Origin of the sequence: Pseudomonas sp. DD1 (genome assembly GCF_044510355.1) — a bacterium.
GTDB lineage: Bacteria > Pseudomonadota > Gammaproteobacteria > Pseudomonadales > Pseudomonadaceae > Aquipseudomonas > Aquipseudomonas shahriarae.
Genome location: NZ_MSAJ01000005.1, coordinates 1 through 56,716, shown reverse-complemented (window position 1 = coordinate 56,716; position 56,716 = coordinate 1). Strand labels below are relative to the sequence as shown.

At 61.7% G+C, this 56,716-nt stretch carries 50 protein-coding genes and 3 pseudogenes (1 of these 53 cut by a window edge); 20 read left to right on the top strand and 33 right to left on the bottom strand.

Annotated features, from left to right (window positions below):
* The 3 genes from PSFL_RS04320 to PSFL_RS04310 form a co-directional block, all read right to left on the bottom strand.
* Positions 1–1,398 carry the 5' portion of an ATPase domain-containing protein gene (locus PSFL_RS04320; protein WP_057440121.1) on the bottom strand. 105 nt of this gene lie to the left of the window's left edge, so only the first 1,398 of its 1,503 coding nucleotides appear in the window; it begins with the start codon at positions 1,396–1,398; its stop codon lies off the left edge, out of view.
* A gap of 142 nt (positions 1,399–1,540) precedes the next feature.
* Positions 1,541–2,599 carry a HEAT repeat domain-containing protein gene (locus tag PSFL_RS04315; protein WP_057440085.1) on the bottom strand — a complete coding sequence of 353 codons (1,059 nt, stop codon included), beginning with the start codon at positions 2,597–2,599 and terminating at the stop codon, positions 1,541–1,543.
* 75 nt (positions 2,600–2,674) lie between these two features.
* Positions 2,675–3,568 (bottom strand): bestrophin family protein, encoded by an 894-nt coding sequence (locus PSFL_RS04310; protein ID WP_115128142.1) that lies wholly within the window; start codon positions 3,566–3,568, stop codon positions 2,675–2,677.
* Between the two features lie 254 nt (positions 3,569–3,822).
* Between PSFL_RS04310 and PSFL_RS04305 the strand changes: the two genes are divergently transcribed.
* The 6 genes from PSFL_RS04305 (at position 3,823) to PSFL_RS04280 (ending at position 9,845) form a co-directional block, all read left to right on the top strand.
* Entirely contained in the window at positions 3,823–5,475 is a 1,653-nt protein-coding gene (locus PSFL_RS04305) for an AMP-binding protein (RefSeq protein WP_057440087.1), read from the top strand.
* Positions 5,476–5,496: 21 nt separating this feature from the next.
* Positions 5,497–6,264 carry an SDR family NAD(P)-dependent oxidoreductase gene (locus PSFL_RS04300; RefSeq protein WP_169961010.1) on the top strand — a complete coding sequence of 256 codons (768 nt, stop codon included), beginning with the start codon at positions 5,497–5,499 and terminating at the stop codon, positions 6,262–6,264.
* Positions 6,265–6,276: 12 nt separating this feature from the next.
* The gene (locus tag PSFL_RS04295) at positions 6,277–7,470 is read left to right on the top strand and encodes an acetyl-CoA C-acyltransferase (protein ID WP_169990081.1); all 1,194 of its coding nucleotides are present in this window, start codon (positions 6,277–6,279) and stop codon (positions 7,468–7,470) included.
* Positions 7,471–7,479: 9 nt separating this feature from the next.
* On the top strand, positions 7,480–8,607 hold the full coding sequence (locus PSFL_RS04290) for an acyl-CoA dehydrogenase (protein WP_115128144.1): 1,128 nt from the start codon (positions 7,480–7,482) through the stop codon (positions 8,605–8,607).
* 14 nt (positions 8,608–8,621) lie between these two features.
* Positions 8,622–9,395 (top strand): enoyl-CoA hydratase, encoded by a 774-nt coding sequence (locus tag PSFL_RS04285; RefSeq protein ID WP_115128145.1) that lies wholly within the window; start codon positions 8,622–8,624, stop codon positions 9,393–9,395.
* Positions 9,396–9,650: 255 nt separating this feature from the next.
* The gene (locus tag PSFL_RS04280; RefSeq protein WP_057440092.1) at positions 9,651–9,845 is read left to right on the top strand and encodes a hypothetical protein; all 195 of its coding nucleotides are present in this window, start codon (positions 9,651–9,653) and stop codon (positions 9,843–9,845) included.
* A gap of 1 nt (position 9,846) precedes the next feature.
* Here the strand turns inward: PSFL_RS04280 and PSFL_RS04275 are convergent, their stop codons facing one another.
* Positions 9,847–10,227 (bottom strand): fe2+ zn2+ uptake regulation protein, encoded by a 381-nt coding sequence (locus PSFL_RS04275; protein WP_169990082.1) that lies wholly within the window; start codon positions 10,225–10,227, stop codon positions 9,847–9,849.
* Positions 10,228–10,480: 253 nt separating this feature from the next.
* On the opposite strand from PSFL_RS04275, the gene PSFL_RS04270 reads away from it, so the two are divergent.
* Positions 10,481–12,769, top strand: a complete 2,289-nt coding sequence (locus PSFL_RS04270) for an acylase (RefSeq protein ID WP_397469748.1) — start codon at positions 10,481–10,483, stop codon at positions 12,767–12,769.
* Between the two features lie 5 nt (positions 12,770–12,774).
* Here the strand turns inward: PSFL_RS04270 and PSFL_RS04265 are convergent, their stop codons facing one another.
* From PSFL_RS04265 to PSFL_RS04255, 3 genes are all read right to left on the bottom strand, one after another.
* On the bottom strand, positions 12,775–13,299 hold the full coding sequence (locus PSFL_RS04265; protein ID WP_115128148.1) for an AAA family ATPase: 525 nt from the start codon (positions 13,297–13,299) through the stop codon (positions 12,775–12,777).
* Positions 13,296–13,859, bottom strand: a complete 564-nt coding sequence (gene pnuC / locus PSFL_RS04260) for a nicotinamide riboside transporter PnuC (protein ID WP_057440095.1) — start codon at positions 13,857–13,859, stop codon at positions 13,296–13,298. Before pnuC ends, PSFL_RS04265 begins: the two co-directional genes overlap by 4 nt.
* A gap of 147 nt (positions 13,860–14,006) precedes the next feature.
* On the bottom strand, positions 14,007–15,641 hold the full coding sequence (locus PSFL_RS04255; protein ID WP_170045613.1) for a methyl-accepting chemotaxis protein: 1,635 nt from the start codon (positions 15,639–15,641) through the stop codon (positions 14,007–14,009).
* A 249-nt stretch (positions 15,642–15,890) separates the two neighbouring features.
* On the opposite strand from PSFL_RS04255, the gene PSFL_RS04250 reads away from it, so the two are divergent.
* Positions 15,891–16,721 (top strand): undecaprenyl-diphosphate phosphatase, encoded by an 831-nt coding sequence (locus tag PSFL_RS04250; RefSeq protein WP_057440096.1) that lies wholly within the window; start codon positions 15,891–15,893, stop codon positions 16,719–16,721.
* The gene (locus PSFL_RS04245) at positions 16,721–17,104 is read left to right on the top strand and encodes a DUF1294 domain-containing protein (RefSeq protein ID WP_057440097.1); all 384 of its coding nucleotides are present in this window, start codon (positions 16,721–16,723) and stop codon (positions 17,102–17,104) included. Before PSFL_RS04250 ends, PSFL_RS04245 begins: the two co-directional genes overlap by 1 nt.
* An 88-nt stretch (positions 17,105–17,192) precedes the next feature.
* Here PSFL_RS04245 and PSFL_RS04240 read toward each other — a convergent pair whose 3' ends face one another.
* Both PSFL_RS04240 and PSFL_RS04235 read right to left on the bottom strand, forming a co-directional pair.
* Complete coding sequence (locus tag PSFL_RS04240) at positions 17,193–17,543, bottom strand: MmcQ/YjbR family DNA-binding protein (protein ID WP_057440098.1); 351 nt, start codon at positions 17,541–17,543, stop codon at positions 17,193–17,195.
* A gap of 11 nt (positions 17,544–17,554) precedes the next feature.
* Complete coding sequence (locus PSFL_RS04235) at positions 17,555–18,463, bottom strand: LysR substrate-binding domain-containing protein (RefSeq protein ID WP_397469747.1); 909 nt, start codon at positions 18,461–18,463, stop codon at positions 17,555–17,557.
* A 125-nt stretch (positions 18,464–18,588) separates the two neighbouring features.
* Here PSFL_RS04235 and PSFL_RS04230 point away from each other — a divergent pair, with 125 nt between their 5' ends.
* A complete protein-coding gene (locus PSFL_RS04230; protein WP_397469746.1) occupies positions 18,589–19,200 on the top strand; it encodes an FMN-dependent NADH-azoreductase in 612 nt (203 codons plus the stop codon).
* Between the two features lie 184 nt (positions 19,201–19,384).
* Positions 19,385–20,422 carry an alpha/beta hydrolase family protein gene (locus PSFL_RS04225; protein ID WP_397469745.1) on the top strand — a complete coding sequence of 346 codons (1,038 nt, stop codon included), beginning with the start codon at positions 19,385–19,387 and terminating at the stop codon, positions 20,420–20,422.
* Here PSFL_RS04225 and PSFL_RS04220 read toward each other — a convergent pair.
* Together PSFL_RS04220 and PSFL_RS04215 are read right to left on the bottom strand one after the other, a co-directional pair.
* Complete coding sequence (locus PSFL_RS04220; protein ID WP_397469744.1) at positions 20,416–21,588, bottom strand: MFS transporter; 1,173 nt, start codon at positions 21,586–21,588, stop codon at positions 20,416–20,418. The two genes, PSFL_RS04225 and PSFL_RS04220, sit on opposite strands and share 7 nt — an antisense overlap.
* 178 nt (positions 21,589–21,766) lie before the next feature.
* Complete coding sequence (locus tag PSFL_RS04215; protein ID WP_071610063.1) at positions 21,767–23,353, bottom strand: ABC-F family ATPase; 1,587 nt, start codon at positions 23,351–23,353, stop codon at positions 21,767–21,769.
* 470 nt (positions 23,354–23,823) lie between these two features.
* On the opposite strand from PSFL_RS04215, the gene PSFL_RS04210 reads away from it, so the two are divergent.
* Positions 23,824–24,636 carry a bifunctional 2-polyprenyl-6-hydroxyphenol methylase/3-demethylubiquinol 3-O-methyltransferase UbiG gene (locus tag PSFL_RS04210; protein WP_057440103.1) on the top strand — a complete coding sequence of 271 codons (813 nt, stop codon included), beginning with the start codon at positions 23,824–23,826 and terminating at the stop codon, positions 24,634–24,636.
* Positions 24,637–24,762: 126 nt separating this feature from the next.
* Here PSFL_RS04210 and PSFL_RS04205 read toward each other — a convergent pair whose 3' ends face one another.
* Positions 24,763–25,173, bottom strand: a complete 411-nt coding sequence (locus PSFL_RS04205) for a TIGR03067 domain-containing protein (protein WP_397469743.1) — start codon at positions 25,171–25,173, stop codon at positions 24,763–24,765.
* A gap of 406 nt (positions 25,174–25,579) precedes the next feature.
* Here PSFL_RS04205 and PSFL_RS04200 point away from each other — a divergent pair, with 406 nt between their 5' ends.
* Both PSFL_RS04200 and lpxO read left to right on the top strand, forming a co-directional pair.
* Positions 25,580–26,923, top strand: a complete 1,344-nt coding sequence (locus tag PSFL_RS04200) for an LPS O-antigen chain length determinant protein WzzB (protein ID WP_057440105.1) — start codon at positions 25,580–25,582, stop codon at positions 26,921–26,923.
* Between the two features lie 284 nt (positions 26,924–27,207).
* Entirely contained in the window at positions 27,208–28,107 is a 900-nt protein-coding gene (gene lpxO / locus PSFL_RS04195; protein WP_057440106.1) for a lipid A hydroxylase LpxO, read from the top strand.
* Between the two features lie 28 nt (positions 28,108–28,135).
* On the opposite strand, the pseudogene ligD reads toward lpxO, so the two are convergent.
* A pseudogene (ligD, locus tag PSFL_RS04190) lies at positions 28,136–28,510 on the bottom strand (ATP-dependent DNA ligase); the annotation flags it as partial.
* Positions 28,476–28,661, bottom strand: a pseudogene (locus PSFL_RS04185) (Ku protein); the annotation flags it as partial. The pseudogenes PSFL_RS04185 and ligD, both read right to left, overlap by 35 nt.
* Positions 28,662–28,858: 197 nt before the next feature.
* Here PSFL_RS04185 and PSFL_RS04180 point away from each other — a divergent pair.
* Complete coding sequence (locus tag PSFL_RS04180; protein WP_169961018.1) at positions 28,859–29,176, top strand: hypothetical protein; 318 nt, start codon at positions 28,859–28,861, stop codon at positions 29,174–29,176.
* An 18-nt stretch (positions 29,177–29,194) separates the two neighbouring features.
* Positions 29,195–30,352, top strand: a complete 1,158-nt coding sequence (locus PSFL_RS04175) for a PQQ-dependent sugar dehydrogenase (protein ID WP_397469742.1) — start codon at positions 29,195–29,197, stop codon at positions 30,350–30,352.
* 51 nt (positions 30,353–30,403) lie between these two features.
* On the opposite strand, the gene PSFL_RS04170 is transcribed toward PSFL_RS04175, so the two are convergent.
* Both PSFL_RS04170 and PSFL_RS04165 read right to left on the bottom strand, forming a co-directional pair.
* Positions 30,404–30,883: a nuclear transport factor 2 family protein gene (locus PSFL_RS04170; RefSeq protein WP_057440109.1), complete on the bottom strand. Its 480-nt coding sequence runs from the start codon at positions 30,881–30,883 to the stop codon at positions 30,404–30,406.
* 44 nt (positions 30,884–30,927) lie between these two features.
* Positions 30,928–31,491, bottom strand: coding sequence for a TetR/AcrR family transcriptional regulator (locus PSFL_RS04165; protein WP_397469741.1), 564 nt, complete (start codon positions 31,489–31,491; stop codon positions 30,928–30,930).
* Positions 31,492–31,616: 125 nt separating this feature from the next.
* Between PSFL_RS04165 and pssA the strand changes: the two genes are divergently transcribed.
* The gene (pssA, locus tag PSFL_RS04160; protein ID WP_169961020.1) at positions 31,617–32,960 is read left to right on the top strand and encodes a CDP-diacylglycerol--serine O-phosphatidyltransferase; all 1,344 of its coding nucleotides are present in this window, start codon (positions 31,617–31,619) and stop codon (positions 32,958–32,960) included.
* Here the strand turns inward: pssA and PSFL_RS04155 are convergent.
* The 5 genes from PSFL_RS04155 to efeU all read right to left on the bottom strand — a co-directional run bounded on the left by PSFL_RS04155 (position 32,957) and on the right by efeU (position 38,621).
* The gene (locus PSFL_RS04155; RefSeq protein ID WP_057444795.1) at positions 32,957–34,153 is read right to left on the bottom strand and encodes an MFS transporter; all 1,197 of its coding nucleotides are present in this window, start codon (positions 34,151–34,153) and stop codon (positions 32,957–32,959) included. The two genes, pssA and PSFL_RS04155, sit on opposite strands and share 4 nt — an antisense overlap.
* Before the next feature lie 288 nt (positions 34,154–34,441).
* Complete coding sequence (efeO, locus tag PSFL_RS04150; RefSeq protein ID WP_115128161.1) at positions 34,442–35,254, bottom strand: iron uptake system protein EfeO; 813 nt, start codon at positions 35,252–35,254, stop codon at positions 34,442–34,444.
* A 23-nt stretch (positions 35,255–35,277) separates the two neighbouring features.
* Entirely contained in the window at positions 35,278–36,567 is a 1,290-nt protein-coding gene (gene efeB, locus PSFL_RS04145; protein ID WP_200660827.1) for an iron uptake transporter deferrochelatase/peroxidase subunit, read from the bottom strand.
* Between the two features lie 14 nt (positions 36,568–36,581).
* Positions 36,582–37,778 carry an iron uptake system protein EfeO gene (gene efeO, locus PSFL_RS04140; RefSeq protein WP_397469740.1) on the bottom strand — a complete coding sequence of 399 codons (1,197 nt, stop codon included), beginning with the start codon at positions 37,776–37,778 and terminating at the stop codon, positions 36,582–36,584.
* Between the two features lie 9 nt (positions 37,779–37,787).
* Positions 37,788–38,621 carry an iron uptake transporter permease EfeU gene (gene efeU, locus PSFL_RS04135; protein WP_057440113.1) on the bottom strand — a complete coding sequence of 278 codons (834 nt, stop codon included), beginning with the start codon at positions 38,619–38,621 and terminating at the stop codon, positions 37,788–37,790.
* A gap of 188 nt (positions 38,622–38,809) precedes the next feature.
* Between efeU and PSFL_RS04130 the strand changes: the two genes are divergently transcribed.
* Positions 38,810–39,826 carry an AraC family transcriptional regulator gene (locus PSFL_RS04130; protein ID WP_057440114.1) on the top strand — a complete coding sequence of 339 codons (1,017 nt, stop codon included), beginning with the start codon at positions 38,810–38,812 and terminating at the stop codon, positions 39,824–39,826.
* 151 nt (positions 39,827–39,977) lie between these two features.
* On the opposite strand, the gene PSFL_RS04125 is transcribed toward PSFL_RS04130, so the two are convergent.
* Genes PSFL_RS04125 through mexE form a run of 3 tightly spaced genes read right to left on the bottom strand, consistent with a single transcriptional unit; the run spans position 39,978 to position 45,829 of the window.
* Positions 39,978–41,393, bottom strand: coding sequence for an efflux transporter outer membrane subunit (locus PSFL_RS04125; RefSeq protein ID WP_397469739.1), 1,416 nt, complete (start codon positions 41,391–41,393; stop codon positions 39,978–39,980).
* Positions 41,390–44,569 carry an efflux RND transporter permease subunit gene (locus PSFL_RS04120; RefSeq protein ID WP_057440116.1) on the bottom strand — a complete coding sequence of 1,060 codons (3,180 nt, stop codon included), beginning with the start codon at positions 44,567–44,569 and terminating at the stop codon, positions 41,390–41,392. The genes PSFL_RS04125 and PSFL_RS04120 overlap by 4 nt, the downstream gene beginning before the upstream one ends.
* A gap of 15 nt (positions 44,570–44,584) precedes the next feature.
* The gene (mexE, locus tag PSFL_RS04115; protein WP_057440123.1) at positions 44,585–45,829 is read right to left on the bottom strand and encodes a multidrug efflux RND transporter periplasmic adaptor subunit MexE; all 1,245 of its coding nucleotides are present in this window, start codon (positions 45,827–45,829) and stop codon (positions 44,585–44,587) included.
* Between the two features lie 460 nt (positions 45,830–46,289).
* Between mexE and yddG the strand changes: the two genes are divergently transcribed.
* Complete coding sequence (gene yddG / locus PSFL_RS04110; RefSeq protein ID WP_057438397.1) at positions 46,290–47,180, top strand: aromatic amino acid DMT transporter YddG; 891 nt, start codon at positions 46,290–46,292, stop codon at positions 47,178–47,180.
* On the opposite strand, the gene PSFL_RS04105 is transcribed toward yddG, so the two are convergent.
* Both PSFL_RS04105 and PSFL_RS04100 read right to left on the bottom strand, forming a co-directional pair.
* Positions 47,177–48,139, bottom strand: a complete 963-nt coding sequence (locus PSFL_RS04105; protein WP_397469738.1) for an arsenic resistance protein — start codon at positions 48,137–48,139, stop codon at positions 47,177–47,179. The two genes, yddG and PSFL_RS04105, sit on opposite strands and share 4 nt — an antisense overlap.
* An 82-nt stretch (positions 48,140–48,221) precedes the next feature.
* Complete coding sequence (locus PSFL_RS04100) at positions 48,222–49,295, bottom strand: helix-turn-helix transcriptional regulator (protein WP_397469737.1); 1,074 nt, start codon at positions 49,293–49,295, stop codon at positions 48,222–48,224.
* Positions 49,296–49,395: 100 nt separating this feature from the next.
* On the opposite strand from PSFL_RS04100, the gene PSFL_RS04095 reads away from it, so the two are divergent.
* Positions 49,396–50,400 carry a hypothetical protein gene (locus PSFL_RS04095; RefSeq protein WP_397469736.1) on the top strand — a complete coding sequence of 335 codons (1,005 nt, stop codon included), beginning with the start codon at positions 49,396–49,398 and terminating at the stop codon, positions 50,398–50,400.
* Positions 50,401–50,431: 31 nt separating this feature from the next.
* On the opposite strand, the gene PSFL_RS04090 is transcribed toward PSFL_RS04095, so the two are convergent.
* The 7 genes and pseudogenes from PSFL_RS04090 to PSFL_RS04060 form a co-directional block, all read right to left on the bottom strand.
* Positions 50,432–51,058, bottom strand: coding sequence for a LysE family translocator (locus PSFL_RS04090; protein WP_057438400.1), 627 nt, complete (start codon positions 51,056–51,058; stop codon positions 50,432–50,434).
* A 156-nt stretch (positions 51,059–51,214) separates the two neighbouring features.
* Positions 51,215–51,610, bottom strand: a complete 396-nt coding sequence (locus PSFL_RS04085) for a hypothetical protein (protein ID WP_120732970.1) — start codon at positions 51,608–51,610, stop codon at positions 51,215–51,217.
* Between the two features lie 387 nt (positions 51,611–51,997).
* Positions 51,998–54,463, bottom strand: a complete 2,466-nt coding sequence (locus PSFL_RS04080; protein WP_397469735.1) for a TonB-dependent siderophore receptor — start codon at positions 54,461–54,463, stop codon at positions 51,998–52,000.
* Positions 54,464–54,560: 97 nt separating this feature from the next.
* Entirely contained in the window at positions 54,561–55,523 is a 963-nt protein-coding gene (locus tag PSFL_RS04075) for a FecR domain-containing protein (RefSeq protein ID WP_397469734.1), read from the bottom strand.
* Positions 55,520–56,035 carry a sigma-70 family RNA polymerase sigma factor gene (locus PSFL_RS04070; RefSeq protein ID WP_262153163.1) on the bottom strand — a complete coding sequence of 172 codons (516 nt, stop codon included), beginning with the start codon at positions 56,033–56,035 and terminating at the stop codon, positions 55,520–55,522. Before PSFL_RS04070 ends, PSFL_RS04075 begins: the two co-directional genes overlap by 4 nt.
* Before the next feature lie 156 nt (positions 56,036–56,191).
* Positions 56,192–56,590, bottom strand: a pseudogene (locus PSFL_RS04065) (alpha/beta fold hydrolase); the annotation flags it as partial.
* A gap of 17 nt (positions 56,591–56,607) precedes the next feature.
* Positions 56,608–56,716 (bottom strand): IS3 family transposase (locus PSFL_RS04060; protein ID WP_146047486.1); only part of this gene is annotated, 109 nt, incomplete at its 5' end.

Genomic DNA, 56,716 nt, shown 5'->3' with positions numbered 1-56,716 from the left:
CTGGCTGCCGATGCGGTATTCGCGAATGGTCGATTCATGGCTGCCGGTGCGTTTCTTGATGATGGAAATGGCCCGTCGCACTTTGCCCAGGGCCTCGAAGTAGCGCAGCAGGATCACGGTGTCGGCCAGATAGGTGATATCCACCGGCGCTTGCATGTCGCCGACCAACCCGTGCTGGGCCACGGTCATGAAGGTCGCTGCGCCCCGGCGGTTGAGGTACAGCAACAGCTCGTGCATGTGCAGCACCAAGGCGTTTTCCTCGGGCATGGCCGCCTGATAACCGTTGATGCTGTCGATAACCACGGTCTTGATCTGGCGCTCATCCACGCAGCGCCGTACCCGGTGGGAAAATTCTCCGGGCGACAGCTCGGCGGCGTCTACCTGCTCGATCAGCAGATTGCCGGTGGCTTGTAGGGCAGCCAGGTCGATGCCTATGTTGTTCATGCGGTCGAACAACAGGCCCAGTTCTTCATCGAAAATAAACAGAGCGGCTTTTTCGCCACGGGCCACCGCGGCAGCGGCGAAGATCATCGAGATCAGCGACTTGCCGGTACCGGCAGGGCCGAGGATCAGGGTGCTGGAGCCGGTCTCGATACCGCCGCCCAGCAGCGCATCCAGCTCGCGAATGCCGCTGGTCAGGGTCTGGCGGTTGTAGCCACTGCGGTGCTCGGCGGCCACCAGACGCGGGAACACATGCACGCCGTCTTGCATAATGGTGAAATCGTGGAAGCCGCCGCGATACTTCTGGCCCCGGTACTTAACCACCCGGACCCGGCGTCGTTCCGCGCCGTAGTTGGGGGTCAGTTCTTCCAGGCGGACCACCCCGTGGGCCACGCTGTGCACGGTTTTATCCAGGGATTCGGTGGTCAGGTCATCCAGCAGCAGCACGGTGGCGTCGTAGCGCACGAAGTAGTGCTTGATCGCCAGGATCTGCCGGCGATAGCGCAACGAGCTTTGCGCCAGCAGGCGGATTTCCGAGAGGCTGTCGATCACCACGCGGGTCGGCTTGACCCGTTCCACCACCTCGAAAATCTGCCGGGTGGCCTCGCCCAGCTCCAGGTCGGAGGAGTACAGCAGGCTTTGCTGATGCTCGGCATTGAGCAGGCTTTCGGGTGGGGTCAGTTCAAAGATATGGATATGTTCATCCAGCTCCCAACCGTGGGACTGGGCACCCTGGCGCAGCTCGCGCTCGGTTTCCGACAGGGTGATATACAGCGATCGTTCCCCGGCCTTGGCCCCGGCCTGGAGAAAATGCAGGGCCACGGTGGTCTTGCCGGTGCCGGGCTCACCTTCGAGCAGGAACAGATGGCTACGCGATAGCCCCCCGGAAAGAATGTCATCAAGACCTTCGATGCCGGTGGCCGCCTTTGCTGTGAACAGCTCTTTGGATGTAGACAAGAAGTGCCCTCGGGTCACGTATAAGTTGAGCGGCGTGCCGGCTAAGGCGCGCCATATTCACTTGACCGTGGGGCTGTGGGGCGGTTCAACGTTTTCTCGTTTTTGTGCAGGCCAATCCACAGTTTTCAATGCCTGCAGCGCTTCAAAGGCCCTGCTGCAGCGCGGGATCGTCCGGGTTTTGCTGCTCCAGTTGGGCCAGCAGTACCTGCACGTTCTGCAACTGGCCGCTTTCCTTCCAGTAGTTGATCAACAGCACCCGTGCCTTGCGGTTGGCGGGATGGCGCTGGACGATTTCTTCCAACTGGCGCTGGGCGGCTTCCAGTTCCTCCTGGTCATGCAAGGTGGTGGCCAGGTCGTAGCGGTAATCCTGATTGTCGGGCTCCAGCTCCACCGCCTTGGACAGGCCCAGCAGTGCGTATTCCCGTTCGCCATGGTGCAGCAGCCACATGCCCAGGGCGTGTTGCAGATAGGCTGACTCGGGGTGGGCTTGCAGTTGGGTGGCGAGGATCTGGCGCGAGTCATCGACCTTGCCCTGTTTATCCAGCAACTCGATGCGTGAAACCACCGCCGGCAGGTTGTCCGGGTCCAGGCGCAGCGCCTGCTCCAGGGCATGTTGGGCCTCGGGCAACAGGGCGCTGTGGATGTACAGGCGCGCCAGCTGGATCCAGCCATCAGGGCTTTCGGGCTGGGCCTTGAGGTACTTTACATACTCATCCAGCACGAGCTGCAAGGGGCCGAAATACAGGCCCAGGGTGTCGGGCGACAGGCCCAGCAGGGCGTTGGCGGCGGCAAATCGCACGCTTTGCTCGTCATCCTCGAGCAACGGGCCCAGCAACAGGGTGCGTTGGCCGCTGGGCACCAGGCCGACAATGCTGGCAATGGCTGCCTGGCGCACCAGGGGGGATGGGTGGCTCAAGTCCTTGTCCGCCAGCTTCAAGGCCTGGGGGCTTGGGTAGTTGTGCAATTCGCTGTGCAGGGCGGCGCGGCGCACGTCGGACAGGTCTGGTCGCGCCAGTTGCTGATAGAGCACGCGCGCGGCGCCGGGTTCGCCGTTATGCGCTTTTTTCAGGGCTTTGGAGTAACCGTGGGCAACAGCCGGCGGCACGGACACGCTCGGGCTGCGGGAGAAATACCAAAAAACCAGTACCACCAATAACAGGGCGCTCAGGCCGATGATCGCGTAACGGCGTGACTTTGACATGCAGGCGTCCGAAAGCTGGGCAGCTAGTGCAAAGCGCTCAGCTTCGGTCAGACACCGGCGAGTGTCAAACCCGCGTCACGTCAGCACATAGTCCACGGGCTCCAGGGGCGCTGGCAGGGCAGTTTCGCCCAGGGCGGCGAGGATCTCCCGTTCCAGGGTGCGCACGATGGCATTGCACGGCAGGTCGTTCTCGTCGAAGCCGAAGGGGTCCTCCAGGTCATCGCCGATTTCATCCAGACCAAAGAAGGTGTAGCTGACGATGGCAGTAAAAATCGGCGTCAGCCAACCCAGGGGCTCGGCCATGGCAAAGGGCAGCAGGATGCAGAACAGATAGATGGTGCGGTGCAGCAGCAACGTGTAGGGGAAGGGCAGCGGTGTGCTCTTGATCCGTTCGCACGCCGCCTGGACTTGGCTGAGCCCCACCAGGCGGGTTTCCAGCTGGGTGTAGCGCCAGTCGCTGATCCGCCCCTGTTGCGCGGCATCCGAGCAGTGGGCGCCGAGGGTTTGCAGGATCCGGTCCGGCAGGTTCGGGTGGCCGGGCTCGACATTGACCCACGGCTGGATGGCACGGGCCTCGTCTTCCAGGCGCAGGCGCGCCACCAGGCCATGGGCAAAACCACACAGGCCGCGCAACAGCCCCTCGCGCTCGCCGGGCTGAGTGAAAACCTGGGTTTCGCGGATCAGCGAGCGGATTTCAATGACCATCTGCCCCAGTTGCTTGCGGCCTTCCCACCAGCGGTCGTAGCAGGCGTTGTTGCGAAAACTCATGAAAATCGACAGCGACAGCCCGAGCAGGGTGAACGGCGTGGCGTTGACCTTGGAGAAATAGGCCGGGTGCAGGGTTTCCACCAGCACGATCACCGAGGCCAGCAGGGTCACCAGCAGGCTGCGCAGGGCAATACGCTTGGCAATCGAACCCTTGAGGGAGAACAGGATGCCGAATAGGTTGGGTTTGGGGCGAACAATCATCGAGGGGCTTCTTCGTGGCGCAGGCCCTCAGATTAGAAGCCGGCGGGCGGGGCGTCCAATCGCTTGCGTTGACCGGCTGATTGTTGGCCTCTATGACGCAACGGTTTGGTCCATGGCGCCATTGGCCAAACCAGTCAGCCACATTGAAAGCTTTGACCATTGTCCCTGCGCCGCTCTGGCGCCACTATTTCCCCTGATTCAACCCCGCAAAAGCACGCCCCCCAAAACAACAAAAGACACAGGGATTTGCCACGATGCGCGATTATTTGGCTGCTACCACCCAGTTCAACTACCAGCAAACCGTCGAGGCCGCACTGGCCGGCCACTTGCAGGCGCTCAACGCCTGCGTCGAATGCTGCGACCGGCACGCGTTGCCGGGGCGCATTGCGTTGTTTTGGGAGGGCAAGGATGGCCGCAGCGCCACCGTGACCTTCAGCGAATTGCAGGATCAGGCGGCGCGTTTGGCCAACTTCCTCCTGGCCCAGGGCGTCAAGCGTGGCGACAAGGTCGCCGGCCTGTTGCCACGCACTGCCGAATTGCTGGTGACGGTGCTCGCCACCTGGCGCATCGGCGCGGTCTATCAACCGCTGTTCACGGCCTTTGGCCCCAAGGCCATCGAGCATCGCCTGAACAGCTCCGGCGCGGCGCTGGTGGTGACCGACGCGGTCAACCGCAGCAAGCTTGCCGAAGTCGCTGACTGCCCGACCATCGTCACCGTGGCCGGCGCCAAGGGCGAAGGCATTGTGCGCGGCGATTTCAGCTTCTGGGCCGAGTTGCCCAACTATTCGAATGTGTGCGAACCGGTACTGCTGGGCGCCGATGATCCATTCCTGCTGATGTTCACCTCTGGCACCACCGGCCCGTCGAAAGCCCTGGCCGTGCCGCTCAAGGCCCTGGTTGCGTTCCAGAGTTATACCCGCGACGCCGTGGACCTGCGCCCCGAAGACGCGTTCTGGAACGTCGCCGACCCGGGCTGGGCCTATGGCATCTACTTCGGTGTGACTGGGCCGTTGTCCATGGGCCATCCGATCACCTTCTACGATGGCCCGTTCACCCTGGAAAGCACCTGCCGGGTCATCAACAAATACGGGATCACCAACCTGACCGGTTCGCCCACGGCCTACCGCCTGCTGATCGCCGGTGGCGAACAGTTCGCGCGCTCGATCAAGGGCCGGTTGCGCATTGTCAGCAGCGCCGGCGAGCCGCTGAACCCGGAAGTGATCCGCTGGTTCGCCGATAACCTGGGGGTGACCATCCACGACCATTACGGCCAGACCGAACTGGGCATGGTCCTGTGCAACCACCACGGCCTGGAACACCCGGTGCATGTCGGCTCCGCCGGCTTTGCCTCGCCGGGGCACCGCATCGTGGTACTGGACGACAACCACCAGGAACTGCCCGCCGGCCAGCCCGGCATCCTGGCGATCGACCGCGAGCAGTCACCGATGTGCTGGTTCGCCGGCTATGAAGGGGTCAAGACCAAGGCCTTCGTCGGCAAGTACTACTTGAGCGGCGACACCGTGGAATTGAACCCCGATGGCAGCATCAGTTTTGTCGGGCGCAGCGACGATGTGATCACGACGTCTGGCTACCGGGTAGGACCGTTTGATGTGGAAAGCGCCTTGGTCGAGCACCCGGCGGTGATCGAAGCCGCGGTGGTCGGCAAGCCGGACGCCGAGCGCACCGAACTGGTCAAGGCTTTTGTGGTGATCAACAGCCAGTACCGCGCCGACGCCGCGTTGGCCGAGGAACTGCGCCTGCATGTGCGCAAGCGCCTGGCGGCCCACGCCTACCCACGGGAAATCGAATTTGTCAGCGACTTGCCCAAGACCCCGAGCGGCAAGCTGCAGCGGTTTATTTTGCGTAACCAGGAAATCGCCAAGGTCCAGGCAGCGACTACGGCTTGATCCCTTTTTAAGGAAACAACGATGCAGATTGAAAACAAGGTATTTATGGTCAGCGGCGGCGCTTCGGGCCTCGGCGCGGCTACCGCCGAAATGCTGGTGGCCGCAGGCGCCAAGGTGATGCTGGTGGACCTGAATGCCGACGCCGTGGCGGCCCAGGCTGCAAAACTGGGCGCGCAGGCGCGCAGTGTGGTCGCGGATATCAGCCAGGAAGCGGCCGCTGAAGCTGCGGTACAGGCCACGGTGGCGGCGTTTGGCGCCCTGCATGGCCTGGTCAACTGCGCGGGGGTGGTGCGCGGCGAGAAAATCCTCGGCAAGAATGGGCCCCATGCCCTGGCCAGCTTTGCCCAGGTGATCAACGTCAACCTGGTCGGCAGCTTCAACCTGCTGCGCCTGGCCGCAGCGGCGATTGCCGAAACCACGGCGGATGTCGACGGTGAGCGCGGGGTGATCATCAACACCGCTTCGGTGGCGGCCTTCGACGGGCAGATCGGCCAGGCCGCCTACGCGGCGTCCAAGGGCGCGATTGCCAGCCTGACCCTGCCCGCCGCCCGTGAACTGGCGCGCTTCGGCATCCGCGTGATGACCATCGCCCCGGGCATTTTTGAAACACCGATGATGGCCGGCATGACCCCGGAGGTTCGTGACTCCCTGGCGGCCGGCGTGCCGTTCCCGCCACGCCTGGGCAAACCGGCCGAATACGCCGCGCTGGCCCGGCATATCATTGAAAACAGCATGCTCAATGGCGAGGTGATCCGTCTTGACGGGGCCTTGCGCATGGCGGCCAAGTAAGGAGGATTTGTCATGACTCAGCTTCACGATCCGATTGTTGTTGTCAGCGCCGTACGCACGCCCATGGGCGGCTTCCAGGGCGACCTCAAGGGCCTGACCGCGCCGCAACTGGGCGCCGCCGCGATTCGTGCGGCTGTCGAGCGCGCCGGTATCGCCCACGACGCCGTGGATGAAGTGCTGTTCGGTTGCGTGCTGCCCGCCGGTCTCGGCCAGGCCCCGGCACGCCAGGCCGCGCTGGGTGCCGGCCTGGATAAATCGACACGTTGCACCACCCTCAACAAAATGTGCGGTTCGGGCATGGAGGCGGCGATTCTCGCCCATGACTCGCTGCTGGCCGGCAGCGTGCAGGTGGTGATCGCCGGCGGCATGGAAAGCATGTCCAATGCCCCGTACCTGCTGGATCGGGCCCGTAGCGGCTACCGCATGGGCCATGGCCGGGTGCTTGACCATATGTTCCTCGACGGCCTCGAAGACGCCTATGACAAGGGCCGCCTGATGGGCACCTTTGCCGAGGATTGCGCCGAGGCCAATGGCTTTACTCGCGAAACCCAGGATGCGTTTGCCATTGCCTCGCTGACCCGCGCCCAGCAGGCGATCAGTGCCGGGCGTTTCAGCGCCGAGATCGTCCCGGTGCAGGTCACCGTGGGCAAGGAACAAAAGACCATCACTGACGACGAGCAGCCGCCCAAGGCGCGCCTGGACAAGATCGCCACCTTGAAGCCGGCGTTCCGCGAAGGCGGCACGGTGACGGCGGCCAACTCCAGCTCGATCTCCGACGGCGCGGCGGCCTTGCTGATGATGCGCCAGTCCGAAGCGCAGAAGCGTGGGCTCAAGCCTCTGGCAGTGATCCACGGCCATGCGGCCTTTGCCGATGAGCCGGGGCTGTTCCCGGTGGCGCCGGTGGGGGCGATTCGCAAGCTGATGAGCAAGACCGGCTGGGACCTGGGCGATGTCGACCTGTTCGAGATCAACGAAGCCTTTGCCGTGGTCAGCCTGGTGACCATGAGCAAGCTGGAAATCCCCCACGACAAGGTCAACGTCCACGGTGGGGCGTGTGCCCTGGGGCATCCGATTGGCGCATCCGGCGCGCGGATCCTCGTGACCCTGCTTTCAGCGCTGCGCCAGCGGGGCCTCAAGCGCGGCGTTGCAGCCATCTGCATCGGCGGCGGTGAAGCCACGGCCATGGCCGTCGAATGCCTGGATTAAGGAATTTTTATGTTGCCCAATGATGAACAACTGCAAATCAGCGACGCGGCCCGGCAATTCGCCCAGGAGCGGCTCAAACCGTTCGCTGCCGAGTGGGACCGCGAGCATCGCTTCCCCAGGGAGGCTATCGCTGAGATGGCCGAGCTGGGCTTTTTCGGCATGCTCGTGCCGGAACAGTGGGGCGGCTGCGACACCGGCTACCTGGCCTATGCCATGGCCCTGGAAGAGGTCGCTGCCGGTGATGGCGCCTGCTCGACCATCATGAGCGTGCACAACTCGGTGGGCTGCGTGCCCATCCTCAAGTTCGGCAATGACCAGCAGAAAGAACAATTCCTCAAACCCCTGGCCAGCGGCGCAATGCTCGGTGCGTTTGCCTTGACCGAGCCCCAGGCCGGGTCCGATGCCAGCAGCCTGAAAACCCGCGCGCGTCTTGAAGGCGATCATTACGTGCTCAATGGCTGCAAACAGTTCATCACCTCCGGGCAGAACGCCGGGGTGGTGATTGTATTTGCCGTGACCGATCCTGCGGCCGGCAAGCGTGGGATCAGCGCGTTTATCGTGCCCACTGACTCGCCGGGCTACACCGTCGCGCGGGTCGAGGACAAGCTGGGCCAGCATGCGTCCGACACCTGTCAGATTCTGTTTGAGGATGTGAAGGTGCCGGTCGCCAACCGCCTGGGCGAGGAGGGCGAAGGCTACAAAATCGCCCTGGCCAACCTGGAGGGCGGTCGCGTGGGTATTGCCTCGCAATCAGTGGGCATGGCCCGTGCGGCGTTCGAAGCTGCCCGGGATTACGCCCGTGAGCGGGAAAGCTTCGGCAAACCGCTGATCGAGCACCAGGCTGTAGCGTTTCGCCTGGCGGACATGGCCACCCAGATCGCCGTGGCCCGGCAGATGGTGCACTACGCGGCGGCCCTGCGCGACAGCGGCAAGCCTGCGCTGGTGGAGGCGTCCATGGCCAAGCTGTTTGCCTCGGAAATGGCCGAGAAAGTCTGTTCTGCCGCCTTGCAAACCCTGGGTGGATACGGTTACCTGAGCGACTTCCCGTTGGAGCGGATCTACCGTGATGTGCGGGTCTGCCAGATTTATGAAGGCACCAGTGATATTCAGCGCATGGTCATTTCGCGCAATCTTTGAAGAGGAACGGATCAATGAGTTATGAAACCATTTTGCTCGACGTTCAAGGCCGTGTCGGGCTGATTACCCTCAATCGCCCCCAGGCGCTGAATGCCTTGAACGCGCAATTGGTCAGCGAAGTGAACCAGGCCCTGGACAGCCTGGAAGCCAATCCCGACATCGGTTGCATCGTGTTGACCGGCTCGAAGAAAGCCTTTGCCGCTGGCGCCGATATCAAGGAAATGGCCGAGCTGACCTACCCGCAGATCTACCTTGATGATCTGTTTAGCGACAGCGACCGTGTGGCCAACCGCCGCAAGCCGATCATCGCGGCGGTCAATGGTTTTGCCCTAGGTGGCGGCTGTGAACTGGCGTTGATGTGCGACTTTATCCTGGCCGGTGACACGGCCAAGTTCGGCCAGCCGGAAGTCAACCTCGGCGTCCTGCCGGGCATGGGCGGCACCCAGCGCCTGACCCGTGCGGTGGGCAAGGCCAAGGCCATGGAGATGTGCCTGACCGGGCGTTTTATCGACGCCGTGGAGGCCGAGCGTTGCGGCATCGTGGCGCGGATTGTGCCGGCGGACGAACTGCTGGACGAGGCGCTCAAGGTTGCGGCGCTGATCGCCAGCAAATCCGTGCCGATCAGCATGATGGTCAAGGAAAGCGTGAACCGCGCCTTTGAAGTCAGCCTGTCGGAAGGCGTGCGCTTTGAGCGCCGGGTGTTCCACGCCGCCTTCGCGACCCAGGATCAGAAGGAAGGCATGGCCGCGTTCGTGGCCAAGCGTGCGCCGCAGTTCAAGGACCAATAAGCCCCTCAACTGCCCCGTGGCGAGCGGGCTAGCCCGCGTTGGGATGCGTAGCAGCCCTGAAATCCAGCCCCGCGTGTTCAACTGAAGCAATGCGCTGGGTGTATTGGGGCTGCTACGCAGCCCAGCGCGGGCAAGCCCGCTCGCCACAACCGTTGCGCTGGCAAGGCAAATAGGGTCATGCCAAAGCGCTTTATCGCCTGTAACATGAGGCCCTGATACGCCCCAGATACAATTTTCAGGTTTCAGGAACCCGTCATGACCCAGAAGCAACGCTTGATTTACTCGATTCTGATTTCCCTGGTCGTCCTCGGCACGATGTTTGGCCTGTCCTATTTGCAGAACATCGGCGCCATCAGTGAGAAGACGTTCCAGTACATCGCCATTGCCGTGGCGGTGATTGTGGTGGTGATCAACGGCATCATGCGCCGCAAGGTCAAGCCCAACCTGTAAGTCAGGCGCTGGTCGCCAGGACCTTGGCAGCCTCTTCATGGAGGCTGTAGCTTTTGTCGCTGTTGAGGGTGATCACGCCCTCGCTGCACAGGCGCTTGAGCACCTCGCGCACACTGAGAAACGACAGCGGGATGCCCAGTTCCAGCAAGTGGCTGTGCACACCCCGTACACCCAGCGAGCGGCCGTTCTCGGCGGCGGTGAGCAGGGCGTCGATGACTTTCAGCCGGATCAGGCTGGTACGCAACCCAAAACACTTGAGCAGATGCCGGATGCGTTGGTTGCCTTGATGCTCGGGGGCCTTGCCGAAGGCTGGGTTACTTGCGCCGAAAGCGGCGTCGTGTGCCATAAAATGTCCGTCCGTGGGCAGTTGCGGGTTGTGCATGCAAAAACTCCTTATCAGAGCCTGATCAGGAAAACGATGGTGCTCTCTAGCTAATAAGACGTATGAGCCACGCAAATCATGAAGTCCAAGCCGGATAAATTTTTTCGGTCTTACGTCTGTCACCTTCCTGGCGCCGGTAAATAAGGCGCGCGCGGCCTAAATTTCTGCGGATTTCTACGTCTTTATCCATGGGCTGGTGTTGGCGAGTCGGCCCCGCCTTGGGCGTTCAATTTGGCTTGATGATGGGGGCTGCGTGATTATTTCCAACGGGTTGTCCAGGGTTTGCGTGGCGGGTGTGTTGCTGGGGGTGAGCCTGTGTGCGACGGCCCGCCAGGTGAGCGACGTGCAGGTGGGCACACTGAGCGCCGATATCCGCCGCACCGGGTTTGGTATCCCGCATATCCGCGCCAACGATGAGCGCGGCCTGGGCTATGGCATCGGCTATGCCTACGCGCAGGACAACCTGTGCCTGCTGGCCAACGAAGTGGTCACGGTCAATGGCCAGCGCGCCCGCTACTTCGGTGCCGAGCAGGCGACCCTGGAAGAGCGCAACAACCTGACCAGCGATGTGTTCTTTACCTGGCTCAATACGCCCGAAGCAGTGACGGCTTTCTGGAAGGCGCAGACCCCGCAGATGCAGCAGCGTCTTGCCGGCTATGCGGCGGGTTACAACCGCTACCTGCAAGAGCGCGGGGCCAAGGACCGACCGATGCAGTGCCAGGGCGCCTGGGTGCGGCCGATCACGACCGATGACCTGATCAAGCTGACCCGGCGGTTGCTGGTGGAAGGTGGCGTGGGGCAATTCGCCGAGGCCTTGGCGGGGGCGACACCACCCCAGCCAGGCGTGGCGGTGCAGAGCGATGTGCGAGCGTTTGAGGTCGCCACCTTGAAGCAGCAACGCTTTGCCCTGGATCGGGGCAGCAACGCGGTGGCGGTGGGCAGCGAGCGCTCGTTCAACGGGCGCGGCATGTTACTGGCCAACCCGCATTTCCCGTGGATCGGCGGCATGCGTTTTTATCAGATGCACCTGACCATTCCTGGTCAGCTGGACGTAATGGGCGCCGCCTTGCCGGGCCTGCCGGTGGTCAATATCGGCTTCAACCAGCATGTGGCCTGGACCCATACGGTGGACACATCCAAGCATTTCACCCTGTATCGCCTGACCCTGGACCCGAAGGACCCGACCCGCTATTTGCTCGACGGCAAGTCGATCCCCCTGCAGAAAACCCAGGTAACGGTACAGGTCAAGGGTGCCGAGGCCCACACCCAAACGGTCTACAGTTCGCAGTTCGGGCCCGTGGTGCAATGGCCGGGCAAGCTCGACTGGAACGCGCAATACGCTTTCAGCCTGCGCGACGCCAACCTGGGCAATGACCGCGTGCTGCAGCAGTGGTACGCGATGAACCAGGCCCGCAGCCTCAAGGACTTGCAAGCCTCGGTACACCGCCTGCAAGGCATTCCCTGGGTCAACACCCTGGCGGCGGACGATCAGGGGCAGAGCCTGTATATGAACCTGTCGGTGGTGCCGAACGTCAGTGCAAAAAAACTCGAACAATGCAGCGACCCGCGTGCCGGTCTGCAGATGATCATGCTTGACGGTGCCCACAGTGCCTGCGCCTGGGATATCGACCCGCGCGCCGCCCAGCCGGGGATCTTTGCCGCTGATCAACTGCCGCAACTGGCGCGCCGGGACTACGTGCAGCACTCCAACGATTCGGCCTGGATGGCCAACCCCAAGGCCCCGCTGGCCGGCTTTTCGCCGGTGGTCAGCCAGGATCACATTGCCCTGGGCGCACGTTCGCGTTTTGCCTTGCAGCGCTTGCAGGACCTGGACACACAGCCGATCACCGTCGCCGATTTGCAACACATGGTGCTGGATAACCAGGTGTACCTGGCTGGGCAGGTGATGCCGGACCTGCTCAAGTTCTGCGCGCAACAGACGGATGCCGCCCTGAAAACCCTGTGTACCCGCCTCAAGGACTGGGACCAGAAGGCCAACCTCGACAGCGGCCTGGGCCTGGTGCATTTCTTCCAGGTCATGGAGCACCTGCAGCAAGTGCCGCAGGTGTGGCGCGTTGCGTTTGACCCGGACCACCCACAAACCACCCCGCGCGGGTTGCTCATCGAGCAGCCGGAGGTGGCCAAGGCGTTGCGTGAGGCAATGCTGGCGTCAATGGCGCAGGTGAGTGAATCGGGGTTGAAAGAAGGCACTCGTTGGGGCGATATCCAGGTCTCGGGCAGCACCCCGATGCACGGTGGCCCACAGGAACTGGGGATCTACAACGCCATGCAAAGCGTGCCGAGGGCCGATGGCAAGCGTGAGGTGGTCAGCGGCAGCAGTTACTTGCAGATCATCACCTTCGACGACCAGGGGCCGAAAGCGGAAGGCGTGTTGGCGTTCTCACTGTCCAGCGATCCGGCGTCGCCGTACTTCAAGGACCAGACCCAGGCGTTTTCCGCGAAAAAGCTCAGCCCGTTGCCGTTTACCGAACAGCAGATCAAGGCTGACCCACAGTATCAACGGCAGTTGATCCACGAGTAGGGGCTTTATTGGCCGAGCAGGTGCGCCACGGCGGCAAACGCCTGGTCATGGCGTGCCTGCCAATCCCCGCCAATCACCTTGTACGGTTGCTGATGCTGCTCCAGCCAGTCGCGGCTGGCCTGGAAGAAGGCCCGGCGGTCGGCCAGGTCCGGCTGGCAGCGTTGACCGTCGGCGGTCCAGCCAATGCCTTCGGGCGACAGCAACAGGTGCAGGTCGTAATGGCGGGCCAGCAGTGCCTCGTCGAGCCACGCGGGGGCATCGCCAAACAGCGTCAGGCTCCACAGCTTGTTGGTCAGCAGGTGAGTATCGAGTATCAGCAGTTGCGGCTGCCGGGCACGGCCGGCATCTTCCCAGGCCAGTTGGCCACGGGCGATGTCCGGGATGTCGGCGAGGGTCGTATCACGCTGGTAGTGGTCGATGAAATAGCGCACATACTCGCCCACCAGCACCGCACCGAAATGCGCCTGCAACTGCTCGGCCAGCCAGCTTTTACCGCTGGACTCGGGGCCTGCCATCACCAGCACCTTCATGTGCGCAACGCCGGATCGGCGCGCCATTCGCGCCAGCCTTGTACGGCAATCACTGTGAACAGGGCATAGAGCGCGGCCGTCAGGTACAGCCCCTTGTAGACAAACAGGCCGACAAAAATCACATCGACCACAATCCATAGTGCCCAGCATTGCACGCGTTTTTGCGCCATCCACATCTGCGCCACCAGGCTGAAGCCGGTCAGGGCGGCGTCCAGCCAGGGTTGTGCAGCATCGGTCCAGTGCGCCATGGCGGCGCCCAGCAACAGGCTGCCGACTGCGCCAACCGTCAGGCTCAGGAGGATAGCCTGGCTGCCAAGACTGCTGACCTGGCGCCCTTGCTTGACCTCGCCGGCACGGGTCCATTGCCACCAACCGTAGACCTGCAGGCCGGCATACACCACTTGCAGCAGCATGTCGGAATACAGCTTCACCTCGAAGAACACCCAGGTGTACAGCAGCACCATGACCAGGCCGATCGGCCAGCACCACGGGTTCTGCTTGACCGTCAACCAGACGGCAATCACCCCCAGCGCGGCGGCAAACAGTTCAAGCCCGGACATGGGATTCCTTGGAAGAGTCGAAGAGGAGGGCGATTGTACCCAACCGGCCGGGCAAAATCCTGTCCAGGCCGGGGGCTAATTATGGGAAGAGGGATTGCTGTGGCAAACCCGCTCGCTGTGGCGAGCGGGCTGCTGTCGGGAGGAGGGCTAGACCTTGAACTGGCGCAGGAGGCCGTTGAGTTCTTCGCTCAAGTCCTTCAGATGCACGCTGGCCTCGCTCGATTGCTGGGCCGCCAGCGCAGTGCTATGGGACAGGCCGGCGGCCTGGGTCACGTTCTGGTTGATGTCTTCCACCACGTGGGCCTGTTGCAGGGTCGCGCTGGCAATCGAGGCGTTCAGGCCGTTGAGGTTGCGCAGGGCCTGGCCGATGGCATTCAGGCTGGCGCCCGCCTGGCCGGCTTGTTCGATGGTCAGTTGCGAGGCCTGGTGGCTGTCGCTGATGACCTTGACCGCTGCTTCGGAATGCCCTTGCAGGCGCTCGATCATGTTCTGGATTTCGGCAGTGGATTTTTGCGTGCGCTGGGCCAGCAGGCGCACTTCGTCGGCGACCACGGCAAAACCACGGCCTTGTTCACCGGCGCGGGCCGCTTCGATGGCGGCGTTGAGAGCCAGCAGGTTGGTCTGCTCGGCAATCGAGCGAATCACCTCCAGCACCCCGCCAATCTGCGTGCTTTCGGTGGACAGGGTGCGGATCACTTCCACCGCCTGGCTGATGGTGCCGGACAGCGCGTCGATCTGTTGCAGGCTGCCGTCGATATTGACTTGGCCCTGTTCGGCCTGGGTCTGCGCGTCACGCATTTCGCTGGCGGCGTGCTCGGCATTCTTCGCCACGTCCTGGACGCCGTAGGTCACTTCATTGATGGCAGTGGCCACCAGTTCCATTTGCTGGGATTGTTGCTGGCTGCGGTCATGGGCTTGGCTGGCATTGCTGCCAAGCTCGGCGGACGACTGGGCCAGGGCATTGGCGCACACCTGCAACTGGCTGACCACCTGGCGCAGTTTGGCGGTGAAGGTGTTGAAGTGTCGGGACAGTTGCGTGACTTCGTCCTGGCCGTGGGTGTCGAGGCTGCGGGTCAGGTCGCTTTCGCCACTGGCGATGTTGGCCATGGCATGCACCGCTTCCTGCAACGGGCGCACGATGCTGCGGGCAATCAGCACCACCAGCAGGGCCATGATCAGGGCAATGCCCAGGCCGATCAGTGAGGCTTTCCAGACCTGACCGCGAAATTGTGCCTGTACGTCGTCCACGTAGACGCCGGAGCCAATAATCCAGCCCCAGGGCTCGAACAACTGGATATAGGAGGTCTTGGCCACGGGCTCAGCCGCGCCGGGTTTCGGCCAGCGGTAATCGACCATGCCGACGCCCTTGGCCTTGGCCAGGGTGACGAACTCATTGAAGATCGCAAAGCCGTCCGGATCGCGGATGGCCGAAAGGTTCTGGCCGTCGAGCTTGGGGTTGGCCGGGTGCATGATCATCACCGGCGTCAGGTCATTGATCCAGAAATAGTCGTTCTGGTCGTAGCGCAGGCCACGCACCACACTCAAGGCTTGTTTCTGCGCAGCCTCGCGGGTCAGCACCCCGGTGGTTTCAAGGCCGTGATAAAAATTCAGAATTCCGCTGGCAGTCTGCACCACATGCTGGGTTTTCTGGCTCTTGGCCTGGTAGAGGTCGTCGTGGATCTGCTTGAGCATCAGCAAACCCAGGGTCATCAACATCAACACGGCGACTATCAGGATCATCCAGAGGCGCCGGCTGATCGACATATTGCGCAAACTGTTCATAGTCTTGTCACTCCGCGTTCTTATAATTTTCGGTGCTGCGTTGATCGGCCAGTGATAACGCGAAGCGAAATCCGGGCTTGTCTGATAGGCTTTCGGCCCGGAATCAAAAAACCTGAGTACTGCCTGATTTTTCACAGAATTTTGGCAGGTCAGCCTTGATCCTGCGCGCGACCTTGCCGCGTGCTCATCGTTAGTGAACACCTAGAAAATATCAACGAGGCATGCCGTCGCATGACCTTTGGGGGAATAATGGATCTTTGGACCGCCTTTCAGGCATTGATACTTGGCATTGTCGAAGGGCTGACGGAGTTCTTGCCGATCTCCAGTACCGGGCACCAGATTATCGTCGCCGACTTGCTCAACTTCGGTGGCGAGCGCGCCATGGCGTTCAACATCATCATTCAGCTGGGCGCCATCCTGGCGGTGGTCTGGGAATTCCGGCGCAAGATCCTCGACGTGGTGACCGGCCTGCCGACCCAGCGCAACGCCCAGCGCTTTACCGTCAACCTGCTGATCGCCTTCCTGCCGGCGGTGGTGCTGGGGGTGATTTTTGCCGACCTGATCCACGAATACCTGTTCAACCCGATCACGGTGGCCACTGCGCTGGTGATCGGCGGGGTGATCATGTTGTGGGCCGAGCGTCGCGAGCATGTCATCCATGCCGAAACCGTCGATGACATCACCTGGAAAGACGCCTTGAAAGTGGGCTTTGCCCAGTGCCTGGCAATGATTCCAGGGACGTCGCGTTCCGGCTCGACCATTATCGGTGGCCTGTTGTTCGGCCTGTCGCGCAAGGCTGCCACCGAGTTTTCGTTCTTCCTGGCGATGCCGACCATGGTCGGGGCGGCGGTGTACTCGGGCTATAAGTACCGTGACCTGTTCCAGCCTGCGGATCTGCCGGTGTTTGCCGTCGGTTTTGTGGTCTCGTTCATCTTCGCGATGATTGCAGTGCGTGGCTTGCTCAAGTTCATCGCCAGCCACAGCTATGCAGTGTTTGCCTGGTACCGCATTGCGTTCGGTTTGCTGATCCTGGCCACCTGGCAGTTCGGCTGGATTGACTGGGCGGCGGCCAAGGCGTGATGACAATCCAGCATCTGCGCTTGAAGGCTGTGGTGTTTGCACTGTTGTGTGCCGTGCCGTTGTTTGGCGCGGCACTGCTGGCGTATCGCGGGGTGTCGCTGATCCCGTTGGCGGCCTATGGCCTGGTCAGCGTGGTGACGTTTTGCCTGTATTGGAGTGACAAGCGCAAGGCCCAGAGCGATAGCTGGCGCACCCCGGAGAAGATCCTGCATGCCATGGAGCTGGCCGGTGGTTGGCCGGGTGCCTTGGTTGCGCAGCAGGTGTTCCGGCACAAGACGCGCAAGGTGTCTTATCAAGTGGTGTTCTGGCTGATTGTGTTGCTGCACCAGGTGTTCTGGATTGATCAGTTGTTTCTGGGTGGCACGCTGCTGGCAGTCTTCTAGCCGCGTGGGGTTTGAGAGCGAAGTTGCGCCCATCGGGGTATGTGCATATCTCGATGATCAAGTTGTGTACAAGACGACCTGGACTGGCTTACTCGTCCAGCCTCAGGCCGATTTGCGTGCGTTTGGGCAGTTTGCTCACCACCAACTGGTGGGAGCGCTGCAGCAAGCCGCGCAGTTCTTCGCCGCCCAGTGGGTAGGGCAGCTGCATGATGATCCACTGCGCCCGCGCCAGGTACGGCGCCGGGTGGATGCCGGGGCGGTCGACGTGGCCGAGGAACAGTTCCTTGTCGACCTTGAACGCCAGGGAGTCGCCGCGCAGGTTCTGCAGGGCGAACATCTTGTTGCCGGCAATCGAGAACACCCGCACACCGCCCCACTTGTAATCCTCCCGTGCACCGGGCAAGCCCAGGCAGAACTGGGCGACGTCGTCTTCGGTCATGCTCCGGGTACTCATAGCAGTCGATCTCCGCAACTGTTGAAGGCATGGGCCAGAAAGTCGATCCAGGCGCGCACCGCTGGGGATACGCCGCGTCGATGCGGGTACACCGCTTGCAGCCAGCCACCGGGCAGCGACCACTCGGGCAGCAGTTGCACCAGTTGGCCACTTTCCAGCTCCTGCTCGCAATACATCATGGGCAGCACGGTGAAGCCCAGGCCGGCGAGGGCGCTGGCCTTGCGCACCAGGAAGTCGTCGATGCCCAGGCGGGCCTCCATCGCCAGATCGGTGGCATTGCCGGCAGGGTCGAGCATACGCAGGTGGACCATACGGTCGGCTTCCAGGGCGCCCAATACCGGCAGGTGTTTGAGGTCGGCCGGGCTGTTGATCTGGCGGTCGCGCACAAACTCGGGGCTGGCGACCATGGCCGTCTGCGCCTGACGCAGGCGGCGGGTCACCAGCAGTGGGTCTTCGTCCCCCAATTCGCGCACACGCAAGGCTACGTCTACACCCTCGGCCACCAGGTCGACGCGGCGATTGATCAGCATCATCTCCAGTTGCACCAGCGGGTGGGCCGCGAGGAATTGCGCCACCACCGTCGGCAGGATTTCGTGGGCCAGGCCCACCGGGCAACTGACCCGCAGCCGGCCCCGGGGTTCGCTGGACATGTTGACCACGGCTTCGTCGGCCATTTCCGCTTCCAGCAGCATCGCCTGGCAGTGCCCCAGGTAGCGTTCGCCGACGGCCGTCAGGGTCAGTTGCCGGGTGGTGCGCTGTAAGAGGCGGGCGTCGAGGCGTTCTTCCAGTTCGGCAATGCGCCGCGACAGCCGCGACTTGGGGATGCCCAGCAGCCGGCCTGCCGCCGCGAAGCCACCGGCTTCCACCACCTTGGCGAAATAGTAGAGGTCATTGAGGTCTTGCATGTTGGGCCTATTGTCCTGTCAGTGGGACGAACTATCGCATTTTAACCGGCTAATCGGCTATTGGATTGATCTGTAGGATTCTCCCCATCAGATCGCCGGTGGCGATCCTCACTTGGAGATCCCACATGAAACTCTTGCATATTGATTCCAGCATCCTCGGTGACAACTCGGTATCCCGCCAGTTGAGCGGCAAAGTGGTCAAGGCCTGGCAAGCGGCTGAGCCGGGTGTCGAAGTGACCTACCGTGACCTGGCCAGCGAAGGTATCAACCATTTTTCCGGGATTACCCTGGGCGCGTTGGGCACCGCCGCCGAGTTGCGTGATGCCGTACAGAAGCACGAAGCCGACCTGAGCGCCTCGACCCTGGCCGAGTTCCTGGCTGCCGACGCGGTGGTTATCGCCGCGCCGATGTACAACTTCACCATTCCCACCCAGCTCAAGGCCTGGATCGACCGCATTGCCGTCGCTGGCCAGACGTTCCGCTACACCGAAGCCGGCCCGCAAGGCCTGTGCGGCGACAAAAAAGTCATCGTGGTCTCCACCGCCGGTGGCCTGCACGTTGGCCAACCGACCGGCGTCGGGCACGAGGACTACTTGAAAGTGCTGCTGGGCTTCTTCGGTATCACTGATATCGAGTTCGTACGTGCCCACGGCCTGGCCTATGGTGACGAAGCACGCAGCAAGGCATTGAACGATGCCAATGCGCTGATCAGCGAGCAGTTGTTCGTCGCGGCGTAAGCACGAGCGCCTTTCAATCTGATTCGGGCTGTCTAAACTCTGTATTCTGCTAGCTTCAATGCCGGCGGAATACGGAGTTTTTTGTTTTGAACCGGCGAATATGGCGCAGCTTATGCAACACCGGGTCATACCGCCCGAGGCTGCATCGGCCTGCAGGCGTCACCCAGCACAGGTGGACATCCCCATGATGCGTCTTTGTGCAGTCTTGCTGGTTTCCCTGCTCGGCGGCCTCGTTTCAGTGCACGCCGCTGTCGCCCCGCACCCCCATTGGAGCGTGGGCTATCACCGCATGAGCTTTCTTGACCCGCTGGATTCGCAGCCGATGAAAGCCATCACGTTTTATCCGTCCACGGGTGATGAACATCTCAGTCAGGTGGGGGCTTATCGCGTCGCCGCCGCCGAGGACGCCAAGGTCGCCATCGGCCGCTTCCCGTTGCTGATGCTGTCCCATGGCAACACCGGCACGCCCCTGGCTTTGCACGACCTGGCGACGTCGCTGGCGCGCAAGGGGTTTGTGGTGGTCGCCGTGCTGCACCCAGGCGACAACTATAAGGACCACAGCCGTCTGGGTACCTTGAGTAACCTGTATGGCCGGCCGATCCAGATTTCTGCGGCGATTACCGCGACCCTGGGCGACCCGATGCTGTCGCCGTTCGTCAACGTGGGCCAGGTAGGGGTGATTGGCTATTCGGCGGGCGGCGAGACGGCGCTGATCCTGGCCGGGGCCAAGCCGGATTTCGAGCGTTTGCGCCGCTATTGCCAGGAGCGTCCTGAAGACCGCGACGCCTGTACCTCTAAGGGTGAGCTGGTGGTCGACCGCGATGACCTGCAACCCCAGGCCGACCCACGGATCCACGCGTTGATGCTGATGGCGCCGCTCAGCCTGATGTTCGGTCGTCAGACCCTGGGCGACGTGCATGTGCCGGTGCTGCTCTATAGCGGCGATGGCGACAAGCTGGTAGCCGTGGATAAAAACGCCGCCGCCCTGGCGCGCAAGCTGCCACAGCCGCCGGATTTCAAACTGTTGGCCGGGGCTGGGCACTTTATTTTCATGGCCCCTTGCGATGACGAGCAACTGGCGCTGATGCCGGCGCTTTGTACCGATGCCGATGGGGTGGACCGCGAGGGTATTCACCGCGACCTGATCTCCGAGGCCGGACGATTTTTCGGGCGCACCCTCGGCCAGCACTCGCGGGCCGGGATGCAGACTGCGGATCAGTAGGCCCGGAGCATCAGCAGCCAGGTCAGGCCCAGGCCCGTGACGGAGAGTAGCGCCGCGCAAAAGAAAATCCACGAGTAGCCCAGGTTCAACGCCACCGCACCCATCAGCGGTCCGGCAATCGCCAGCGCCAGGTCAAAAAACACCGCATAGGCACTCAGCCCGGCGCCCCGGCTGCTGTTGGGCACCTGTTTGATGGCTTCGACGCCCAGTGCCGGGTACACCAACGACAAGCCAAACCCGGTGAGGCCGGCGCCGATCAAGGCAATGGCGGGCGAGGGCGCGAGCCACAGCAGGGTCAGGCCGAGGGTTTCCAGGGTCATGCAGGCAATCGCCGCGCGAAACCCGCCAAAACGGCTGATGCTCGAGATAAACAGCAGGCGCGAGAGGATAAAGCAGATGCCAAACACCGTCAGGCACCAGGCGGCGCCGGTCCAGCCGCGATTGAGGTAGAACAGGGCAATGAAGGTGGTCAGGGTGCCGTAGCCAATGGACGCCAGGCACAGGCTGGCACCAAACGGCGCGATCCGCCCAAACACCGCCCAGAACGGCAGGCGCTCGCCGCGCACCACCGGCACCGAGGGTTTTTTGCGGATCAGCACCAGGCCCAGGGCTGCCAGCACGGCCAGCGCGGGACCGAGGCTGTTGTAACCGTATTGCGTAACCATCACCACGCCCAGCGGCGCGCCAATGGCGATGGCGCCATAGGAGGCGATGCCGTTCCAGGAGATCGAGCGCGCGGTGTGTTCGGCGCCGACCTGGCCCATGCACCAACTGATGGTGCCGACACCGATCAGGCCCTGGGCCACGCCCAGCAACACGCGACCGACCAGCAGAATCCCCAGGCTCAGGCTGGGCAGGCTGTGCAGCAGCGTGGCAAAAAACGTCAAGACACCGCTGAGCAGAATACCGCTCAAGCCCAGCACGATCGCGCGCTTGGTGCCGGCGTTGTCCGACATGCGCCCGGCCATGGGGCGGCTGAGGAGGGTGACCAGGTACTGCGAACCGATGGTTACGCCGGCCACCACGGCGCTGAAACCCAGTTGTTCATGGACGTAGCCGGGGATCACCGCAATCGGCAGGCCGATGCAGATAAACGCGATAAAGGTATAGAAGACGATGGAGACGATCTGCAGGGTGATCGACAGGGAGCTGGGGGCGGCTGGCATGGAGGCTCATTCGCGGCAGGGCGGTGAACGCATCATGGCAAGGGCGTGGAAGAAAAGGAAGCAGGCTAACAATCATCGGCCCTGACGCGCCGTTGGTCGAGCCTGGAAATGCAAAAAGCCCCGTCACTGCTGACGGGGCTTTTACTTGCAGCGTGTGGCTAACCGCTATTGGCGGCCCTTAAAACACCACGCCCTGGCTACGCAGGTAGTCGTCATAGGTGCCGCTGAAGTCGATCACGCCGCTTGGGCTCAACTCGATGATGCGGGTGGCCAGGGACGATACGAACTCACGGTCGTGGCTGACGAAGATCAGCGTGCCCGGATAGTTTTCCAGCGCCAGGTTCAGCGCCTCGATGGATTCCATGTCCAAGTGGTTGGTCGGTTCGTCCATGACCAGCACGTTGGGCTTTTGCAGGATCAGCTTGCCGAACAGCATGCGACCTTGCTCACCACCGGAGATGACCTTGACCGACTTGAGGATCTCATCGTTGGAGAACAGCATGCGGCCCAGGGTGCCGCGGATCACTTGTTCGCCCTGGGCCCACTGGCCCATCCAGTCGAACAGGGTGACGTCGTCTTCGAAGTCGTGGGCGTGGTCCTGGGCGTAGTAGCCCAGTTCGGCCGCATCGGTCCACTTCACGCTACCGGCGTCCGGGGTCAGTTCGTTGACCAGGGTGCGCAGCAGGGTGGTCTTGCCGATACCGTTCGGGCCGATGATCGCCACGCGCTCGCCGGCTTCAACCTGGAAGCTGAAGTCCTTGAACAGGGTCTTGCCGTCAAAGCCTTTGGCCATGCGCTCGACGATGACCGCCTGGCGGTGCAGTTTCTTGGTCTGTTCGAAACGGATGAACGGGCTCACACGGCTCGAAGGCTTGACTTCGGCCAGTTGGATCTTGTCGATCGCCTTGGCGCGGGAAGTGGCCTGCTTGGCTTTCGAGGCGTTGGCCGAGAAGCGGCTGACGAACGATTGCAGTTCGGAGATCTGCGCTTTCTTCTTGGCGTTGTCCGACAGCAACTGCTCGCGGGACTGGGTCGCCACGGTCATGTACTCGTCGTAGTTGCCCGGGAACAGGCGCAGCTCGCCGTAGTCCAGGTCAGCCATGTGGGTGCACACGCTGTTCAGGAAGTGACGGTCGTGAGAGATGATGATCATCAGGCTATTACGCTGGGTCAGGATGTTTTCCAGCCAGCGAATGGTGTTGATGTCCAGGTGGTTCGTCGGTTCGTCGAGCAGCAGCACTTCCGGATCCGAGAACAGCGCCTGGGCCAGCAATACGCGCAGCTTCCAGCCTGGAGACACTTCGCTCATCGGGCCGAAGTGCTGCTCGATGCCGATACCCAGGCCCAGCAGCAGTTCACCGGCACGGGATTCGGCGGTGTAGCCGTCCATTTCGGCGAACTCGGTTTCCAGCTCGGCCACGGCCATGCCGTCTTCTTCGCTCATTTCCGGCAGCGAGTAGATGCGATCGCGCTCGGCTTTGACCTTCCACAGCTCTTCGTGACCCATGATCACGGTGTCGATGACATTGAATTCTTCGTAGGCGAACTGATCCTGGCGCAGCTTACCCAGGCGCACGTTCGGCTCCAGCATGACCTGGCCGCCGGACGGGTCGAGGTCGCCACCGAGGATTTTCATGAAGGTCGACTTGCCGCAACCGTTGGCACCGATCAAACCATAACGGTTACCGGCGCCGAACTTGACCGAGACGTTCTCAAACAGCGGCTTGGCGCCGAACTGCATGGTGATGTTAGCTGTGGAGATCAATTACTTTACCTATCAATAGCTTGGGGTGCGCTTATTTGGGCCGGGACCCATTCGGAGCCCGGGCCAACGGGCATGCGTCAACAGCGACATCAAGGCGTGAAGCCCAGTCGCCGAGCAGAAAATATGGGGTGTATGTTGGAATTTGGCGCGCATTGTCGCATATGTGCGGCGTGAGTTATATGACAGGCAGGCGTGTCGGGCCGCTGGAAGTGCCTGGTTTGTCTTTTTTTTGCGGAAATTTTTACAAAAAGCATCGAGTTGTATCGAAACTGTATCGACCGTCCGATCTGTGTTTGTTAACAGTTGAACATCCAATGACCGTGGATTAAGTTTCCAGCGTTCGCCCTGCAGTGATGGCTCTTTACCGGTTCAAGGATGGCGAGGCTGTCGGTGCGGGGCGAACTCCCTTCTGTTTTCTTGACGGCGCTCATCGCCATCGTGGTGCGCACGTTCAATGGTTTGGAGACGCAATGGACACGCTGTCTGCTCAACAGGCAATCGCCAGCAACAAGGCCGCCTGGAACGAATCCGCCGAACACCACAAAGCTACCGAGCACTGGCAAAGCCTGCTCGCGGATGTCGGCGCGCCTGATTTCTCCTGCCTGGATCCCACCCTGACCACCCTGTTAATGCAGGTGGGCGTCAAGGGGCGGGATGCCGTGCAACTGGGTTGCAATAACGGCCGTGAAAGCCTGTCGCTGTATGGGCTGGGCGCCAGCAGTGTGGTGGGGGTCGACCAGTCCGATGCATTTCTGGCACAGGCGGCGGAGTTGGCCAGTCGCTCACCCCATGCGCCCGAGTTTATCGAAGCCGATATTCATCATTTGCCCGAGCGGTTGCAGGGGCGTTTTGATATCGCCCTGATCACCATCGGGGTGTTGGGTTGGATGCCGGATATCGGGCTATTCATGGGGCATGTCGCCAGCACCCTCAAAGACGGCGGGACGCTGGTGATCTACGAGACTCATCCGATCCTGGAAGTGTTCGACCCCGAAGCGCCGAACCCGATGCTGCCGGTCACCTCATATTTTCGCCGCGAGCCTTTTGTGCAGCACGAGGCAATTGTCTATGAAGGTCCGAGTAACAGCGCAGCCGCGGCGTCTTACTGGTTCGTGCACACCTTAGGCGAGGTTGTCAGCGCGGCCATCGCGGCAGGCTTGCAGATCAGCCATCTGCAGGAGTACCCGCACTCCAATCGCGAAGAGCTCTACGACCAGTATGAGAACCAGCCGGCGCAACTGCCGATGTGCTACACCCTGACCGCCGTCAAGCGCCCGGCCTGAAGGCAAAAAAAGGCCCGCTGGGGCGGCGGGCCAAGGGATTCATCTGAGGAGTTGGGTCTAACCTAGCGCGCCAAACGTGAATACTTCGTGAAAATCCTGTCGCAAAAACGAATGCCCCTCATCCGTTCATGACCGGCGTACGAAAGTGCGGATTGTCTGCCCTGGCGTCGTACTGAAACGCGTAGGCCGGGGCATGCCTTCATCCGCCGCGATAAACACGAAGCGCTCATCATCCAGGGTGTAACTGGCGGGCAGGTGCTTTCCGGCGTCGGCACCGATGGCGTCGATCCAGGTGATGCTCTTGGGCGTGGTGCTGGCGTCCAGGGTAAAACTGCCCTGCAGTAATACCTCGCCATCTTGGGTCATGACCCGAAACTGATCCCCCTCGATTGTGGTCAGCGCACCGGGCGCACTGTGTTCATCCGGTGGGTTGGCGATGCCGCTGTCTTCCAGGGCGATTTGTTCCCAGGTGCCTTGCAGGGCTTGTTTATCCTTTTCGGTCGGGCACGGCGTGGAGCGGGAAGGGGACGAGGGCATGTAAAAAATCCTTTTTGATGCGACATGTAAATGGCGGGCCCGCCAACAGCAAGAAATGCTCCGTAGCAAGTTCCGTTAAAAGATTTTGCAGGAAATTTCCCAAAGTTGTGCTGCGGTCGGTTTTTTTCCTTTGCCAGCAGATATTTAAAGCGATTCTGACATATCGTGAGCGCGGTGGTTTCCGATATGTCGTCTACGCTGATCAATGCCGTATATGACATTATTTTTTCTAAAGGAAAACAATCTGAGTGCGGTAGGGATTTTTTCAGTGACGCAATGGTCGGATAACCGTCGCCTCGTGTCGTATTGGCTATATCCAGGGCGTTGTCCCTGTATTTTCAGTTGGTTATTCAGATCTATCGTGTAGTGGGCAGCCAGCGTCCACTTTTAGAAGGGTGTCCCCATTTTGAACAGAGCTCCCCAGGTGCAAGCCCCCGTGGTGTCCGATGAAATTGATTTATTTGATCTGTTCCACTCAATCTGGCGACAAAAGAAACTGGTCATCGGTTGTACCCTGTTTGCCGGCGTGATTGGCGTTGGCTATGCGTTGCTGGCGCCCCGTGAATATCAGGTCAGCAGCGTGCTGCGCCCGGCGGCTATCAATGAGCTGGATGCCCTCAATCGCTCCGAAGTCTACAAATTGCCACCAGCGGACGCACTGGCCAAAGTCGGCGCGCAACTGGATTCGTATGACGCACGACTGAGCTTCTTCAAGGCCAACCCCGCGTTGTTCCAGGCGTTTCAGGAGCCAGGGCGCAGCCTTGAACAGAGTTTCGAAGCGTTCAACCGTAACTCGATCAAGCTGATCCTGCCCGATCCGAAAAAATCCGACTCCCTGAGCAGCTATATTCGTCTCGAACTGCAATACCCCACGGACATTGACGGGGTGGCGATTCTCAACGGCTTTGTTGATTACGCCATTGCCGCAGAGCGTGAGCAGGTGGGCGCCGACCTCAAGGTGATCGTCAACAACCGCCTTACCGAGCTCAAGGGCAAGATTGACGCGGCGCGCTCCAATTATGAAACCGACAAGGAATCGAAGATCGCCAAGCTGCTGGAGGGCGACAAGCTCAAACGCGCACAGCTGGAAGATGAACTCAGTGCCTTGCGCCTGCAGATGAAAATGCAGCGTTCCAACCGTCTGGCAGAGTTGAATGAAGCGATCTCGATTGCCAAGTCCATGGGCATCAAGAACCCGACCACACCTTCGTCCATGGCCGATGCCGGGCGTAGTGGCTCCAGTCAGGTGATGCGTACCGAGGTCAATAACCAGCAGATTCCCCTGTACTTCCTCGGCACCGATGCCCTGGAAGCCGAGCGCACGGCTCTGCAGCAGCGTACCAATGACGACTTCACCAATAGCCGTGTTGCGGAAATCGGCAAGGAGCTGCAACTGCTGGAGGTCAATCGCCAAGTCGAAGTCATGAAGCGGCGGGGCAATGAAGATATTTTCCTGCAGGACGTCGAGCCCTTGCGTGCTGAAGTGGCACGCCTGCGTGGCCTGAACATTGATATGAGTGCGTTGAAACTGGTGACGATTGACCGGCGCGCGCAAGAGCCGCTGAGCCCGATCAAACCGAAAAAAGTCCTGGTGGTTGCATTGAGCCTGGCCGTCGGCTTGCTGCTGGGGATGTTCGTTGCGCTGGTTCGCCATCTGGTCCTGACGCGGCGCCAGACTGTGGCCTATTCAGGTCTGGACGATGACCGTTTTACCCGGCGTGAACGCAAGGATGACTCGCCATTGGGCTGAGTCACACCGGACCTTTCCCGGGCTGCGTCGCAGCCCGGTACTCCCGCCACCGCCCGTTCGAGGTGGCGCGGCTATACAGTCGGAAGACACCTTTTCACAATTCTTAGTTAACCTTTGGTTACAAACTATGGCTAAAATAACTGCCATTGGCCACTATCCGAATTGTCTCCAAGACGGTCGTGGGTCTGTTAATGAATTGTGATTTCAGGTGCTGCATTTTCCATCCCCAGCCCGGTAGGGCCTGGCGGAGCAGCCTGTACTCTTCTGATATGTGACGAATTCTCGTGAAACTCATTATTGTTGCTCTGTACGTTGCGTCCATTGCGTATGTCCATCTGCGTGGCCGGGTGCGACATAAGCTGGGCCGTCAATTAAGCGACCACTCCACCTTCCTCGCCCCGGTCAATTGCTTCCTTTACCTGTTCTCCAAGCTGCCCGGCCGGCCGTACCTTGCCCCCAGTGACTTCCCCGACCTGAGCCCGCTCCAGGAGCATTGGCAGGAGATCCGCGAGGAAGGCCAGAACCTGATGCGCGCCGGCGAGATCAAGCGCTCCGACCAATACAACGACGTGGGCTTCAACTCGTTTTTCAAATCGGGCTGGAAGCGTTTCTACCTCAAGTGGTACGGCGACAGTCACCCCTCGGCCATGAAGCTGTGCCCGCGCACTACCGAGCTGGTGCAAAGTATCGGTTCGATCAAGGCGGCGATGTTTGCCGAACTGCCGCCAGGTTCCAGGCTGGTCCGCCATCGCGATCCTTATGCTGGCTCCTATCGCTACCACCTGGGGCTGGATACGCCCAACGATCCAGGCTGCTACATCAACGTGGACGGTGAGAATTATTACTGGCGTGACGGCGAGGCGGTGATGTTCGATGAGACCTACATCCACTACGCCGAAAACACCACGGCGCAAAACCGCATCATTCTGTTCTGCGATATCGAGCGGCCGATGAAATATCGTTGGGCGGCTGCATTCAATCGCTGGTTCAGCCGCAACGTCATGGCGGCCGCCGGCTCACCCAATGATGCCGGGGACAAGACCGGTGGCTTGAACCGCGCCTTCACCCGCCTGTACAAGATCCGCTTGCGGGGCAAGGAGCTGAAAAAGCGTAACCGCACCCGCTATTACCTGGAAAAGTGGGCGATCTTTGCCGGTTTGGCAGTGATTTTTATCCTGATCTGAGCATCAGCCCCCTTGCCACCGGGGGGCTCTATTCAGGCGGCTGGGCCCCCAGCTTCTGCCACATCTTCTTGCTGAGCCGCTGGCGGTTGGCATAACCCGCCCAGGGATCGGCTTTCAGGCTGTTTAAGCGCGCCTGCAAATTCGTCACATTCCATTGCTGGGCGCTGCGCAGGCTGTCGAGTTCATCTCGGCTGATGGGCACGGAAACCGGCAGCCCCGGGCGGGCACGTACCGAATAGGCGGCGACGGTGCTGGCACCGCGGCCATTGCGCAGGTAGTCGATAAAGATCTTGCCGATGCGGTTTTTGGGGCCGCTGGTGGCGGTAAAACGCTCCGGCAGTTGCTGTGTCATGAACAGCGCAATGGCCAACGATGTTGTCCTTGGTGTCCTCCTTGCCGGTGGTCTTGTTGATGCGCTTATAGCCCACGGGGTCCATGCTGCGTTTGTCCAGCCAGTCGAAATCCACGCCCTGGGCCGAGGTGGCCGAGACCAGCGACACGGGGATGTGTACCAAGCCGAAGCTGATTGCGCCTTTCCATATTGCCCGTGGCATAGCCGTGCTTCCTGATGGGGAATGGTCTTCAGGTGACCTGCAGCCGCTGGCAAAAGTTTCGGCTGTCGGCCGGTTGGCACAGGGGCATTCGAAAAGCCGTGTTACACCTGCCTGGAAAGTATTTAGTTACCAAATCCGAACCCAGGGCGTAGCGTGTTATCGAATGCAGGTATTCCTCGCCCTATAGAGGTTTTGTCATGAACAGCCGTACACGCAGCCTTGCAGTACTGGCCCTGGGCCTTGCCTTGAGTGGCGGGTTGCAGGCGCAAAACCTGCCCGGCAACAACAACCCGTATAACAGCCCGATCAAGCGGGCCAATCCCAATAGCATGCAGGGCACCCAGCCCAATACGCCCGCCGCCCGCGGTACCTACACCGCGCCGGTACCGCGGCCGCCGACCCTGGAAAACGGCGGTATCGGCAATCGCTATCCGCAACGTGATGCAGCGCCCACACGCCCTGCCACCCAACCTTCAGCCCCGACACAAGATGCCAATGGCAATCGCCGGCCCTGAACGCAAGGAACCCCACGTATGTTTCTACGCAAAACCCTTTTAGCGACCTGCTGCGCTGCCGCCCTGGCAAGCGCGCTGCCCGCATTGGCCGCCGAGACCCGCCAGTTCCCCAGCGAGCAAGGCAGCCTCACCGCGACCCCGATTGTCAAAGGCCTGGACCATCCCTGGGCGGTGGCGTTTTTGCCCGACAAGCAAGGTTTCCTGGTCACCGAGCGGCCGGGCGCGCTGCGCTATGTGAGCAGTGATGGCAAATTATCGGCGCCGTTGAGTGGCGTGCCGCAGGTCTGGGCCAAAGGGCAGGGCGGTTTGCTGGATGTGGTGGTGTCACCGGATTTCAAGGAAGACCGCCTGGTCTACCTGTCCTACGCCGAAGGTGGCGGCAAGGGCGGTACGGCCGGCACTGCGGTAGGCCGTGGCCGTTTGAGCGATGACTTGAGCGGCCTCAAGGACTTCCAGGTGATCCTGCGCCAGGAGCCCAAGCTCTCTACCGGTAATCACTTTGGCTCGCGCCTGGTGTTTGACCGAGATGGCTACCTGTTTGTGACCCTGGGCGAGAACAACGATCGGCCCACGGCTCAGGACCTGGACAAGCTGCAAGGCAAGGTGGTGCGCATCTACCCGGATGGCCGCGTGCCGGATGACAACCCGTTTGTCGGCCAGCCGGGAGCGCGGCCGGAGATTTGGTCCTATGGCCAGCGCAACCCCCAGGGCGCGGCGCTGAACCCGTGGACTGGCACCCTCTGGGAAAACGAACACGGCCCGCGTGGCGGCGATGAAATCAATATCATCGAACGTGGCAAGAACTATGGCTGGCCCCTGGCGACCCACGGCATCAACTATTCCTTGCTGCCGATTCCCGAGGCCCGTGGCAAGACAGCCGAAGGCACGGTCGGCCCCCATCATGTGTGGGAAAAGTCACCGGCCATCAGCGGCATGGCGTTCTACGACGCTGACCGCTTCAAAGCCTGGCAGCACAACCTGTTTATCGGCGCCCTGGCCAGCCAGGAACTGATTCGCCTGCAGTTCGAGGGCGACAAGGTGATCCACGAAGAGCGCCTGCTGGGCGAACTGAAGGCGCGTATCCGCGATGTACGCCAGGGCCCGGATGGTTTCCTGTACGTACTCACGGATGAGGAGGATGGCGTGTTGTATCAGGTGGGGTTGAAGCAGGATTGACGGGCATTGCAGGAGCCGGCAAGGACTGGACGCCCCCCGGCTCCTACAAGGTTACAGCCCCAGTTCGGACAGCCCCGGATGATCATCCGGGCGCCGTCCCAGCGGCCAGTGGAACTTGCGTTCGCTTTCCTTGATCGGCATGTCATTGATGCACGCATGCCGATTGGACATCAGACCGTCCTGGTCGAACTCCCAGTTCTCGTTGCCGTAGGAGCGGAACCAGTTGCCGGAATCGTCGTGCCATTCATAGGCATAACGCACCGCGATGCGGTTGCCGGTAAACGCCCACAACTCCTTGATCAAGCGGTAGTCTAGTTCCCTGGCCCATTTGCGCGTCAGGAAGTCCTTGGCCTGCTCGCGGTTATGGGCGAATTCGGCGCGGTTCCGCCACTGGGTGTCCAGGGTGTAGGCCAGCGACACGCGTTGCGGGTCACGGGAGTTCCAGCCGTCTTCGGCGAGACGGATCTTTTCAATGGCCGATTGCTCGGTAAAGGGCGGTAAGGGCGGACGCACGTGTGCATTGGCGGTCATTTGACTGCTCCTTTGGATCGTTAGTTGTTAAATCCGTACAACTTTCAAAGTGCCAATAAGTTCTGCGCCATGCATTGCGCATTATCAGCGGCGGTGACATCGCCCATGATCAGGGCGATGGTAATGGCGCCATCTACCAGTATCAGCAGTTGCGCGGCCTGCTGCTCCGGGGCCGGGGTGCCATGTGCCTCGCACAGTTCAAGCAGATACTCGAACAGTTTCTGTTTGTGTGCCTTGGCCAGTAAACGTACCGGGTCTTGCGGGTTACCGGTTTCGCCGCTGGTGTTGATAAAGGCGCAGCCGCGAAAGTCCGCAGAGCCGAACCAGGTCTTCAGAGCGCTGAACACGCCGAGCAAGCGGGCGCCGCTGCCGGCGTATTGCTCGACCTCGCTGCGCAGCCACTGCAACCAACGCTCATCGCGCCGCTGCAGGGCGGCGATCACCAGTTCGTCCTTATTGGCAAAGTAGCGGTAGATACTTTTCCTGGAGACGCCGGCGGTTTTCACCAACAGATCCATACCGGTGGCCGCAATGCCGTGCCGATAGATCAACTTTTCGGTGACGTCCAGAATAATGTCGCGGGTTTCACTGCTGGTCATATCGTTCATGCTGCAAACAGTAGAACGATCGTTCTTCTTGGTCAATCAATTATTTTCAGTGGCCAGTGGGCAGACCTGAGGACCCCCCATGGTGTAAGCTCTCGGGCTCTTCGGATTCGATCATTGCGAGCCCTATGCCGTCGTTATTCAAACGTTCCCTGTTGCCCAAGTTGCGCGGTTTCCCCCTGGCCACCGACGCGATTGAGGTGCTGTCCGGCGCTGCCGAGTTTCGCCGCTGCCTGCTGGAGCAAATCGCCCAGGCCCAACACCGCATCTACATCGTCGCCTTGTACCTGCAACAGGACGAAGCGGGCCAGGAGGTGTTTGACGCGCTGCACGCCGCCAAGGCCGCACGGCCCGAACTGGATATCGTGGTGATGGTGGATTGGCTGCGTGCCCAGCGCGGGTTGATCGGTGCGGGCAAGCAGCCGGGCAACAGCGCCTGGTACCAGGCAATGACTCAGTCGCATCCGACACATGTGCCGGTGTATGGGGTGGCGGTGCAGACCCGCGAGCTGTTTGGCGTGCTGCATCTGAAGGGCTTCGTGATCGACGACAGCGTGCTGTACAGCGGCGCCAGCCTGAACAATGTGTATCTGCACAAGTTCGATAAATACCGCTTCGACCGCTATCACCTGATCCACAACAAGCCATTGGCCGACTCCATGCAGCACCTGGTGGAACACGGCCTGGTAGCGGCCAAGGCGGTACACCGCCTGGACCTGCCCAACCTGCCCACCACCCGCAGCCTGCGCAATGACATTGGCGACCTGCGCAGCCGGCTCAAGCACGCGACCTATGACACCACGGCCGGCCAGGCTGGGATTGGTGGGTTGTCGGTCAGCCCGTTGTTGGGAGTGGGCAAGAACAACCCGCTGAGCCGGGTGATCTGCGAGCTGATCGCCAGTGCCCAGCAGCAGTTGACCATCTGCACCCCGTATTTCAACCTGCCACTGCCGGTGACCCGGGAAATCAACCGGGCCCTGGCCCGTGGGGTGAAGATCGACATAATCGTCGGCGACAAGACCGCCAACGACTTCTACATCCCGCCCAGCGAGCCTTTCAAGATCATCGCCGCGCTGCCGTATCTCTACGAAATCAGCCTGCGCCGCTTTGCCAAGCGCCACCAGCGCATGATCGACAGTGGCCAACTCAACCTGCACCTGTGGCGCGACGGGGATAACACCTATCACCTCAAGGGCATGTGGGTCGACGAGCGCTATACCTTGCTCACCGGCAATAACCTCAACCCCCGGGCCTTCCGCCTGGACCTGGAAAACGCCTTGCTGATCGACGATCCCCAGGGCCAGTGGTTGGCGCCACGGCGCCGCGAGCTGGAGGACATTTTCCAGCACGCCACGCGGATCCAGGGCTACCAGCAGTTGCAGACACTGGTGGATTACCCCGAAGCCGTCGGCAAGTTCCTGCGCCGGGTCAGTCGCGTCCGAGTCGAGCGCTTGCTTTACCGGATCCTCTAGTGGCGCGGTGCCGGCCAGAGTGCAATGAGCAACAGCAGGGCAGCGGCGACCAGGTAGGGTAGCCGCGGTTCAACGGCATAGATCAGGGTCCCGGCCAGCGGCCCGACCACCACGCCCAGCCCTTGCGCCGCACCCACCGACCCGGCAGTGGCGCCTTGTTCCGAGGCGTCCACCGCGTTGGCCGCCAGGGCGGCGAACGATGGGAAGATCCAGCCCATGCCGGCCGCCGAGACGAAGAAACACAGCCAGAGGATCCACGCCGTATCGGCGAACATGCTCCCGGCAAACCCCAGGGCCGAGACAAGCGCGCCGACGCGGATCAGCCGCAGGGGTGGCCATTCCAGCTTGCGCACCAGCAATTGCGAGCAGATCAAGGCCAGGCCGACCATGGTCAGGGCGATCCCGGCGGTTTGTGCGGCGTCGGCGGGGTTCATCTGCAGGCGATCCAGGGCAAAAAAGCCCACCGTGATCTGGGCAATCGACACGCAGAGCATCGCCGCAAAGGCCACCACCAATGGCCGGCGCAAGCGTGGGTCCGAGAGGTTGACGGCCTTGGGCGGTTGTTTGAGGTGCAATTCCTGGCGCGGCAGTTTCATCAGCAACACCAGAAACCCGAGCATCGGCAGCAGCGCCATCACATAAAACGGCAGGCTCAGGCTGTGGCGGGCCAGCAGCGCGGCAATCGCCGGGCCCAACACCAGGCCACAGGCGTTGGCCGCCCCCAGCGAGGCCATGGCCTTGGCGCGATGGGCCGGCTCGATATTGTCCGCGATCAGCGCATAGCCCCCCACTGGGATCGCCGCGTAAAACACCCCGATCAACCCGCGCCCGAGCACCAGCCCGATAAATGCCAGCATCGCCGAGGGCAGCAGTTGCAGGGAGGCGTCGATAAACACGCACAGGGCCCAATAGGCCAGGGTGAAGCCCCCGGTGCCCAGCAACAGCACGCGCCGCCGACCCAGGCGATCACTGGCCTGGCCCCAGGGCCGCGCCAAAAGCATCCAGATCACACCGGACACCGTCACCGCCGCGCCGGCCTGCCAGGTCGCCAGCCCCAGCACCCGAGCGATGGGGCCGATCAGCGAGACAAACGCCATCATCGCCATGGTGCAGGCCATATTGGCCAGCAGCAGGGGGCGCAGGTTGAAGGGTGTGGGCGGAGCGGCATCAAGGCGGGTGGCCGAATGAGGCATGGGAAATCTTCCGTGAGTGGGAATCTATGGAACGTTATAGGTAAGACGGTTAAACGCACAGCGCGATTAACCCGGATGATAGGGATCTACAGCTGTGGGAGTGGGCTTGCTTGCGATGGCGGTGCTTCAGTCACTCTGGGCGGTGATTGAACCACCGCCATCGCAGGCAAGCCAGCTCCCACATTTGATTGTGGTGTGGCGAACATTTTCTGCTCGCTGAGACCCCTGTGGGAGCAGGCTTGCCCGCGATGGCGGTGGGTCAGGCTCAGAGCCGCTAGCGTTGAGGTGTCAGTTCAAACCCAGTTTGCCACGCAGGGTCGACAGGTCTTCGGCCAGGGTGTTGACCGGGCCCACCAGGGCCTTGCGGTCGCTTTCCTTGACCTTGTCGTAGGTTTCAAAGCCGCCATCGGCAGTTTTGTATTTGGCCAGGATGGTGTTCACCGTGGCGAAGTTCTTGTCGACCTTGGCCAAAAACGCCTTGTCCTGCTGTTCGATCTGCCCACGGAACAGGTCGACGATTTTTTTCGCTCCGTCGATATTGCCCTGGAAGTCATACAGGTCGGTGTGGCTGTAGCGGTCTTCTTCACCGGAAATCTTCGTGGCGGCCACTTCTTCGAGCAATGCGGCAGCGCCGCCGACGACTTTTTCCGGCGGGAAGGTCAGACCGGCAACGCGGGTTTGCAGATCCTTGACGTCCGTGTTCAAGCCGTCGGCAAGGGTGCCCAGGCCCTGGGTAGTGTTTTCGGCAAACAGGCTGTATTCAATGCGGTGGAAGCCGGTGAAGTCTTCGGCTTTCACACCTTTTTCGTGGTCGTCGACCCGTGAGTCGATCGATGCATCGAGGTCGCTGAACAGCTCGGCGATGGGCTCGATGGATTCGTAGTAAACGCGGGTGGGCGCGTAGAGTTTTTTCGCGGTGGCCAGGTCACCTTTTTTCACCGCGTCGGTGAAGGCCTGGGTCTGGGTCACCAGTTCCTCGATCTTGTCGGTGACATAGATCTTGTAGTCCGACACCGGGCCCACCAGATCCAGGGGCGCCGGCGCGGCAAAGGCCGCGAGCGGAGAAAGGCTCAATAACAACGCAAGAGACGACATGTTCATGGGGCGGTTTCCGCTGTGGAGGGTTAGGTCTTGGCAGTGCTGTGCAGCAAGGTTCGGCCGATGAAATCCTGCGGCCCGGTGGCGCCCGGCAAGGTGAAGAAATACCCGCCGCCCACTGGCTTGAGGTATTCCTCCAGGGGCTCGCCATTGAGCCGGGTTTGTACGCTGATAAAGCCTTTCTCCAGGTCCGCCTGATAGCAGATAAACAACAGGCCCATGTCCAGCTGGCCGTTCTTGTTGACGCCGTTGGAGTAGTTGAATGGCCGACGCAGGATCAGGTTGGCCTGGGTCGCGGCCGTGCGCGGGTTGGCCAGGCGGATATGGGCATCGAGCTTGGTCAGTTTGCCGGCCGGATCCTTGCTGTAGTCGGGCACCTGGGCTTCGCTGTGACCGTCCATGGGCGCGCCGCTGGTCTTGATCCGGCCGATGATGCTTTCCTGCTCCTGCAAGGGCGTGCGGTCCCAGCGTTCGACGAAATTGCGGATGATCCGTACCGCCTGGTAGCTGCCATGGGCGGCCCACGCGGGCTCATCACTGCCGGGCTGGACCCAGACCAGTTGGTCCATGGTTTTGGTGTCGTTGGAGTCGGGGTTGGCCGAGCCATCGCGAAAGCCCAGGAAGTTGCGTGCGCTCTGCGCCGGTTGCCCGGCACGGGCAGGGGCCTGGGGCGGTACGCTGCCTTCCTGTTTCCAGCGCACCAGCAGCAGGTCCGGCAGGTTTTTCACGATATCGCGCAGGGCGTGGATATTGGTGTCGGGGGTGTTGGAGCTGAACTGCAGGCTCAAATCACCGTGGCACTGCGCCGGTTCCAGGGCGTCGTTGGGGAAGCCGACCATGCGGATCAGGCGCTTGGGTTTGGCGGCGGCCAGGCCGAAACGCTCGTCGAACAGCGATTCACCCACCGATACGGTGATGGTCAGGTTATCCGGGCTGACCACCGGGCCGAGGATCCCGGAGTCGCTGGGCGGCAGTTTCGGGTCGACTTGCGGCACGCTGCCGCCGGTCATCAAAAAACGGATGCGCTGGTTGAGGGTGCGAAACAGGCGCTCCAGGTCTTCGCGGTCGCTGGCCAGGACGTCGAACGCTACCAGCATGCCGCAGGCCGGGCGGGGGGTGACGATGCCGCTCTGGTGCTTGCCGTGGAAGGCCTGGTGGTCCTGGGTTTTTTCGCTGTTGGGCGCGGTGGTGACCTGGGCTGCGCCGGCTGCCATTGCCGGGCAACTGAGGCTGCTGCCGGCAATCGCGGCGCCGGTGGCGGCCATCCCGAGCAACACACGGCGGCGTTGGGCGTTGAACTGTGGTGAATCACTCATGTGTTTGGTCGTCTTCACTTAAGGCCGGAGAGGCCAAGGGCTGGGTCGATTCCATCGAGTGCGGCGGCCAGAGCCTTGGCCTTGTCGGCGATCAGCTGGCGCTGAGCGGCGGTAACGCGGTTGTAGCTGCGGTAATGGCCATCGACTTGCAAGTCGTCGAGTTGCGCGGCGAAGGCGTTGATCGCGCTATCAATTCCCGGCAGCAGGTCGGCGGCGGACTTGGTCAACAGCGGCCGCATCAGGTCCACCACCTTGCGCGTCACCGTCAGGTTGGCGGCAAAACCGTTGAGGTCGAGGTGGCTGTAGCGCTCCTCTTCGCCACTGGCGGCGCGCACGTCGGCCAGGCTGTTGAGGTTGCGCACCAGGATGCTTACCAGTTGCTCGGGCGGCAGCGACTGCGCCAACAACTGTTGCTTGAGGGTGGTGACATCGGCCAGCAGACGCTGGGCAATCGGTGTCAGGTCGCCGAGAGTGTGCTGCTCAAACAGGCCGTACTCCAGGCGATGGAAGCCGCTGAAGGCCGGGTCTTGTTCACGGCTCTCGAAGTAATCGGCGCGGGCATTGATCGCGTTGTCCAGCTCGGCCAGGCGCTGGGCCGCCGGGGCCAGTCGTTGGTAAGCCTCGCGAGCCGGCAGGTACAGGGCCTGGGCCTGTGCCAGGTCGCCGGCGGCAATCGCTTGTTCAAGGGCGCTGACGGCCTTGATCAAAGCGCCACCCTGGCTGCTCAGGTACACGCGAAATTCCGACAGCGGGCCGATAAAGGCCACCATCGAGGGCTTGGCTTTGGCCTGGGCGTCAGACTCGGCCGTCGGGGTTACATGCAGGGTGCCGCGTGGGTTGCTCAACAGGCCGCAGGTGATGGCGTAGTCGCCCGGCAGCAGGTTGGCGTTGATCACCTGGCTCAAGCCCGGCGCAATGTTTTCGCGCTCTTCGACCACCAGCACGCCGTCAAGGATTTCCCACTCCACCGCGCGATCCGAACGGTTGATGATGCGAAAACTCGCACGGCCCGCCGGTACGCTCAGGGCGTTGGGTTCGCAGGCGTGGGCGTGGATGATCACGGCGATTTCGTTGTGATTGACCTGGCGCTTGGCGGCGGCCAATTGCGCGGCGTAGTAGAACAGGCCGCCGGCGGCGATCATCACGATCACCGAACCGGCGACCGCCCAACGCAACGCGCGGGGTGGTGAGGCAGGGGCTGGGTTTGGCAAGGGACGACCTTACTGGCTGGAGACGGAAGAAGGGGTTATCGGCGCGGCGGGCATAAAGAACATCGCCAGCGCCAGCACCAGGTAAATCAGGTAGGCGCCCAGGGTGCTGACGGTCGGTGCGTCCTGGTAGCCGAACATGCCGGCCAGCACCGAGCCCAGCGGGCCATCCATCGGCAGGGTTGCGCTGAAATCGAACAGCACGCCTTGCAGGTGGTTCCACACCCCGGCTTCATGCAGGGCCTGCACCGAGTTGGCGAGGATCCCGGCGGCCACCACCAGGATGAACAGCCCGGTCCAGCGAAAGAACGCACCGAGGTTCAGGCGCATGCTGCCCCTGTAGATCAGGAACCCGACGATGATCGCCAGCACCAGGCCGAGCAGGGCGCCGATGGGCGCGGCCGGGCCTTCGCTCTGCTGGAACACCGCCAGCAAGAAGAACACCGTCTCCAGGCCTTCACGGGCCACGGCGAAAAACACCATGGCGATCAGGGCAAGCACCTGGTTGCGCGAGCCGGCCAACGCGTGATCCAGGGACTGGTGCAGGGAGTGCTTGATCGAGCGTGCGACCTTGCGCATCCAGAACACCATGGAACTGAGAATCCCCACGGCGACCAGGCCGACAATGCCTTCGAACAGCTCTTGCTGTTTTTGCGGGAACTCGGCGCTGACCAGCTCCAGGCCACCGCCGACCAACAGGGCCAGAGCGGCGGCGAGAAATACGCCGATCCATACCGCTGGCATCCACTGACCACGGCCGGTCTGTTGCAGGTAGCTGGCGATGATGCCAACGATCAATGCGGCTTCAATGCCTTCGCGCAGCATGATGAGAAAGGGGACGAGCATCGGGCACCGCAACGTAATTAGTTAGGGTGCTAAGTTGTAACATAATGATACTCATTACTAAACAGAGGATCTTGACGTTTTCTGAACGCGGCCTGAACAGCCCTCTATGTCGTTGCTGCGTGGGTATGTGTTCCTTACAAGCCAACACGCTCCTACAATGGCCGACCTACAAGATTGAGCCCTGGCCCATGTCGGAAAAAGACACAATCTCCATCCACCTGGTTCGTGAAGCCCTGTTGCAGAGTTGCGCCCCCGGTGCGGCGACGTGGGAGGCCCTGAGCAAGGTCGGGATCGACCCCGCGTTGCTGGAGCAGCCCGCCGCCCGGGTTCCGGCGCTGGCGTACGCGCGGCTCTGGCGCTTGCTGGCGCGGCGCCGGGATGATGAGTTCTTTGGCATGGACCCGCGCAAGTTGAAGTCGGGCAGCCTGGGGTTTTTGTGTCGTGCCTCCATGGCCCAGCCCACCCTGGGCGAGGCTCTGGAAACCGGCCTGGGCTTCCTGTCGTTGATGCTTGAACACCTTCCCGCGCAGCTGGTGCGTCAGCAAAGCCTGGCGGAAATCGTGCTGCTGGAACCTGAGCCGGAACCACGGCGCGCGTTTACCTACTTTTGCTACTGGATGATCGTCCACGGCGTCGCCTGCTGGCTGGCCGGCCGACGCATCCCGATCTTGGCCATCGAATTGCGCAGTGCGCAGCCGGCGTTTTGTGATGATTACCAGGTGATGTTTTCCGACAACCTGCGTTTTGATCGCACCCGTACGCGCATGATCTTTTCGGCAGACTGCCTCGACCTGCCGGTCAAGCGCAGCCCCGAGGAACTCAAGCGCTTCCTGGCCCAGGCGCCCGCCAATATCCTGGTCAAATACCGCGACCCGGACAGCCTGGCGATGCGCATCAAACACGACCTGCGCCAGCGCCCGGCCCAACAGTGGCCGGAAACCGACAGTCTGGCCCATGAGTTGTGCATGTCCGCTTCGACGCTGCGCCGGCGCTTGGCCGAAGAAGGGCAGACGTACCAGGGGCTCAAGGACAGCGTGCGCAAGGAGCTGGCAGTGGTGTGGCTGGCCGAGGCCGATATCAGCTTTGCCGAGATCGCCAGCCGCCTGGGTTTTGCCGATGTGAGCTCGTTCTACAAGGCCTTTCGCAAATGGTCGGGCTCCAATCCCGGGCATTACCGCAGCTTGATCCTCACGGAATCCAGCTGAGTTGGATCAGCGCAGCTCCCACCTTTGATCTTTGTGACCGTCTTTAAGCAAAGGGTTTGACCGGTTTCACGCAGGCAAAAAAAGCCCCGTGACCGAATGGACCACGGGGCAAAAATTGGTTGGATGCGACCAACCAAAGGAGCTCTTTAAATCATCTTGCGCTGGCGACCACCGTCTCCGGCTGCCAGCCGCCACCCAATGCCTTGTAGATCGCCACGATGCCGCGATACAGGTCCACTTCGGCCAGGGCCTGGGCGTCTTCGGCCGCCAGGCGTTCACGCTGGGCGTCGAGCAGCACGAGGAAGTCGGCGGTGCCTTCGCGGTAGCGAATCTGCGCCAGGTCGGCCGCGGCACGGCTCGATTCGCTCTGGCGGATCAGCGACACCAGGCGCTGCTGGCGCTTGCCGTAGTCGCTGAAGGCGTTCTCTGACTCTTCCAACGCCAGCAGCACTTGCTGCTCGTAGGTGGCCAGGGCGCCATCGGCTTCGGCATCCGCACCGCGCAAGCGGGCGCGTACGCTGCCCAGGTCAAAGGCGGCCCAGGTGATGCTCGGGCCCAGGGCCCAGGCATTGGCGGCGGATGAGCCGATCTGCGAGCCACGGCCAGCGGTAAATCCGAGGAAACCACTGAGGCTGACCCGTGGAAACAGGTCGGCCTTGGCCACGCCGATTCGCGCGGTGGCGGCCGCCAGTTTGCGTTCGGCACTGAGAATGTCCGGGCGCCGTTGCAGCAACTGCCCCGGGTCACCAATCGGCAAGGCCTTGGCAATCGCCGGCAGGTTGGCCGGGCTCAGGTCCACGCTGAGTTTGTCCGGGCGCTGGCCGAGGAGGGTGGCGATGCGATTGCGCTCGCGCACCTGCTCGGCCTGCAATTGCGGCACGCTGGCTTCGACCGCTGCCAGGCGCGCATCGGCACGCACCACGTCCAGTTGGTCGCCGACGCCGGCATCGCGCAGGCTTTCGGTGATGGTGCGCGAATCCTGCTGGTTCTTCAGGTTGGCCAGGGCGATTTTTTCCCGCAGTTGCGCCCCGCGCAGTTGGCCGTAGGCGTCCACCAGTTCGGCAATCATGCTGACCTGCAGTTGATAGAGGTCGGCTTCGGCGGCCTGCTGGTCAGCGTCACTGGCTTCGAGGTTGCGCTGGATGCGGCCAAACAGGTCCAGTTCCCAAGCCATGTCCAGGCCGAGGTCATAGCGTTCGCTATTGACCCGGCGGGTGGTCTGGCCCGGGATCTGGCCCTTGGCCAAATCGCTGCTGGCACGGCTGGTGATGGTCGGCATCGCGTCATTGCTGGCGTCATCGCGAATCGCCCGGGCAGCCCGCAGGCGGGCAAACGCTACCCGCAAATCCCGGTTGCCGCTCAACGATTGGGTCACCAACTGGTTGAGGATCGGGTCCTCGAACTGCTGCCACCAGATGCCTTCGAACTTGGCGTGGTCGTACTGCTTGGCAGCGGTGGCGGCCGTGATATTGGCCGCCTCCAGCTGCTGGGCTTTATAGTCCGGGCCGACGGCACAGGCGGCGAGCGCCAGTACCAGCAGGCTCGGCAGGAACACTTTCACACTCATTGCTGTGTCTCCAGCTGCAAGGCCTTGGCCGCTTTGCGTGCTTCGCTGCGCTCCACATAACGGCGGATCAACACGTAGAACACCGGCGTCAGCAACAGGCCGAAGAAGGTCACCCCGATCATCCCGGAGAACACCGCCACGCCCATGGCATGACGCATCTCGGCACCGGCACCGCTGGAGAACACCAGGGGCACCACGCCCATGATGAAGGCGAACGAGGTCATCAGGATCGGCCGCAGACGCAGGCGGCAGGCTTCCAGCACCGCAGCCAGCGGGTCGAGGCCTTCTTCCTGTTTATCCTTGGCGAACTCGACGATCAGAATCGCGTTCTTACAGGCCAATCCCACCAGTACGATCAAGCCGATCTGGGTAAAGATGTTGTTGTCGCCACCGGACAGAATCACCCCGGTAATAGCCGACAGCAGGGTCATCGGTACGATCAGGATCACCGCCAGTGGCAGGCTCCAGCTTTCGTACTGGGCGGCCAGTACCAGGAACGCCAGCAGTACGCAGAGCGGGAACACGAACAGCGCGGTGTTGCCCGAGAGGATTTGCTGGTACGTCAGGTCGGTCCACTCGTAGGTCATGCCGTTAGGCAGTTCTTCTTTGAGCAGTTTTTCGATCGCCGCCTCTGCCTGGCCCGAGCTGTAGCCGGGTGCAGCGTTGCCGTTGATCTCGGCGGTGATAAAGCCGTTGTAGTGCATCACGCGGTCCGGCCCCGAGGTGTCACTGACCTTGATAAAGGTCGCCAGCGGGATCATCTCGCCCTTGTTGTTGCGCACTTTCAATTGGCCGATCTGATCCTGGTCCAGGCGGAACTGCTGTTCAGCCTGCACGTTGACCTGATAGGTCCGGCCAAAGCGGTTGAAGTCGTTGGCATACAACGAGCCCAGGTAGATCTGCAGGGTGTCGAAGATGTCGCTGATCGCCACGCCGTGGGTCTTGGCCTTTTCGCGGTCGATAGCAGCATCGACCTGGGGCACGTTGACCGTGTAGCTGGTGAACAGGCCAAACAGTTCCGGCACGTTGTGGCTCTTGGCGATGACGTTCTGTACTTCTTTGTACAGTTCCTCGTAGCCCAGGTTGCCACGGTCTTCGACCTGCAGGCGGAACCCGCCGATAGTGCCCAGGCCCTGTACCGGCGGCGGTGGGAAGATCGCCATGTAGGCTTCCTGGATATCGGCGTACTTGCCGTTCAGCGCCCCGGCAATCGCCCCGGCGGACATGCTTGGGTCTTTACGCTCGCCGAACGGTTTCAACGTCACGAACACGATGCCGCTGTTCGGGCTGTTGGTGAACCCATTGATCGACAGGCCTGGGAAGGCGATGGCGCTTTCCACGCCGGGCTGTTTCAAGGCGATGTCGGACATGCGCTTGATCACGTTTTCGGTGCGGTCCAGGCTGGCGGCGTCCGGCAACTGGGCGAAGGCCACCAGGTATTGCTTGTCCTGGGCCGGTACGAAACCGGTCGGTGTGTGGGCAAACCCGAAGAAGGTCAGCACCATCAGGCCGCCATACACGAACAGCGCGATACCGGTGCCGCGAATCACTCGGCGCACGGTGCCTACATAACCATGGCTGGCCTTTTCGAAGAAACGGTTGAACGGGCGGAACAGCCAACCACCGAAGAGCTTGTCGAGGAACTTGGAGAATCGGTCTTTCGGCGCGTCATGGCTGCGCAGCAAGACCGCTGCCAGGGCCGGCGACAGGGTCAGGGAGTTGAATGCCGAGATCACGGTGGAGATGGCGATGGTCAGGGCAAACTGCTTGTAGAACTGCCCGGTCAAGCCACTGATAAAGGCGGCCGGAATAAACACCGCACACAGCACCAGCGCCGTGGCAATGATCGGCCCGGTCACTTCGCTCATGGCTTTTTCGGTGGCCGGGAAGGGCTCCAGGCCCAGCTCGATGTTACGTTCGACGTTCTCCACCACCACGATGGCGTCGTCCACCACGATGCCGATGGCCAGCACCAGGCCGAACAACGACAGCGCATTGAGGGAGAAGCCGAACAGGTGCATCACCGCAAAGGTGCCGATCAACGACACCGGCACCGCGACCAGGGGGATGATCGATGCACGCCAGGTCTGCAGGAACAGGATCACCACCAGCACCACCAGGATCAACGCCTCGAACAAGGTGTGCACCACCGCCTCGATCGAGCCGCGCACAAACACGGTCGGGTCGTAGGCGATGCGGTAATCCATGCCTTCGGGGAAGCTCTTTTTCAGCTCGGCCATCTTGCTGCGAACATCATTGGAGATGTCGATGGCATTGGAGCCTGGGCGCTGGAAGATCGGAATCGCCACCGCCGGCTGATTGTCGATCAGCGAGCGCAGGGCATATTGGCTGGAGCCCAGCTCAACACGGGCGATGTCCTTGAGGCGCGTGATTTCACCGTTGTCGCCGGCGCGAATCACGATGTTTTCGAACTCTTCCTCGGTGACCAGGCGGCCCTGGGTATTGACCGACAATTGGAAGCTGGTGTCGTTGGGCGCAGGCTGCGCGCCCAGGGCACCGGCGGCCACCTGGCGGTTCTGTTCGCGGATCGCGGTCACCACATCGGTGGCAGTCAGGTTGCGCGAGGCGGTCTTGTTCGGGTCCAGCCACACCCGCAGGGAGTAATCGCCCATGCCGAACAACTGCACATCACCCACGCCGCCCAGCCGCGCCAATTCATCCTTGATATTGAGGATCGCGTAGTTGGACAGGTAGAGCATGTCGTAGCGCTGGTCCGGGGAGGTCAAGTGCACGACCATGGTCAGGTCGGGGGAGGCCTTGTCCACGGTAATCCCGATGCGCGTCACTTCCTCAGGCAGTTTGGGCTGAGTGCGCGTCACACGGTTTTGCACCTGTACCTGCGCGTTATCCAGGTCGGTGCCCAGGGCAAAGGTGATGGTCAGGGTGAGCTTGCCGTCGGCGGTCGACTGCGAGGACATGTAGAGCATGTTCTCGACGCCGGTGATCGCCTGTTCCAGCGGCGAGGCCACGGTTTCGCCGATGACCTTGGGGTTGGCGCCGGGGAAGTTGGCGCGCACCACCACGGTTGGCGGTACCACTTCCGGGTATTCGCTGATCGGCAGTTGGAACAGCGAGATCGCGCCGGCGATCAGGATTAGCAGCGATAGCACCGCTGCGAAGATCGGCCGCGATATGAAGAACTTGGAAAAATTCATCTGGTGTGTAGTCCCTTAACCGCGTGGAATCGCGACACTGGCGAGCTTGGGCGCGGCTTTATCCGGCGCCACTTGCTCCAGGTTGCTGGCTTCAAGCGCTTGTCGTTGTTGGGCCAGGGCGGCGAGGGTTGCCTGGCTGGCCATCGGGATGGTTTCTGGGGCAACCGGCGAACCCGGACGTACCCGCTGCAGGCCTTTGACGATGATGGTGTCGTCCTTGCTCAGGCCGCTGCGCACGATGCGCAAGCCTTCGATCTTCGGCCCCAGTTCCACGGCGCGGTAGGCGGACTTGTTGTCGCCGTCCATCACCAGCACAAACTTCTTGCCCAGGTCGGTGCCCACGGCTTCGTCGGTGATCAGCACGGCAGAGTAGGTGCCGCTGCCGACCAACTTGAGGCGCGCATACAGGCCGGGGGTGAAACGCCCGTCGCTGTTATCGAACACCGCGCGGCCGCGGATGGTACCGGTGGCCGGGTTGACCTGGTTGTCGACAAAGTTCATCTGGCCCAGGTGCGGGTTGCCGTCTTCATTGGACAGGCCCAGGTACACCGGGGTGGTGGCGCCGCGACGGCCCTGGCGCGCCAGTTCGGTGTACTTGAGGTACACGCGCTCATCGGCGTCGAAGTAGGCGTAGACCTTGTCGGTGGAGACCACGCTGGTCAGCTCGGTGACATCGGCGGTCACCAGGTTGCCGGCGGTGATTGCGGCGCGGCTGACACGGCCACTGATGGGCGAGGTGACGCGGGTGAAACTGAGGTTCAGGCGGGCCAGGTCAAGTTGCGCCTGGATCCCGGCCACCGCGGCGCGGGCTTCCTGGGCGGCGGTGGTGCGCGAGTCGGCCAGTTCGGCGGAAATCGCATTGCTCTGGCGCAGGCGCTCGCCACGCTGGGCCTCGTTGTCACTGCGCGATGCGGCGGCTTTGGTTTGTTGAAGCTGGGCTTCCAGGCGGCGGACTTCAGCCTGGAACGGACGCGGGTCGATCTGGAACAGCAGGTCGCCTTTTTTCACCAGTGCGCCTTCGGTAAAAGCGACCTGGTCGATCTGACCCGACACGCGTGGGCGGATCTGTACGGTTTCCGGGGCTTCCAGGCGGCCGGTGAACTCGTCCCATTCATTGACCGGTTGTTCCAGGACCTTGGCAACGCTGACTTTGCTGGCGGGCATGGCGGCCGCTTGCTCGGGGGCCTTGCCGCATGCGCTCATCACCAGCACGGCCAAAAGGGCCAGGGGATAGCGCAAATGTTTGAGTGACTGTTCCATGAGGTGCATCCGCCAAATGTATTTGAGATGGGCGGATCATGCTCGGCAGCGTGCTCGCTCACGAATCGAATGAAACAAAGGTAACTATCATTCGGAATGATATAAGAACCGGGCAAGCCCTCTAGGATGGGGGGTTCGTTAGGGGGCTATCAATCCCATTGATGACAAGACACCGTTGCGCGAACTGCAACCAACCAAGAAATCCTGCCCTAAAGAGATCACCCTGTAGGCGGGCTTGCCCGCGATAGCGGAGGGTCAAGTAGGGATGTGTCGACTGACCTACCGCTATCGCAGGCAAGCCAGCTCCCACATTTGAGGTGTGGTGTGGCCAGAATTTCTGCCCTCAATGAGATTCCTTTGTTGTGGTTCCCACAAGGAGACAAGCAATAGACCAAGCGTGTACCGTTGCGGCCTTTGTGCCGCAGGCGCTGCGGTTGGGGACATTCACAGAGAGGCATCCATGCAGATCAGGGTTGAACGGGCCGCGACGGTGTGTGGTTTGGTCGCGATCATTTTATGGAGCACCGCCGCCGGGTTGATCCGCAGTGTCAGTGAGCTGTTCGGGCCACTGGGCGGTGCGGCGTTGATCTACACCTTGGGCGCCATCCTGCTGCTGGCCTGGTTGGGGCGGCCGCGTCTGCGTGCCACGTCCTGGCCTTATCTGATCATGGGCAGTGGCTTGTTCGTGGCCTACGAGGTCTGCCTGTCCCTGGCTCTGGGGTTTGCCAGCAACCGCAATCAGGCGATTGAGCTGGGGGTGGTGAACTACCTCTGGCCGTGCCTGACAGTGCTGCTGGCAATCGTCATGAATGGCCAAAGGGCGCGCTGGATCATCGTGCCAGGCTCGGCGCTGGCGCTGTTTGGCATTCTGTGGGTGGTCAGTGGCGATGGCCTGGCGCTCGCAACCATCGTCGCCAATGTGCAATCCAACCCCCTGAGTTACAGCCTGGCCCTGGGCTGCGCGATCACTTTCGCCTTGTATTGCAACGTCACGCGGCGCTATGCCGGCGGGCAAAACCTGGTGGTGCTGTTTTTCATCCTCACCGCCGCCGTACTGTGGGTGAAATACGCCTTCAGTGCCGAGGTGCTGCCGGCCTTCAGCCTGGGCAACAGCCTGGAGTTGCTGGCCACCGGTGTGGCCATGGCGGGCGGCTATGCACTGTGGAATATCGGCATCCTACGCGGCAACCTGACGTTACTGGCGACTGCGTCCTATGGCGCGCCGGTACTGTCCTCGGCCTTCGCCGCGCTGTGGCTGGGCGCCCACCTTACCCCGCAGTTCTGGCAGGGGGCGGTGCTGGTGACCGCCGGTTCGCTGGTGTGCTGGCACGCGACACGCGCGCAATCCTAGCGGCTGCGCCAGACCAGGGCCGGGATCACGCGGATATAGATCAGCTCACACACCAGCTCGATCAAGGTCTGGGTGATAACGGCAGCGGCGGCCAGGGCGCGGATATCTGCCGGCAGTGCCAGCGCCAGCGGCAGGACCACCAGTGAGTTGCGGGTTGCACTGCTGAACGTCACTGAACGCGCGGTGCTTGCCGGCAGACGAAAGACCCAGGCCGTGAGCGCCCCGACCATTGGCGCCAGTAGCATAAAGCCTAAGTAGACCGGCACCACCGGCAGCAACTGTTCGAGCTCCTGCGCGACAAACGCGATCTGCGAACCTATCACCACGATCAGCACCGCCGCCATGGCCGGCACCGGCATCCACGCCCAGGCGTCGTTCCAGCGTTCGACCAGGCGCGGGCGCCGGGCCCCGGCGCTGGTCAGTACCGCCAGCAGCAATGGCACCACGATCAGCAGCAAAAACGCCTCGACAAATGGGCCGATGGGGATTGCCACCGCCGCCTCTACGCCCGGCAGCAACGCCAGGTACAGCGGCAGCAGCGCCAACTGCAGCAACAGCAATACGGGGGTGGCGGCCAGCGTCAGCCGCGCATCGCCTTTGCCGATATGGGTAAATACCACCACGTAGTCGATGCACGGCGTGAGCAGCACCAGCAACGCGCCGATCAGCAGCGCCGGGCGCTCGCTCAAGCCACGGGTCAGGCCCCAGACCAGCAGGGGGATCAAGACAAAGTTGGCAATCAGCAGTGCCGCCATAAAGCGTTTATTGGCGAGCCCCTGGCGCAACTGCAGAAACGGGATCTGCAGGAACATGGCGTACATCAGCACGGCAATCGTCGGGGTTACCAGGGCGCCAAGAGCCGGTGCGGCCTGTGGGGCGAGCAGACCGCCGAGCACCGCGCCGATCACGGCGACGAGGTAGACGGGGATCTGGTTGTGCTCAAGTTGTTCTCGGGTCACGGGGTGTCCTTGTCACGGGGGGCTGTTTGCGCCGTGCAGGGTAATCGAAACCACAGCCCGGCGCGCGGCCGCGGTGCCCGCCCTAGGCCGGGTCGCCCGCGTATAAGTCCACCGCGCGCTGCAATGTCTGGCGCACATGCTTGCGCAAGTTCGCCGGCGCCAGCACTTCGATATCGGCAGCATTGCTCAGCAGAAACAGGCGCAGGCCCTGGGTGTCATAGAGACTGCAACTCAAGTCCCAGTGCTGTTCGTCATGGGGCACGAACACCTGGTCGTCGGTCAGCGGGTTTTCGCTCAAGCGATTATGCAAATTGGCACTCAGGCGCAGCTTCAGCGGGACGGGTGCCTCGCCATGGATAGTCATCAGGTGCTTCTGTGCTTCCAGCGAGTTGACATCGTAGTGCTCCGGGCCCGGCAGGTTCATCCAGTTGCACTTGACCTCCAGCATGCGATGCAGCATCAACGCGCACAGTGTATGCGGGCCGTTGCTGCTGTACTTGCCACGCGGATCTGTCGGCACGTAGCTGGCCGGCCAATGCTCCTCCACCACATACGCGGACAGATAGACGTTGGAGTCTTGATAGGAGAGGGCCAGGGGTTTCAACAGGTATCGGCATTCGGCGCCGTCGGCGTCCCTGGGCAGGTAGGTCACTTCCAGGGAGGCGTCTTCGAGGATCGCCGCTTGAATCGTAGTCAGGTGCGCCGGGTCGTGCTTGCCCGGCTTAAGCAGGGTAAACCGCGTGCCGCTGGTAATGCGCTGCGACCAGGCCAGAGGGCGGGCGGAATGCTTGGTCATTTCCGAGGCCGCGTATTTGCGCAGTTCGCCCAACTGCTCGGTATGGGCGTTGAAGCCAAAACGCTGGGCGTGGTCAAAAATCGCCGCCAGGGTCATGGCTTCGGTGGGGCAGAGCGTCAGGTCGAAACTCTCGCGCCCGGACTTCCAGTATTTGGCCTTTTTATCCGGGCCTTTTTCACCCACGGCGACCAGTTCGGTCTGGGTCAGGGCTTCAAGGTCACGCAGGGTGGTTTTGCCCTGCAGGCTGTAATCGTCGAACCACTTGCACAACGCCGCATGGATGTCTGCGGTCTTCATCGACGTGCCGCTGCGCTGCAGGATTTTGCGCAGCGCGGTGCGGCGTCGGTGATAATTGATCATGGCCGATACTCAAAGACAAAAAGTGGGTTTATCCGCTGGGACTATGTGCTCGCTGGCACGCAATCCCGCGATTTAGAGCGCCAGCCCACAGGAGCATTTCATGAACTGCAAAACCTATCTAGCCCTGCCACACGTTATTGCTTTCACTCGCTGGTTGGCCACGGAGCTGGAATCCACGGTGCTGTTCAAGCATGAGTACGTCAACCGCAAAACCGGCGTGCAGTGGTCGTGCAGCAGCTTGTACAACGCATTTGAACACTATCGCTGGAACCATCCGGGCAATTCGCGCCTGGACTTTGCTTCCGGCACCAGCGCGCTCAGCAACGGGGTGGCCCTGGCAGCCTTGCGTAAAGACCTGCTGGCGGCAACCGGCGACGATTCCCGCAGCGCCGAAGCGGCGAGTGATGTCATGCGCTGGGGTGGGGTCACGGCGCACAACGTGGATTGGTTGCAGACAAATAAGGCTGGGCTGGCCGGCATGCTGCAAAGCGTCGTGGCGGCGCTGGACGCGGGCGACGAGCGCGCGGCGCTGTTGCGTTCTGACAACCTGCGCTTCAACGCCGGGATGACCAAGGTGTATTCCCTGCTCTGCAAGGACTTCATCATCTATGACAGCCGTGTGGCCGCTGGCCTGGGTTGGCTGGTGGTGAAGTATTGCCATGCACACGGCCTGGTAAAAGTGCCGCCGGCCCTGTGCTTCCCCTGGGCCAACGCCAAGGAAGACAAGGATGCCCTCGCGCCAAAGCGCCGCAACCCTGGCAGCGACGGGTTCAAGTTCACGGGCTTGCGTTCCGGGCGTCACCACGCGATGTGGAACCTGCGCGCCAGCTGGTTGCTGACTGCCGTGCTCAAGCATCCGAGCGCTGCCGGCAGCCGCTTCCAGCAGGTTGCAGCGCCGAATGATCCATTGCGTGCCATGGAGGCTGCGCTGTTTATGATTGGCTACGACCTGGGCCAGGAAGCCGAGGTGCCTGATCTGGAATACAGCGCCGAATTTGCCGAAAAAATCCTTGCAGCTTCCCGTGGGAATTTTGTCGAGGTCAGTGCCGATGACCTGATTGCGCAGTTGGATGACATGCTGGCCAAGGCACGGGTGTCAGGCTAGCAATGGCAGGCCATCCAGTCTTTGGTCCGGTCTATTTTTGACTGAGTGCCGCTACCGAAAGCCCGGACGCGACGAAGGTCAGTCCGGCGCCCACATTCAGGCCATTGACCACTTTTGGCTTGCGCTGCAGCCAAGTCGACAGGCGCGTCGCAAAGATCCCCATGAGCGCAAAGCCCAGGGCGGTCAATGCGGCGAACCAGGCGCCATAGACCATCATTTGCACGGTGACCGAACCCAATGACGGGTTGACGAACTGCGGAATGAACGCGAGCACAAACAGCCCAGGCTTAGGGTTCAGCGCCGCCGACAGGAAGCCGGTGAGGAAGATGTTTTTGAGCGGTTGCCGCGCCGCCGGTTTGAAGTTGATCAGGCTGCGCGAACGCAAGACCTTGATGCCCAGCCACAACAGGTAGCTGGCGCCGATGACTTTGACCACCCAGAAGGCCACGGCGGATGTCTGCATCAGCAGGGTCAAGCCCAGCGATGCGGTGGCCACGTGAAACAGAATCCCGGTACCCGACGCGATCCCCGAAATGGCGGCTGCCATACGCCCCTGGCTCAGGCCCCTGGCGATGGCCAGCAGATTGTCCGGCCCGGGGGAGAGCACCAGCAACAGGCAGGCGGCGGTATAGGTCAGCCAGATTTCCAGGGGGAACATAACGACAGTCCTTTCGTCGAGGGGGGAGGGAGGCCATCGTGCTCCCGCGGGGCCTCCAAGATCAAGCCTGCTGCCACAGGTTTGTTGGAACTAGCGCCTTCTCAGGGCATGGCGTAGTCGCCACGAATATGGTTCAACCCTCTCGACGCCGCGACATCACTGCGGCCCCAGATCTACGATTTTGTTTCGCTGCAGTTCTGCGTCAATCTGCTGATCAAACCGGTTCACTTTCTCCAATTGCACAGGGCTGAACTTTTCGTCGGGCAGGTCTGGCCTGAAATGAATACTGACGGGCCACACATTTTTCGGTGGGGTTACATAGTCAGCGAAGTGAGGTGCGCCGATTGACACGCTGACGTTTTCAATACCCAGTGAATCGGCCAGTTTATGAAAGCTTTCGGCCGTCGGGAATACGTGTTCATTGGCTACGCTGACGCGCACAGTTTGTCGATTCGGCATGCCTGGCTCGGGGGGCATGCGCAGCTCTTCAATCTGTGGTTGAGCATTGGCTGAGAGGGCCGCTGATGGCTGATATGGAGTGCTGTTGATCATGCTGGATTCCTAAGTCTTGTTGAGGGGATCAGGGGGTTGCCTGATCGCTCAACTCAGTGAGTGATTCAGCCATTTGGGTTCCGGACAGAGAGGCATCAAGCAATACGGGGTGTTTAACGGGGAGGGGGCCTCAAGGGCGACTTCCCCCACACTCTTAGCCTGTACGAAATCACCCGACCGAGCAGTTGTGCCGACCCGGCCACCGATGTCTTCTCCGTGGGCGGTATGCTTTGGGCCCCGGCAAGCCGGCGCCCACCTGTGAATGGTGGTGTACCCAAAATCTCCTGCTGGCGATATTCCCCTGTAGGAGCGGGCTTGCCCGCGATGGCGGTGGTTCAGCCAATATTTCTGGTGCCTGACACCCGGCCTTCGCAGGCAAGCTGCCGCTTAGAAGGAGTACTTTGCGGTAACAGTAAAGTTACGCGGGTCACCAAATACGTCATACGGGCTCCAGGTCGAGTTGCTGGCGATGCCCTGGTAGTACTTCTTGTCGAACACGTTATTGATGTTCAGTTGGGTATCCAGATGTTTATTCACCTGGTAACCCGCCATCAGTCCGACCAAGGCGTAGGCATCCTGTTCGATATGGAACTTGCCAAACACGTTGCTGCCTTTGTTGAACGTTCCGCTTTGGCTATAGAGGTTGGCGCCGACGCGCCACTGGCTCATGTCGCCTTGCAGATGGTAGGTGGTATTGGCCTTGAACATATGGCGGGGGACGTCGGTGTCGAACAGGCTGCCTTCTTTGCTCTTGTCCGCATCTTTTTCGTACTTGGCCTGGGCGAAGGTATAACCGGCAGCCACTTGCCAGTTGGGCGTCAGGGCGCCGTTGATCTCAAGTTCCAGTCCCTGGCTGCGCACCTTGCCGGCGGCTTCATAGCAGCCGTAGCTGCCGGCGGGGATCACTCGGCAGACACTGGCGTCCGCCACTTCCGCTGCACGGTTGAGCTGGTCGATCTGGAACAGCGAAGCGCTGGCGTTCAGCGCGCCGCCGAAGTACTCGCCCTTGATGCCCACTTCATAGTTTTCGCCGGTGATCGGCTTGATCCCGGTACCTTCACCGTTCTTCTCGGTCTGGGGTTGGAAGATGTCGGTGTAGCTGGCATAAGCCGAGTGGTTGTCGTCCAGGTCATAGATAACCCCGGCATAGCGGGTGACGTGGCGCACTTCCTTGGTTTTGCCCGAGGTGTAGTACTGATCGTTGGTCTGGTCATAGATGGAGGCGGCGTCGTACCAGTCCAGGCGTGCGCCGAGAATGACTTTCAGCGGGTCGGCAAGGTTCCAGCGGGTGGTCAGGTAGAGACCTTCCTGATCCACTTTGTCACTGAGGGAGTAAACGTCCGGAACGGTCGGTCTAGCCAGGCCCTTGGGGCTGAAGCCGTTGATGTCGGGCACGCCGACGAACACGTGGCCGCCGGTGGCCTCGGTCTTGAGCTGGCGCTTGCTGGCGCCCACCACCAGTTCATGTTGGCGGCCCAACAGCGAGAAGGGGCCACTGGCGAAAAAGTCATAGGTGGACTGGTCGAAGTCCCGGCCCTGGTTGAAGATGCGCTGGCGGTAGGTGGCATCGTTGTTGCGTTCGAGGACGCCACCCATCATCTTGAATTCGGACCAGTTTTTTGAGGCACCCAGGTGCAGGCGCCAATCGTTGTCGAAGCGTTGATCGAGTTCGACGAACAGTGTCTTGTTGTTGACGTCCTGGTGCGACCAGCTGTAGCCGAAGGTCTTGGAGCGGGAGAAACCCATATGGCTGCCATCCGGATTCACCGGCAAGCCGCCCCAGTTGATGTTGTTATTGTCGTTCTGATCGGACGCCCCCACGGTCAAGGTCGTACTGTCGCTCAGGTCGAACTCGCTGATGCCGTAGAACACGCCGCGCTCGCGCCCGGCGTAATCCTGATAGCTGTCCTTGTCGTTGTAGGCACCGACAAAGCGCCCGCGCACGCTGCCGCTGGCATTGACCGGGCCGGAGATGTCCAGTTCGCTGCGGTAGTTGTCCCAACTGCCGGCACTGGCGCTGACACTTGCCTGGAACTCCCTGGTGGGACGCTTGCGCACCATATTGATCGCGGCCGAAGGGTTGCCGGCGCCCTGCATCATGCCGGTGGCGCCGCGCACCACTTCGACGCGGTCGTAGGGGGCCAGGTCAGCCGTGGCAACCCAGTCGGCGTTATAGGTAGTGGGCAGGCCGTCGAACATCAGGTTGGTGATGGGGAAACCACGGGCAAAATACTCGCTGTTGGCAGGGCGCGAGGCTGACAAGCGTAGCCCTGGGGTGGCCTGGACCACATCGTCAAGGCTGCGCATGCCCTGGTCGTCCATGCGCTGGCGGGTGATCACCGTCACCGACTGCGGCGTCTCACGCAGGGACAAGGGCAGCTTGGTCGCGGTCTGCATCGCCCCTGTGGTGTAGGAGCCGCTGTTTTCAGTGGTCGAGCCCAGGGCCAGGCCGCTGACGGTGGTCGCGCCCAGTTGAAGGGCTCCGGCGTCATCGGCACGGGGTATCAGCAGGTAGTTGCCGCTGGCGTTGCGGGTAGCGGTCAGGCCACTGTCGAGCAGCAGGCGGTTGAGGCCTTCATGCACCGCAAAATCGCCGTGCAGCGCCGGCGCGTGCTTGCCCTGCACCAGGGCCGGATCAAAGGGTAGGGTGATCCCGGCGACCTGGGCGAAGCTGCTGAGCGACTCTTCCAGCGCCCCCGCGGCCAGGTCGTAGTGGCGGCTATCGGCCTGTTCGACCTGCACGGCAAAGCTGACCAGCGGCAGGCCGGCCATGCCACCCAGCAAAATGCTCTGGAGGGTAAGCGCAAGAACGCTGTGCTTTAGGGGCCGTGGGGGATTCAAAGCATGGGACATGAACGGTGAGCTCCTTTCGAATGACGAGGTGTATTGCCTGTCTGTCGAAGGGCTTGGCAAAACCCGTAAAAGTTTTTGCGATTTTTTCTCATCCGGCTTAACGGGCGACGACACGGGTCCAAAGCGGGGTAAAACGCTCGATGCGCACTGGCAGCGAATCACCCAAGGCGCTCAAGGCACGGTCGATGTCGTCGAGCTGGAACACCCCCGACACCTCCAACTGCGCGACGACCGGGTCACAGTGCAACCAGCCGTGGCGATAGCGCGCCAGTTCGGCGGTCAGGTCTTGCAGGCGCATGCGTTTGGCCACCAACTGCCCACGGGTCCAGGCACTGGCGTTGAAGGCGCTGATTTCGACACGGTGGCTGCCGCGGGCATCGATCAGATACTCCTCACCGGCAGCGACCCGGACTGGCTCGCCATTTGCGTAAATGGCCACCACGCCGTCCTCGACCCGCAGGCGCGTGCCATGCTGCTCGTCACGCACCGCAAAGGCGGTACCGATGGCTTGCAACTGTGCATGCCGGCTGCTGACCCAGAAGCTGCGGCGCCCGCCGGGTGCGGCGCTGTCCTTGCCGGTATCAATGAACATCTCGCCGCGACGCAGGGTGATCAGCCGGCGCTGGGCACTGAATTGCACGTCCACCGTGCTGGCGGTGTTCAGTTGCAGGCGGGTGCCGTCCGTCAGCAGGAACTGCCGCCGTTCGCCCACCCCGGTGGCATAGTCCGCGCCCCAGGGCACCAGCGTGCTGTCGCGCAGTGACCAGCCAGTAACGCCACTGGCAAGTAGCCCCATCCCCAGCAGCTTGAGCGCCTGGCGCCGGCTGTGATGATTGCTGTTCAGGCGCCCCAGCGTATCCCGCGCCACACTGCCGGGCAGCACGGCCAGATTCTGAAAGGTCGCGTCGCTTTTTTGCAGCGCTTGCCAGACGGTTTCATGCAACGCGTCGGCCTGACGCCAGCGTTGACAGGCCTCCAGGACCTCTGGAGTTGCGCCGTTGGACTCGATCCGCACCAGCCAGCAGATCGCCTGGTCGAGCACCTCATCTGGAGCACTCATTGTTGCGCCAGGTAGCAGTGGCGAATGGCAGTGGCCATGTACTTCTCCACCGAGCTGAGACTGATGGCCAAACGTTCGGCGATTTCCTTGTAGCTGAGGCCTTCGAGCCGCGACATCAGGAAGGCCATGCGCACCTTGGGGCGCAAGCCATCGAGCAGGGCGTCGATGCGCACCAGGGTTTCCAACAGCATCAGCTGCGATTCCGGTGACGGCACTCCGGCTTCCGGTAGGTGGGCAATGGCTTGCAGGTAAGCCCGTTCAACCCGCTGGCGGCGCACACGATCCACCAGCAGCCCATGGGCCACGGTGCTCAGCCAGGCCCGTGGCTGACGCAACTCCTGCAACCGCTCCGGCTTGCCGAGAATGTGCACAAAGGTGTCCTGAGCGAGGTCGGCAGCGTTGTCGCCATGACGCAGCCGCTTGCGCAACCAATCTAGCAACCAGGCGTGATGATCGATGTACAGCGTGCGGATTTCGGCGTGAGGGGCTGAAGGAGTGGATGGCGACGACACGAAAAGCCTCCGCGCGACAACTGGATGCATTTGAGAATTCGTCGCATCTTAGTGCGGGGCGGGGCTGTTCAGCAAGAACAAAAGGGACAGATCCATTTAATTAAATAGATCCATCCCTTTCCCAGAAGGGCAGCAGAGTGATCTGCCCTTTATTGCCTAACCTCGTATAAACGCGAGCAAATCGGCATTGATCGCATCGGCGTTCGTTGTCGGCATTCCATGGGGAAACCCTGCATAGGTTTTCAGCGTGCTGTTCTGCAAGAGTTTGGCCGACAGCAGCCCAGAGTTTTCATAGGGCACGATTTGGTCATCATCCCCATGCATTACCAGTACGGGGAGGGTGATGCGCTTGAGCGCTTCGGTAAAGTCGGTCTGGGAGAAGGCCACGATCCCGTCATAGTGGGCCTTTGCGCAGCCCATCATGCCTTGGCGCCACCAGTTGCGGATGATGCCTTCGGAGGGCTCTGCACCTGGGCGGTTATAACCGTAGAAAGGCCCGGCCGGCACGTCATGGTAGAACTGTGCGCGATTGGCTTTGAGCTGTGCCTGCATGTTGAATCGCCCCGGATTCTCTAGACACCTTGCAAGCTCATTGCGTAACGCTTTTCAAACTCTACCGGTGACAGTTGATTGTTGAAACCATGGCGGCGTTTTGGGTTGTAGAACATCTCGATGTAATCG

Excerpts from the sequence above, each read along its gene's own strand:
- PSFL_RS04315 (WP_057440085.1), bottom strand. The coding sequence starts at position 2,599 with ATGTCAAAGTCACGCCGTTACGCGATCATCGGCCTGAGCGCCCTGTTA.
- PSFL_RS04310 (WP_115128142.1), bottom strand. The coding sequence starts at position 3,568 with ATGATTGTTCGCCCCAAACCCAACCTATTCGGCATCCTGTTCTCCCTC.
- PSFL_RS04305 (WP_057440087.1), top strand. The coding sequence starts at position 3,823 with ATGCGCGATTATTTGGCTGCTACCACCCAGTTCAACTACCAGCAAACC.
- PSFL_RS04300 (WP_169961010.1), top strand. The coding sequence starts at position 5,497 with ATGCAGATTGAAAACAAGGTATTTATGGTCAGCGGCGGCGCTTCGGGC.
- PSFL_RS04295 (WP_169990081.1), top strand. The coding sequence starts at position 6,277 with ATGACTCAGCTTCACGATCCGATTGTTGTTGTCAGCGCCGTACGCACG.
- PSFL_RS04290 (WP_115128144.1), top strand. The coding sequence starts at position 7,480 with ATGTTGCCCAATGATGAACAACTGCAAATCAGCGACGCGGCCCGGCAA.
- PSFL_RS04285 (WP_115128145.1), top strand. The coding sequence starts at position 8,622 with ATGAGTTATGAAACCATTTTGCTCGACGTTCAAGGCCGTGTCGGGCTG.
- PSFL_RS04280 (WP_057440092.1), top strand. The coding sequence starts at position 9,651 with ATGACCCAGAAGCAACGCTTGATTTACTCGATTCTGATTTCCCTGGTC.
- PSFL_RS04275 (WP_169990082.1), bottom strand. The coding sequence starts at position 10,227 with ATGCACAACCCGCAACTGCCCACGGACGGACATTTTATGGCACACGAC.
- PSFL_RS04265 (WP_115128148.1), bottom strand. The coding sequence starts at position 13,299 with ATGAAGGTGCTGGTGATGGCAGGCCCCGAGTCCAGCGGTAAAAGCTGG.
- pnuC (WP_057440095.1), bottom strand. The coding sequence starts at position 13,859 with ATGTCCGGGCTTGAACTGTTTGCCGCCGCGCTGGGGGTGATTGCCGTC.
- PSFL_RS04255 (WP_170045613.1), bottom strand. The coding sequence starts at position 15,641 with ATGAACAGTTTGCGCAATATGTCGATCAGCCGGCGCCTCTGGATGATC.
- PSFL_RS04250 (WP_057440096.1), top strand. The coding sequence starts at position 15,891 with ATGGATCTTTGGACCGCCTTTCAGGCATTGATACTTGGCATTGTCGAA.
- PSFL_RS04245 (WP_057440097.1), top strand. The coding sequence starts at position 16,721 with ATGACAATCCAGCATCTGCGCTTGAAGGCTGTGGTGTTTGCACTGTTG.
- PSFL_RS04240 (WP_057440098.1), bottom strand. The coding sequence starts at position 17,543 with ATGACCGAAGACGACGTCGCCCAGTTCTGCCTGGGCTTGCCCGGTGCA.
- PSFL_RS04235 (WP_397469747.1), bottom strand. The coding sequence starts at position 18,463 with ATGCAAGACCTCAATGACCTCTACTATTTCGCCAAGGTGGTGGAAGCC.
- PSFL_RS04230 (WP_397469746.1), top strand. The coding sequence starts at position 18,589 with ATGAAACTCTTGCATATTGATTCCAGCATCCTCGGTGACAACTCGGTA.
- PSFL_RS04225 (WP_397469745.1), top strand. The coding sequence starts at position 19,385 with ATGATGCGTCTTTGTGCAGTCTTGCTGGTTTCCCTGCTCGGCGGCCTC.
- PSFL_RS04220 (WP_397469744.1), bottom strand. The coding sequence starts at position 21,588 with ATGCCAGCCGCCCCCAGCTCCCTGTCGATCACCCTGCAGATCGTCTCC.
- PSFL_RS04210 (WP_057440103.1), top strand. The coding sequence starts at position 23,824 with ATGGACACGCTGTCTGCTCAACAGGCAATCGCCAGCAACAAGGCCGCC.
- PSFL_RS04205 (WP_397469743.1), bottom strand. The coding sequence starts at position 25,173 with ATGCCCTCGTCCCCTTCCCGCTCCACGCCGTGCCCGACCGAAAAGGAT.
- PSFL_RS04180 (WP_169961018.1), top strand. The coding sequence starts at position 28,859 with ATGAACAGCCGTACACGCAGCCTTGCAGTACTGGCCCTGGGCCTTGCC.
- PSFL_RS04175 (WP_397469742.1), top strand. The coding sequence starts at position 29,195 with ATGTTTCTACGCAAAACCCTTTTAGCGACCTGCTGCGCTGCCGCCCTG.
- PSFL_RS04170 (WP_057440109.1), bottom strand. The coding sequence starts at position 30,883 with ATGACCGCCAATGCACACGTGCGTCCGCCCTTACCGCCCTTTACCGAG.
- PSFL_RS04165 (WP_397469741.1), bottom strand. The coding sequence starts at position 31,491 with ATGAACGATATGACCAGCAGTGAAACCCGCGACATTATTCTGGACGTC.
- pssA (WP_169961020.1), top strand. The coding sequence starts at position 31,617 with ATGCCGTCGTTATTCAAACGTTCCCTGTTGCCCAAGTTGCGCGGTTTC.
- PSFL_RS04155 (WP_057444795.1), bottom strand. The coding sequence starts at position 34,153 with ATGCCTCATTCGGCCACCCGCCTTGATGCCGCTCCGCCCACACCCTTC.
- efeO (WP_115128161.1), bottom strand. The coding sequence starts at position 35,254 with ATGAACATGTCGTCTCTTGCGTTGTTATTGAGCCTTTCTCCGCTCGCG.
- efeB (WP_200660827.1), bottom strand. The coding sequence starts at position 36,567 with ATGAGTGATTCACCACAGTTCAACGCCCAACGCCGCCGTGTGTTGCTC.
- efeU (WP_057440113.1), bottom strand. The coding sequence starts at position 38,621 with ATGCTCGTCCCCTTTCTCATCATGCTGCGCGAAGGCATTGAAGCCGCA.
- PSFL_RS04130 (WP_057440114.1), top strand. The coding sequence starts at position 38,810 with ATGTCGGAAAAAGACACAATCTCCATCCACCTGGTTCGTGAAGCCCTG.
- PSFL_RS04125 (WP_397469739.1), bottom strand. The coding sequence starts at position 41,393 with ATGAGTGTGAAAGTGTTCCTGCCGAGCCTGCTGGTACTGGCGCTCGCC.
- PSFL_RS04120 (WP_057440116.1), bottom strand. The coding sequence starts at position 44,569 with ATGAATTTTTCCAAGTTCTTCATATCGCGGCCGATCTTCGCAGCGGTG.
- mexE (WP_057440123.1), bottom strand. The coding sequence starts at position 45,829 with ATGGAACAGTCACTCAAACATTTGCGCTATCCCCTGGCCCTTTTGGCC.
- yddG (WP_057438397.1), top strand. The coding sequence starts at position 46,290 with ATGCAGATCAGGGTTGAACGGGCCGCGACGGTGTGTGGTTTGGTCGCG.
- PSFL_RS04100 (WP_397469737.1), bottom strand. The coding sequence starts at position 49,295 with ATGATCAATTATCACCGACGCCGCACCGCGCTGCGCAAAATCCTGCAG.
- PSFL_RS04095 (WP_397469736.1), top strand. The coding sequence starts at position 49,396 with ATGAACTGCAAAACCTATCTAGCCCTGCCACACGTTATTGCTTTCACT.
- PSFL_RS04090 (WP_057438400.1), bottom strand. The coding sequence starts at position 51,058 with ATGTTCCCCCTGGAAATCTGGCTGACCTATACCGCCGCCTGCCTGTTG.
- PSFL_RS04085 (WP_120732970.1), bottom strand. The coding sequence starts at position 51,610 with ATGATCAACAGCACTCCATATCAGCCATCAGCGGCCCTCTCAGCCAAT.
- PSFL_RS04080 (WP_397469735.1), bottom strand. The coding sequence starts at position 54,463 with ATGTCCCATGCTTTGAATCCCCCACGGCCCCTAAAGCACAGCGTTCTT.
- PSFL_RS04075 (WP_397469734.1), bottom strand. The coding sequence starts at position 55,523 with ATGAGTGCTCCAGATGAGGTGCTCGACCAGGCGATCTGCTGGCTGGTG.